We start from the raw sequence: 45000 nt of genomic DNA, 5'->3' as shown, positions 1-45000 counted from the left end.
GGTAGCGCCTCGTATCTCACCATTGGGGGTAGAGCACTGTTTGGGCTAGGGGGTCATCCCGACTTACCAACCCCATGCAAACTCCGAATACCAATGAGTGCAATTACGGGAGACACACGGCGGGTGCTAACGTCCGTCGTGGAAAGGGAAACAACCCAGACCGTCAGCTAAGGTCCCAAAGTTACAGTTAAGTGGGAAACGATGTGGGAAGGCTTAGACAGCTAGGAGGTTGGCTTAGAAGCAGCCATCCTTTAAAGAAAGCGTAATAGCTCACTAGTCGAGTCGGCCTGCGCGGAAGATATAACGGGGCTCAAACTGTACACCGAAGCTACGGATGCTTAATTTATTAGGCATGGTAGAGGAGCGTTCTGTAAGCCGTTGAAGGTCAAGCTGTAAGGCAGGCTGGAGGTATCAGAAGTGCGAATGTTGACATGAGTAACGATAAGGGGAGTGAAAAACTCCCCCGCCGGAAGACCAAGGTTTCCTGTCCCATGTTAATCAGGGCAGGGTGAGTCGGCCCCTAAGGCGAGGCAGAAATGCGTAGTCGATGGAAAACAGGTTAATATTCCTGTACCGATGTATATTGCGATGGAGAGACGGAGAAGGCTAGGCCAGCACAGCGATGGTTGTCTGTGTTTAAGGCGGTAGGTTAGGTGCTTAGGCAAATCCGGGCACCTCCCTTTAGTGGGAAGATCGAGAACTGATGACGAGCCCTCTTTTGGGCGAAGTGGTTGATGCCATGCTTCCAGGAAAAACTTCTAAGCTTCAGATATACATTGACCGTACCCCAAACCGACACAGGTGGTCAGGTAGAGAATACCAAGGCGCTTGAGAGAACTCGGGTGAAGGAACTAGGCAAAATGGTACCGTAACTTCGGGAGAAGGTACGCCGGCCGGTGTGAAGGACTTGCTCCGTAAGCACTAGTCGGTCGAAGATACCAGGTGGCTGCGACTGTTTATTAAAAACACAGCACTCTGCAAACACGAAAGTGGACGTATAGGGTGTGACGCCTGCCCGGTGCTTGAAGGTTAATTGATGGGGTTAGCGCAAGCGAAGCTCTTGATCGAAGCCCAAGTAAACGGCGGCCGTAACTATAACGGTCCTAAGGTAGCGAAATTCCTTGTCGGGTAAGTTCCGACCTGCACGAATGGCGTAACGATGGCCACACTGTCTCCACCCGAGACTCAGTGAAATTGAAATCGCAGTGAAGATGCTGTGTATCCGCGGCTAGACGGAAAGACCCCGTGAACCTTTACTATAGCTTCACAGTGAACTTTGAACCTATTTGTGTAGGATAGGTGGGAGGCTTTGAAGATAGGACGCTAGTTCTATTGGAGCCAATCTTGAAATACCACCCTGGTATGTTTGAGGTTCTAACTCAGGTCCATTATCTGGATCGAGGACACTGTGTGGTGGGTAGTTTGACTGGGGCGGTCTCCTCCCAAAGAGTAACGGAGGAGCACGAAGGTGTGCTCAGCATGGTCGGAAATCATGCGTAGAGTGTAAAGGCAAAAGCACGCTTAACTGCGAGACAGACACGTCGAGCAGGTACGAAAGTAGGTCTTAGTGATCCGGTGGTTCTGTATGGAAGGGCCATCGCTCAACGGATAAAAGGTACTCCGGGGATAACAGGCTGATACCGCCCAAGAGTTCACATCGACGGCGGTGTTTGGCACCTCGATGTCGGCTCATCACATCCTGGGGCTGAAGCCGGTCCCAAGGGTATGGCTGTTCGCCATTTAAAGTGGTACGCGAGCTGGGTTTAGAACGTCGTGAGACAGTTCGGTCCCTATCTGCCGTGGACGTTTGAGATTTGAGAGGAGCTGCTCCTAGTACGAGAGGACCGGAGTGGACGAACCTCTGGTGTTCCGGTTGTCACGCCAGTGGCATTGCCGGGTAGCTACGTTCGGACGGGATAACCGCTGAAAGCATCTAAGCGGGAAGCCTCCCTCAAGATAAGATCTCACTGGGACATAAGTCCCCTAAAGAGCCGTTCGAGACTAGGACGTTGATAGGTTGGGTGTGTAAGTGCTGTGAGGCATTGAGCTAACCAATACTAATTGCTCGTGAGGCTTGACCATATAACACCAAAGTGGTTTTAAAGAATAATACTTTAAAAACACAGACACAGATTACGATACACATCAGCAATGATGAACATCGGTTTAACCTTGATTATTGTTATTTCAAAAAAGAATTGTTAAAGATCCAAGCATGTCTTCGCGTGTTTTGGTGGGAAGAAACAGAGGATAGACATTATCATCTAAAGACACCACCGGAACGAACGCAGCAGAATTGCTTGACGATCATAGAGGCGTTGAACCACCTGATCCCATCCCGAACTCAGAAGTGAAAAGCGCCATCGCCGATGGTAGTGTGGGAGATCCCATGTGAGAGTAGGTCGTCGTCAAGCTTAAATTAAGAGAGCCCTGATAGCTAACGCTGTCAGGGCTTTTTTTTGGCTGAAATAAATGGCTAAGAAAAGTGATCAGGGAAGGCGTCGTCAGCCTTGGTGCTGGAACATAAAAATTGTAATGGTCTAATGATTCTAGAAAGTCCTATAGCCTATAATTCACTAAAATATAGGAAGTAGACCATGACCATTACAACCCGAAAAACACGACTAAATTACACGCCCAAACAAAAATGTGAATATGCTAGATTGATGGTAGAAGAGCACTATTCTAACCAGCAGATTATGGACATATCGGGAGCGGGAGCAACAGCCGTTGCTCGTTGGAAAAAACAGTATTTAGATGAGCGGCGCGGCGAATTCACTCAAAATAAGATCCCTTTAGACGCAGATAAACGGCTAATAGAAGAACTCAAAAAAGAGTTGGCAGAATCAAGAGAGGATGTACGCCTGTTAAAAAAAGCAACCGCCTTGTTCATACGCGACAATCCAAACTTAAAGTGATTCGACAATTGATCAAGGCAGAGCCCTTGATAGCCATTCAGAGAGCATGTCGATTATTTGACCTCCCTGTGTCGAACTATTACTACGTATCTTTGGTTCGCCCTGAAGATGAGGACATCAAGCAGAGAATGGTGAAGATATTTGAAGAGTCTCTTCATTCTTATGGAAAGCGACGCTTGGTCATCGACTTGAGAAAAGCATTGTTTAAAATTGGTGTGTTTAAAACGGCTAGATTAATGAAAACACTGGGGTTGGTCGCGAAAAGACCGAAGAAACCACATTATTATAAAATGGGTGAAGAGCAACCCACGACACCACACTTATTACAAAGAGCGTTCAATCCGACGGATATCAATATCCGTTGATGTATTGCAGCTGGTTGAATGCCTAGAATACGTTTTGCCGCCAGCTTGAAAAAGACACTTGTTCAAAATGGAGTAACTGTCAGATTAGGCTTGAGCGAGTACAACCTATGTATTCTTGCTAATCTGGGGATAAACCTTGTTTTTATGCACAAAAAAGCTCAGTTCATTCTGAAGTGGGCCCTAGATTGCAGCAATAAGTGGCGCACGCTTATTTAATAATACTTCAATCGGTGTGAGATAGTTCAGCGATTTTCTCGGCCTACAATTTATTAGCATTTGAGTGTCTGCAATCTCCTGTTCTGTCAGCTGACCGATGGCGAATCCCTTAGGATAAAAGCACCTCAACAGACCATTGGTATTTTCATTGAGACCTCGTAGCCATGAGTGATAAGGTTTAGCAAAGTAGGTTTTACATTTTAGTACTTTGGCAATACTTTGATGGTGGCACACTCGCCTCCATTGTCAAACATGATGCTATGACAAACATGCTTAAAAGGCTTTAACAGCTTTTTAATGGCTTTAGAAACCAATTTTTTCGTCTTGTTCTTAACACGACAGGTCAATAAGAGCTTTGTTACTCGCTCCGTTAACGTTACTAAGTAACCGTCTTGACCGTAGACAGTGTCTCCTTCCCAATGACCTATTTCTTTTTTATCATCAACCTGCTTGGGGTGTTGGTCGATATCGACTCGGTTAGGAATTAAGTGAGCGCCTGCCGTCGTGTCTTTGCGTGGTTTATAGCGCTTTCCTTGTCTTGCCAATTTATGGCTCCACCTTTGCTCAAACACAATGTTGTAGACTGTATTGCAGCAGACTTTTAGTGTTGGTATCTCTCTGGCTAGCCGTCCTGCAATTTGCTCTGGAGTGAAGCTCAATTTGAGTGAGCCTTCTACTTTATCGATCAATTCCTGACTTCGTTTTGTAAACTTGCGAGCCTGAGCTCTAATCATGGCGGCATGAGTGTGGGCTGTCTCAGCACAATATTTACTATTGAGGCATCGTCTCAGTTCACGAGCAATCGTTTTATTGTTTCGCTTCATCTTTTTTGCGATGACTCTGCCGAAAAGCCTAGTTCATTTAGACCTTCAATCTGGTATCGTTCTTTTAGCGTTAGTTGCTTATATTGGTCGTTCATTTTTGGACGACCTTGGTGGATTGTGTGAGAACTCGAAGCCTCTATAGGCAACTGACTCTCTTATCTATAGCAAGTGTGTCGGTCTAATTTGTATTTTAAATTACACCATAGTGTTATCGGGTATACATGATGAAAATAGTGACTGAGTTATGAAAATATGTTTTTTTTGTTAATTTATGTAATAAATTCAAGTTTTTAACTTATGACCCCTGAAATTTTTATAAAGCGGCAGTGTCAAGTAAGTTTTGTTGAGCATAAAGAAGTTATTCAATCTTTATGGAGCGGTTATGGTGAAATCGCCCGCTATACTATTGGTGATCAAGGTTTTCAGTCTTCCTCTTATATTATTGCCAAACATTGCACCTTCCCCGTTTCTATAAACCACCCTCGTGGCTGGCAGTCAGATTACGCGCATAACCGAAAAATACGTTCTTATGAAGTGGAGCAGTGTTGGTATCAAGATTGGGCTTTTCGTTGTCTTGAATCTGCTCAAGTAGCGCATTGTCATGGCGTTTATTTTGATAAGCAAAGCGGCCAGCGTTTGACCTTATTAGAAGACTTAGGCGCGTCGGGTTATGCTGCGCGATACGACACTGATAACGATCAACATTTGTTGTCTTGTATTAACTGGCTTGCTGCTTTTCACGCTGGTTTTATTCATCAAACCCCCGCTTCTGATTGGCCTAAAGGGCTTTGGAGAAAAGGCACTTATTGGCATTTAGACACACGTCAAGAAGAATGGATGGCGATGGAAGAAGGTGAGTTGAAGTCATCTGCAGCCGCCTTGTCTCATTGCCTTGATGAAGCTCGTTTTAAAACACTGGTTCATGGCGATGCGAAGGTCGCGAATTTTTGTTTTTCTACACAAGAAGAAAAAGTCGCCGCGGTGGATTTTCAATACGTTGGAGGTGGTACTGGCGTACAGGATTTGGCTTATCTCTTAGGCAGTGCTCTACCTGAAAAAGCGCTGGCCGAAAACTTACCTTATTTACTGGATCATTATTTTTCCGAGCTAGGGCGGGAGTTAATGGCTCAAGGTGAATCTCAGGCTTTTGCCCAAGAGGTGATTGAAGAGTGGCAAACATTGTTTGTGATTGCCTGGGCAGACTTCCATCGCTTCATTATGGGCTGGAGCCCAACTCATGCGAAGAATACCCCTCTCAGCCAAAAGCTAACCGAGCAAGCGCTACAGCAATTGAGAAATGCCTAATGCCTATTCAAGACGACCTTAATGCTCGATTGGTTTTTGCTGTCGCTTGAGCACTCATAGGATCTTCGGGCCATGGGTGCTTGGGATAACGACCGCGCATTTCTTTTCTAACTTCTGGATAAACTTCTTTCCAAAAGAAAGCTAAGTCTTGAGTTACGGCTAAGGGTCGTTGTCCTGGTGATAATAGTTCAATACGAATGGTTTGATTAAAAAACGTCGGGTGAGTCGTGGTGCCAAACATTTCTTGCAGCTTTACGCGCAGCGTTGGCGGCTGCTCTTTGTAATCAATGCTGTGACTGGCTCCCGACGCGATGTTGAGTCGAGCTGGGACGTTATTATTTAGTGCTTGTTGCTGATTCCAATCTAACCGGTTAAGCAGAATGCTCGCCAAAGGAAGCTTGTTCATCGCTTGTTGTGTTGCAATGGCTCCAACGTATGGTGCCAACCAATTTTCTAGCCCAGCCAGTAGCGCGTCATCAGAATAATCTGGCCATTGCGTACTTTTGTCATGCGTAAAAGCAAACTGAATGCGAGCCCGCAGTTGTTCGCTTGCATCATCCCAAGGTAAAACGGACAAACCATTTTGACGAATATGGACGAAGATCGCTCTGCAAATATCTGCTGCTGATGGTTTGTTACTCTTTTGTTTATCAATGCATAACTTGCCAATCCATCGTTGCGATTCACTTAATAAACGCGCGTCTTTTTTTGACCATGTCAGGTGCTGCTTGGTTTCTATTAGAGATGAAAAATCGGTTTCGATTGTGCCTAATTGGATTGGATGAGCCAGAAAAATGCGGTCTTCTTCTTGGCCATGATGACCGCCAATGTCTAATACAATTAGCCACTGCTCTTGAGCCGATGGATCTTGAATATCCAAACTTGCCATACGACCGTTCGTCAACTTGTAGCGTACTCTTTCGTTGTCTTGATTGACTCGTAGAGCGATGCGGTCTGCAAACGCGCTGATGAGCAGAGGCGCTATATCGTTCGAATTATCACGTGTGATCTTGTGTTGAATCGAGATTTTTTGACTGCGCTGAAGCCATTGTTGTCGTGCTTTTTGATAAACTGGTTTGGGTCGTTTGCTGTTTACAGACAACGTGCCGTTAAGCCATGCGAGTCGATCGCTTAGGCAGCTGTTGTGTTGAGTGAACGGGTCACCTTCCGACAGAATGGCGCACACGGCTCCAGCGGCCTGACCATTACCTCTTTTTATCCCTTCAATCAAAAGCCGAGCCAGTCTCGGCTCAATGCCAAGTTCACTCATGTGTTTACCAAGCGGGGTGAGCTGTAGCGTTTCCTTAGGATCAAGCGCCGACAGCTTTGTTAGCAAGTCCACCGATTGCTGCCAGTGGCTTTCAGTTGGAGGCGTGATCCAATCCAGTTCCAAACGTGCTTGAACACCCCATTTGGCGAGGTCCATCACGAGGGAGTTTAAGTCACTGATTTCAATTTGAGGTTGGGCTTGCGGCGCCAGCTGGTATTGCTGTGCTTCGCTCCACCAACGATAGCAAATACCCTCTTCCGTTCTGCCTGCACGGCCCATTCGCTGCGTGGTTTCCGCTTGAGTTGCTCGACGAGTGTGTAATCGTGTTGTGGCGGTATTGGCATCGAAACGCGCTTCGCGACTCAGGCCACTATCGACCACCACTCGAATGCCTTCAATGGTTAAGCTGGTTTGCGCTATCGCCGTGGCGAGAACAATTTTACGCGCTGGCGCAACCACTGGTTGAATGACCTGCTCTTGTTCTTTTAGGCTGAGCTCGCCATATAGCGACAGAATGCTTAAATCAGGATGATGGCCGAGTTGTTGTTGCAGTTTGCTTGCCGCTTGACGAATTTCTTTTTGCCCCGGTAGAAACACCAAGAAACTGCCAGTTTCTTCATTGAAGGCTTGGCAAGTGAGCCGCACAACTTCGTCGGTGACTTGAAACGCTTTGAGCGCTTTGTTGCCATAATGGGTTGTGATTGGAAAGCTTCGGCCCTTGCTGGTGAGTGTTGGGCAGTTAAGTCGGGCTTCCAGTACGTCCGTGTCTAATGTGGCCGACATGACTAATAGTTTTAGCGGGTCTTCGTCTCGGTAAAGCTCCCTTGCCTGTAAGCACAAAGCAAATGCCAAATCAGAATGAAGGTTGCGTTCATGGAATTCATCGAAGATGACCAACGCGATGTCATCTAAGCTTGGGTCGTCATGCAGCATGCGGGTTAATACGCCTTCGGTGACGACAAGCACTTGGGTGTTTTTACTTTCTTTGCCCTCATGACGAATTCGATAACCAATGCGTTCGCCAAGCGGCTCTTGTAGTGAATCAGCGAGGCGTTTTGCTGCGGTTTTGGCGGCCAAACGTCGAGGCTCTAGCATGATAATTTTACGACCGTTACACCACGTTTCTTGCATTAGCTCGAGTGGCACCACCGTTGTTTTACCTGCACCGGGTGCGGCTTCCAAAATGGCTTCGTGCGATTGACTGAGTTGACGCTTTAGGTCGGGAATCAGTTGGTAGATAGGCAATTCGTTAGACATAAGGCCGCTCATTAATATACTGCGCCTATGATAGCGTTTTTCCGTACTTTAGCGCAGCGTCACTTTTGGTTTACCAATACAAATGTCTGTTTTGCATGTTGAGATACAAGGCAGAAAGTAGCCGCTTTCTTTTTCTTTTTCATTGAGGCCGCGGGGCAATCGATTGGCGTAATCAACGTCACCAGAAAGTAACGGCGTTAGACAGACGCCACATACACCGTTGGTACAGGCTTGTTTAATGGGTATTCCGTTTCTTACCAAGGTATCCAGTATCGTTTCGCCTTGCTCGCTGACAACCCATTGCTCGGGCTCTAAAAAAGACAGTTTGATACGTTTCTTTTGCACAAGACGTTTTTCCTTCTGTTAATCTTCCATTAACTTTACCATGATATTAATAGGGCGACGGTAGTCTGATACACGCCGAATAATAACAATAATGGGTTCAAACGTAGACAATGACAGAGCAAAATAAAAAAACGTTATTGGTTGTCGATGATGATCAAGATATTCGCCTGCTTCTATGTGATGCCTTATCACAAAAAGGGTATCAAGTACGGGAAGCTGAAAATGGTCACCAGATGTGGCTTCATTTAGACGCGGAACCTATTGATTTGGTGTTGATGGATTTGTATCTCCAAGAAGAAGACGGCTTGAGCCTTGCTCGCGATGTTCGAGCGCGGTTCCTTATGCCAATCATGATGTTGACAGGCAAAGGCGATGAAACCGATCGTATCTTAGGGCTTGAGTTGGCCGCTGACGATTACATGATGAAGCCGTTTAATTTACGAGAGTTAACGGCTCGGATTCACGCCTTATTACGTCGCGCTTATCACGCATCTCCAGCCTTGACTAATACCATCAATCAAGATCATGACTGCTTGAACTTTGGCGGTTGGGTATTGGACTTAACCGCTCGCCTCTTACATGATCAAGACGGTAAGTGTGTGACTTTAACTCTAGGTGAGTTTTCTTTGTTGGAGGTGTTGGCGCACCATCCAGATCGGATTTTTTCCCGTGAACAACTGATAGAAAAAAGCCGAGGTCTGGACACTGAGGTGTTTGACCGTACCGTGGATGTATTGATTTTACGACTGCGCCGAAAAATAGAAGCAAATCCGAAAACCCCCGAATTTATTAAGACGCAACGTGGACTTGGGTACTTCTTCCAAGGCCCAGTACGGAAAAACTAAATGCGCTTTACCAGTATCCGTCAAAAAGCATCTTTGTCTATTTTAGCGATAAGTGTGGTGGCGTTTTTTATGGTTGGTATCGGCTGGCAATCCATGCGAGTCAGTGAAGCGTCTTTGTCCGAATTTGAATCGAAAATCTTACCTGAAATCAGTACCTCATTGACCCTAGCCGAAGGCGTTGCTCAATTAGCCGCCATTGCGCCATACACGGCCGGATCTGGCCGCCCGTTCCAGTTACAAACAGAGTCCGAACGCATTCATCGTCGTATTCTTGAATTACGTGGCGTTGCCGACAGTTTGACCGATTCTTTTTTTCAGCGTGATATTGACGACCGTCTAGATGATTTGCAAACGACTTTAGAAGAGTTGGTAGCCTTGGTAAGAGAAGAGTTGTATCTGCGTGAAGACAGCTTGGCTCAGCAGTTTCGTATACGGCAATTGTCACCCTCTGATGAGGCCGCCAGTGTAAACAGCCAACAGGGTTTAATTTGGTTGCTGCAGTTATTAGAGTCGCCTAGTTTGGTGCCGGAGAACATGGTGAAAAGCTTAAATCTGTCGACGCAAAGTAGCCAAGTGTCGAGCATTACCGATGACTTATTAATGGCTCACCGTCGTTTAACTCAAATCCAAGAGCGCAAAAATTACTTACTCATTTCTATTCGTGCTAAATCTGAGCAGTTAAGTGAACAGGTTAGTGACTTCGTGGGCGGGTTACAGAAAAAAGTAAGTCGTCAGCGCCAAGACGTCTCTGCGTTGGTAACCCGAGGGCAAAATTGGATTATAGGTATTTCTGTCTTTCTTTTGTTGGGTCTGACTCGGTTGTATTTGTACAGTCAGCGTATGACAAAGGATTTGGGAGTGGTTACCAATGACATGGAACAGCTGTCTTTAGGGCGCGTAGATTCAAAACGCACCGCCATACGCCGGCATGATGAAATCGGTACTTTAGCAGATACATTCGAAGTCTTTCGCCGCGACGCCCTAAGGCGTTTGGAAGTGACCGCAGAGTTGTCAGAGCAAAAACGGCTACTGGAAACCATTTTCGATAACATGAACGATGGCTTAAGTGTGTTTTCAGCAAAAGGCACGCTGGTCGCTTGGAATTCGGGTTATCAAAAGTTGTTTGATTTATCGGATGACGATTTGAGTGTTGGTATGTCGATTGATGACGTTCAACATTTGATTAACCGTGGTCAGCATAAAAACCTCAATCTCGAAAATCAGCAAGTTCATATGGACGAGGTGAATGTCACGCGTCATCTGCGTTTTCAAAGCTTTGAGCGTCATTTCGATTCCGGAAAAATTGTCGAATTCCGTTCCAAACCTATGCCAGAAGGCGGATTTGTGACGCTCTACACGGACTTAACAGAACGTAAGAGTGTAGAAAGCCAACTGCGTCAGGCACAAAAAATGGAAATGCTTGGACAACTTACCGGTGGCGTCGCTCATGATTTTAATAATCTATTGGCGGCGATTATGGGTAACTTACAAATGTTGTCAGACTCACGACCACAGACCAGCGATCAAGCCAGATACATAGAGCGTGCGCTCGTCGTGTCGGAGAAAAGTAGTAATTTAGTACAACGTTTACTGGCGTTTAGCCGCCGGCAGCAACTTTTCCCTGTGACCATTGGAGTTGATGATTTAATTGAAGGTATGTTGGACTTGGTTGAGTACAGCGTGGGCACTCACATCCATGTTGAAAGCGATTTGCAGTGTCCTAATATTATGAGTTTGATTGACCCTTCGCAGCTTGAAAATGCTTTGTTGAATTTATCTTTGAACAGCGCGAGTGCAATGCCTGACGGTGGCAGATTATCCTTTTCGACTACGCTCTGTACCTTGCCCGACAGCGAGGTTCCTGCGATTCGCATACAAGTAGAAGATTCAGGCGAAGGTATTTCAGAAGGCGTTATAGGGCGAATCTTTGAGCCTTTCTTCACCACCAAGCCAGTGGGTAAAGGCAGCGGCTTGGGGTTGAGTATGATTTACGGTTTTGTAAAACAAAGTGGCGGTGAAATAAAAGTTACCTCAGGGAAAGGAAAATGGACACGGGTTTGTTTGTTTTTGCCTCAGCAAATAGTGCCAACAGAAGCGTTATCTGATGATAAAGAAATATCTCAAGACAATGAAACACAGCAACAGACAATCTTACTGCCTGAACGCAGTGTGGTTTGGTTAGTAGAAGACGACGAAGAGGTGTGTCGTGTGATGCGCGAGCAATTGGAAAAAATGGGCTTTATGGTACAGCATTTTGACCGGGCAGAAGCCGTGATCGATGCGCTAAACAACGCTCTTATTCCTGACGCCATCGTGTCTGATGTGAACTTAGCAGGCACCATGAGCGGAGTAGAGCTTGCTCACAATATTAGAGTGGATACTTCAGGCTTTAGGGGGCCAATATTACTGATGTCTGGTTTACCTAAAGATGAGTTGAAGCAAAAATATCAGTTAAAAGAAAATGATTTATTTATCTCAAAGCCTTTTACTATCAAGGCGTTAAGTCGAATATTTCAGATACAACGTTGAAATATTACAAATGTTACAAAAAAAAATTAAGGATGACATTATTCATTAGTTTTTGATCTCCATAGTGGTTTGTTAGAAACAGAGTCGGGGCTGGATCTGTTTTGTCATGGCGTTACTGCCGATAATAAAAACAAAAAACTGGAGTTAAAAAAACAATGAAATTCATGCATCGCATTCCTTTTAAAACATTCGCTTGTCTAGTCGCGGCGGGTACATTGTCTACCGTGGCTATCGCAGAAACTCCCATCATTGGTCTTATCACCAAAACGAATACCAATCCATTTTTCGTTAAAATGAAAGAAGGCGCCCAGCAAAAAGCAGAAGAGCTGGGTGTTGAGTTGCGTACATTTGCGGGGCGCTATGATGGTGATAACGAATCACAAGTGCAAGCCATCGAAAACTTAATATCCGCTGGCGCAAAAGGCATTCTGATTACACCAAGCGATACCGCCGGTATTGTTCCTACCATTCAAAAAGCACGTGATGCAGGTTTGCTGGTTATCGCGTTAGACACACCGCTTAGTCCTGCCAGTGCCGCAGACATGACCTTCGCGACGGATAATTTTAAAGCCGGCGAAATGATTGGAATGTGGGCGAAAGCAAAAATGGGCGATAAAGCCAAAACCGCAAAAATTGCTTTGCTTGATTTAAGCACAAGCCAAATCACGGTGGACGTTGCACGTGATCAAGGTTTCTTGAAAGGTTTTGGTATTGATATTAAAGACCCTAAGCGCATGGGTGACGAAACTGACCCTCGTATTGTGGGTAACGATGTAACACAAGGTTCTGAAGAGGGCGGTCGTCGTGCGATGGAAAACCTACTTCAAAAAGACCCTGAACTGAACTTGGTTTATACCATTAACGAACCTGCCGCAGCGGGTGCGTATGAAGCACTAAAATCATTTGGTCTAGAAAAAGACGTGTTGATAGTATCCGTTGATGGTGGTTGCCCAGGTGTTCGTAATATCAAAGATGGCGTGATCGGCGCTACCTCTATGCAATTCCCTCTTAAAATGGCGTCAGAAGGTGTAACGGCCATCGTCGAGTTTGCAAAATCTGGCTCACGTCCTTCTGCATCAAATGGTCTAGATTTCTTCGATACAGGCGTTCAGTTAATTACGGATGAGCCAGTGAAAGGCGTTCAATCTGTGACGTCTAAAACTGGTTTGGCGATGTGCTGGGGCTAATGAATATCTTGTGATAGATGGGCGAAGGTGCCCGTATTTGCCGTTAGTCAGAAGTGGCTAACGGCCTTTTTCCTGTCTGGAGTAATCTATGAGTTCAACCGATTCAAAGCCTTCAACGGCGGCGCTTGATCACGATAAAGTGGCAGATCAAGCCAGTAGTACCTATGTTGCTACATTTGAGCGTAAGGAAACGTTCCTGCAGCGCTTTCAAAAATTTCTTCATCAATACCCGATTGCAGCGCCTAGTATTGTTTTAATATTGGCGATTGCTGGCTTTAGTTTGATCGTTGGTGGGCGTTTTTTACACCCATTTAACCTGTCTTTAATACTGCAACAAGTCACCATTATTGGAGTGATTGGTGTTGCACAAACTTTAATTATTTTAACCGCGGGTATCGATTTATCTGTGGGTGCGATCATGGTCTTGGCATCGGTAGTGATGGGCCGTATGGCGATGGATTATGGTTTTGAAGCATGGCTTGCCTTATTGATAGGTATTGGCGTCGGTGCGATTGCAGGTTTTATAAACGGCTTGTTGATTACGCGTATGAAACTGCCGCCTTTTATTGCCACGTTAGGTTCATGGAACGTCTTTTTTGCACTGAACTTATGGTATTCGAAGAGTGAAACCATTCGTTCTCAAGACATCAGTGCCGCCGCGCCATTACTACAATGGTTAGGTGAAACGATTAACGTGTTTGGTGCCAGATTAACGTATGGTTCTCTATTGATGTTAGGCATCTTTTTCATCATTTGGTACGCCTTGAATTGGACGCCATGGGGGCGTCATGTCTACGCCACGGGTGATGATCCAGCGGCGGCGAAGTTAGCAGGCATTCGCACCGATCGTATTTTGTTATCGGTTTATATTTTAGCCGGTGTGGTGTGCGCGCTGGGTGCGTGGGTATTGATTGGCCGTATTGGTTCGGTCAGTCCTCAAGCGGGTTACACGACAAACTTGGATAGTATTACCGCCGTGGTGATTGGTGGTTGTAGTTTGTTTGGTGGACGAGGTTCTATTTATGGCACCTTGATTGGCGCCTTAGTTGTCGGCGTGTTTCGTAATGGTTTGGCACTCGCGGGTGTCGATGTTCTATGGCAGGAATTCACCGTCGGTATTTTGATTATTGTCGCCGTTGGTGTGGATCAGTGGATCAGAAGAGGGACAGCATAATGGTAGCTCAATACGATCAGACCCCAGTGTTACAAACGAAGAATTTAGTCAAACGTTATGGCAGTGTAACGGCGATAGACCACGCTGATTTTGAGCTTTATCCAGGCGAAATATTGGCGATTATTGGTGACAATGGCGCCGGTAAATCCTCTTTGATTAAGGCATTGTCTGGCGCGCTGACGCCAGACGAAGGTGAAATTTTTCTAGACGGTAAGCCGGTACGCTTTTCGTCACCGATGGAAGCGCGTGCCTTGGGCATTGAAACGGTTTACCAGAACTTAGCCGTGTCTCCTGCTCTTAACATCGCAGACAATTTATTCTTAGGCCGAGAATTGCTAAAACCCGGTATTTTAGGCTCTGTGTTTCGCATGCTGGATAAAAAAGAAATGGAGCGACGTGCCCGCGAAAAAATGGCCGAATTAGGATTAATGACCATCCAAAATATCAACCAAGCTGTGGAATCGCTTTCTGGTGGTCAGCGTCAAGGGGTGGCGGTAGCGCGTTCTGCTTTGTTTGGGAGTAAAGTGGTGATCATGGATGAACCGACGGCAGCGTTGGGTGTGAAAGAATCTCGCCGAGTATTGAATCTCATTAAAGAAGTCCGTGACCGTGGTTTGCCTATTATTTTGATTAGCCATAATATGCCTCACGTTTTTGAGGTCGCAGATCGCATTCATATTCACCGGTTGGGTAAGCGGGCGGCAATTGTAACGCCTCAGTCTCATTCCATGTCAGACGCCGTAGCAATCATGACTGGCGCGATGGACGTTGAGAGCTCAGGCGAAGCCGCTTAAGGCCGTCATAGCGCTATCTTGCTGCTGTTAGCCAGAGTAGAATAGCGACTCGTTTTATGCTGTCACTTAGAGGAAGTACAATGAATTTTATACAATGGACGGCAACCTTAGCCAATAAAGTACACCAGCATTGGGTGACGCGTCGTTTTATGCCTAGTGTTGTTGCCGCTTCTATTGTGGTTGTGTTGCTTTCTCCTTTGTCTTCTCAATCCTCCGAACCTCAGCCGCTTAAGTCGATAGGGATCAGTGTCGCCGATTTGGGCAATCCTTATTTTGTAGAGTTAGTTGAAACCGTCGCCTCAAAAGCAGAAGCGTTGGCGGGTGAGCCCGTAAAAATGCTGATTCGTTCAGACGCGTACGATTGGCAGAGACAAATTGGTCAAATTAATGACTTTATCGAGCAAAAAGTCGACTTGATCGTGTTAACCGCCGCGGATGAATATAAGGTGGCGGCCGTGGTGGCGAAAGCGCAACGCGCTGGTATTAAAGTGATCGCAGTCGATGTGAATGCCCATGGCGCCGACGCAACGATTACCACAGACAACGTGCAAGCGGGGGTGGTGGCTTGTGAAAAGCTGGCGAATAAAATGGGCTATAAAGGCGATTTTGTGATTATAAATGGCGTCTTGGTGTCCTCCGTCATTGAACGGGTTGCTGGCTGTAAATCGGCATTGAATAAATACCCCAATATAACTTTGTTAAGTGATCGTATGAACGGCACGGGCAGTGTTGAAGGTGGAATGGAAGCCATGACGTATTTGATGGAAGAGTATGACCACATCGATGCGGTCTTTACGATAAATGACCCTACGGCCTTTGGTGCGTTGCGCGCGGCTCTGCAAGCTAACCGCAATGAGTTTATATTAGCCTCTGTGGATGGTGCACCATTTGCTCTTGACCTTATACAGCAAGCCAACAATCCTTGGATTGCTACCGCCGTACAGCGCCCTGTTCAGATGGCAGAAAAAGCCATCGAAATTGGTATGGCCTTGTTAGAAGGGCGAGATGTCCCACAGCGGTTTATTTTGATTCCCGCGGTTTTGGTCGAAAAACACTAACCTGTATTTCATTGTTGGTCTTTGTGAATAAGGGCGTTAAGCTATTGCCCTTCATTGATAGAGGCCAGTAATGGACACATCTGCATTATTCTCACAAATCTTTAATACCGTTTTTCCTTTAGCCAGCATCGTGTTGGTGGCATTTTTGTATGCGCGAGTCCGGCCAACGGACATGACGGTTGCGAATCGTTTAAACATCAGCGTATTTTGTCCTGCGCTGATATTTTCAGTGATGGCATCGAAAGACTTTCATATTACGCAATATTTAGATCTGATACTGGCGGCGACGGCCGTGGTCTTGGGGTCTGGGTTATTGATTTGGCCTCTGTGTAAATGGCTGAAGATATCGCCTAAAACACTCGTCCCTCCGATGATGTTTAATAACAGTGGGAACTTGGGCATTCCTCTCATCATACTGGCATTTGGTGAATCGGCTTTGCCCATTGCAGTAGTATTGTTTTTAACGGAAAACCTGTTGCATTTTACCGTTGGCATGTATTTGATTAACCCGAAATCCAACCTGCTAAATGTGTTCAAAATGCCGATGGTGATTGCCACGATGCTCGGCTTGGTATGGAGTTTTCAGGGTTGGACGTTAGCGCCTGCGGCTAAGGTTTCTGTCGACATGCTCGGACAAATTGCGATCCCGCTGATGTTATTCGCGCTCGGTGTGCGTATGACGAGTGTGGATTTTAGTCAGTGGAAAATTGGCGTAATCAGTGGTTTTTTGTGCCCTCTAAGTGGCCTGATTATTGCTGTTATTTGGCAATATACCGTAGGAATTCCAGCCGAATATTTTGGTTACTTGTTGATATTTGCCTGTTTACCCCCTGCCATACTCAACTACATGGTAGCTGAACTGTATCAACAAGAACCTCATAAAGTGGCCTCTATTGTTCTGATTGGTAATTTGATGAGCGTAGGGATCATTCCTTGCGTGCTGTTTTATGTTTTATAAACAATTATCTGGGTTAAAAGTATGATGGTACAAATTGGTTTAATCGCGTTGCTGGTGGTGGTGTACGTCATTCTTTCGCGTTTTTTGAAGTCCAGTGTTGCTTTGTTAGGGCGCTCAAAGTCTGCGAATGAAGTTCGTATTACTTATGTTTCTAAGATGCTAAACCTCGGCTTTACCGCTGTTTTCGTTTTATTGGTGTGTTTGGTATTGGGCATTGGTTACGGTCAATTGGCGATTTTTTTCTCGTCTGTTTTTGCGGTAGTTGGCGTCGCGTTATTTGCTCAGTGGTCAATTTTGAGCAATATTACCGCCAGCTTAATTATCTTCTTCGGCTTTCCTTATCGTGTTGGTGATTGGGTGAAAGTGGTCGATAAGGACGATGAAATATTAGGTCAAATCCTTGAAATATCGTCATTTCATGTGATTATTCATCGATTATCGGGAGACGTAGTAACTTATCCAAATAGCCTGATATTGCAAAAAGCGGTTGTGCGCTTTGCGAATAAAGAAGCTGCCCAAGCGATGAGTCAATTTACCGTTAAGCTAGTAGAGGATGAAGTAACGACGCCACCTTCGGTTTGAGTGAAAAACAATCAACTTTTTAAGATTTAGCGGATCTGTGTCATACTAAGAAGCGTTCATATTTTCGACAGGGGAGTATCTCGTGAAATCTGATCCGCAGGCCTTATTAAAAAATAACGATAAGCTTATTCATTCGGATTCGCTTAAAGTCAAATCCCATGCGCAGCGCCCCCAAGAAGACTGGGTACTGCACACTCTCATGATAGAAGGCTACGACGTCCCGTTTCGTTTTAAGCGACAAGGTAAATATCGTACCCTGCGCGGTGCGTGGGTAAATTTAACCTACTACCCAACGCAAGAAATGGTCGCAGGCATTCCAGTCGAAATTATGAAGGTCGTGCGGGTTAAACGTACATAATGGGTAAGTTTTATTGTCTGGTAATCTTCTGCTTTTATTCTGAATGATATGAACTTAATATGGCGGCACCTGTCTTTATGTCAGGAATTTATTGTCGCGATTTTGCATATTAGGTAGAAGTAATGGAAACAAGTCGTTCTGAAAGTTTGTTTACTACGATGAAGCGCATCGAGCGCAGTGCGTGGTTTCAAGGCTTTATCATCAGCATCATTATTGTTGCCGCATTAACGGTTGGCGCCAAAACCTATTCTTTGCCTTATGGTATTGATAAAGCGATTAATTATTTAGATAACTTCATTACCGTTTTCTTTCTTGTCGAACTCAGCTTGCGTTTTCTAGCCTGCGACGATAAACGTCATTTCTTTAAAGATCCTTGGAATATTTTTGATACTGTTATTGTTGTCGGTAGCTTAATGCCGATTTCTGAAACCGAGATGATTCTTGTCGCACGCTTACTGCGAGTGTTCCGAGTCTTGCGTCTGGTTTCTATCATTCCAGATTTACGCTTTTTGATTAACGCTTTGCTCAAAGCCATTCCGAAGATGGGCTACATCGCCTTGTTGATGTTCATCATCTTCTATATTTTTGCCGCCGTTGGTTCTATCTTCTTCCATCAAGTCAACGAGACGCTGTGGGGTGACATCGCCATCTCAATGCTGACACTGTTCCGAGTGGCCACGTTCGAGGATTGGACCGATGTCATGTACGAAACCATGGAAGTCTATCCGTTCAGCTGGATCTTCTACATCATCTTTATTTTCTTAACGGCATTTGTATTTTTAAACATGATGGTCGGCGTTGTACTGGATGTAATGACACGAGAAACCGCAGAAGAAGAGCATGAGAATCAAGAAAATAACCATCACGCATTGGTAGCTCAAATCTCTGAGTTACAAGCACAGGTTGCTCGTCTTGCCGATAAAATAGATGAGCAAAATGATCGGAGAGAATAATCACCGCATCAAATAGTTACGTTAAAATTTAAGTGTCCCGCTGGCTAACTTTTTTTAGCCAGCGGCCGCCGAATGTGTTTAATATCAAGCCTAATAAGACAATAAAAATTCCTGTCCATTGCATGATACTCACCGTTTCAGACAGAAAAATTTCTGCCGACGTCAGTCCGACAACAGGCACGCCTAATGTCAGTGGGGCCACGGTTGCCGCCGGATAACGAGATAATAAATAGCTCCATAAGCCGTATCCTGCCAAGGTTGCAAACAGCGATAAATACGCCAGTGTTGCCATGGTTTTTAGGTTCAAATTTACGATATTGCTCCACATGATGTCGCCGCCATCGATAAAATACGCGCATAAGAAGAAAGGAATCGCTGGCACCCAGCTCGACCAAACGATGAGATTTAGATTGGCATCATAGCCTTTTCGACTGATGATCTTGGTGAAAATATTACCCAGCGCCCAGCTAGAGCCCGCCGCTAAGGTTAAACCAAACCCAAGTGCCGTCATGGTGGAATCGTCATTATCAAAACCGATGACCGCTAAGCCGCCAATGGCAATCCCGATGGCGAGTACTTGATAAGGACGAACCGCTTCTTTTAATAATAGAACAGCAAACAGCAGGGTAAAAATGGCCTGAGATTGTAGAACCAAAGACGCCAATCCCGCTGGCATACCAAACGACATGGCGCTGAATAAAAATGCAAATTGTCCGAAGTTCAACGACAAGGCATAGCCAATACACCAAAGCAGCGGTGTTTTCGGACGAGAAAAGAAGAAACAGCCAATCATCCCGATGACCAAGAATCGCAAGCCACCTAACATCATGGGTGTTAACTCATCCAACCCCCAGCGCATCACAATAAAGTTAAAGCCCCATGCCACAATAATAATGAGCGCTAAAAACATATCCTTGCGAATCATAGTGAATCCTTAACCGTGATGTTGGAGCAAAAAGAAGCTCATCACTCTACGTGTTTTAAGGTAGCTTGCACATGGACAGATTAAGAAAGAACGGAGGACACAGATTGGAACAGACCATAAAATGATCTGTTCCACATAGCGCAATAGGAGATTATGGCAACCCCGTCATCAATAACTTAATGCCATACGATGCTGAAAACACGGCGACAAAGCCCGCTAAATAAAGAAGCAAAAACCATTGCCATGATTTGAGTTTGGCCAGTTTAGCTTGGAGGCGTTTTAGCATCAGTATCCCTCCTGATAATCTTCTACTTTGCCAGCAAAGACGCGATAACCCCAAAAGGTGTAAGCGCAAATCAGCGGCACAAAAATACAAATGCCAGGTAAGAGGAAAAGCAAGCTGCTGTCTGGTGACGCGGCGTCCATAAAGGTTAATTGTCTTGGAATCAGGTAAGGAAATAACCCGACAACCAGACCGGCAAAGCCAAGTAAAAAGAGCGTAGCGGCGTACCAAAATGGTCGACCCTCGTGGTGGTTTTCTCCGATGGAATGATGGTGTAAGTCTTTCCACGCCAATACGGCGACAACCAAGGTGATAATTGGCAAGGGCGATAGCCACAAGAAGTTGAGGCCAGAAAACCAGCGCTGACGAATGTCTACTTGGCTGGCCACGGTCCATAAACTCACGATAACCATGGCTAAAATAGTGATGAGCAAGAGTCGCTTAGCCAATTTGGCCGAGTGGGCTTGAATGCGTCCGCGACTTTTCATGAACAAGTAACATGCGGCCAATAATGCATAACCTGCCATCACAGAAAATCCCGTGAGGATAGAAAACGGCGTTAACCAATGTAAACTGGATAAGCTATCAACATCGGTTGGAACGCCCTGTACGAGTGAACCCAGCAACATACCTTGGCAAAACGCGGCGATTGCCGAACCTGCGCTAAAGGCGACATCCCAATAAGGTCGAGATGTATCGGATTTGAAGCGATATTCGAACGCCACGCCGCGAAAGATCAATGCAAACAGCATTAGCATAATAGGTAAATAAAAGGTTGACGTAATACCAGCGTAAGCAGCCGGAAACGCAGCAAATAACACCACACCGCCAAACACCAGCCAGGTTTCATTGCCATCCCAAACGTGTGAAATAGAACGCATTAAGTGGTCGCGTTCGTCGTCTTGATTAAACCAAGGGTAGAGAATGCCAATGCCTAGGTCGAAGCCATCCAGCAACACATACATAAAAATGGCGAAACCTAAGACAAGGAAGTAGAAAAGAGCCAAATCCATTATTTATCTCCCTGTGCTTTGTTTTGTGATTCGTTAGATTGTGGTTCGTTAGTTTGCAGTTCTTTATGTTGCAGTGTTTTCACCCAAGCCAACGCGTATCCCGGCGCTTTCATACCGATGAGTTGCTGCTCCAGCGCTGCCATTGACGGCGGCCCTTTCTTGATTAGCTTGCGCATGAAGTAGAGGTAAACGCCGATCAGTAAACTGTAAATAATCACAAACATGATCAGAGTAAAGAGCACGCGCTCCGGCGGTAACGGCGAGACGATTTCAGAAGTACGCACCAAGTTGTAGACGATCCAAGGTTGCCGACCGATCTCGACCACGTACCAGCCAGCCAGAACCGCAATGACACCCATAGGAGTAAATAGCGTGACCAAAGCAAGGAAGGGTTTGTTCTCGAACAAGCGACCTTTGCGGCGTAATAACAGCGCCAAAACAGCGATGCCCATCATGCCAAATCCAATACCCACCATGACGCGGAACGACCAAAAAACCAGCGGCACATTGGGTCTGTCTTCTGGTGGTACGGCTTTCAAACCTTGCACCGCGCCATCCCAAGAATGCGTTAAGATCAAACTGCCGAGATTGGGAATACCGACTTCATAATCGTTTGATTCGGTTTTCATGTTTGGCATCGCGAACAGCAACAGCGGTACGTTTGCTTCTTCGGCTGGCCAAATGCCTTCCATCGCGGCGAGTTTCGTTGGTTGATGTTCTTGCACGTTCAAACCGTGCATGTCGCCAATCCACGCTTGCAGCGGCGTGAGTACCAAGGCAAACCACATGCACATGGATAAGCCTTTTTTGGCGAAAGGAATGTTCTTCTTTTTCAATAGGTAATACGCGCTAATGCCAGCCACCACGAAGGTCGCGGTGATCAACGATGCGACGACCATGTGAGTGAGACGGTAAGGCATAGAAGGGTTGAAGATGACTTCCATCCAACTTTCGACTTCAAATTTGCCATTAATGATCTTGTAGCCGGTTGGCGTTTGCATCCAAGAGTTCGCCGCAATGATCCAAAATGCAGAAATCCAAGTACCAGTCATTACCACAAGGGTAGAGAAAAAATGCAGCTTACGACCGACGCGCTGCCAGCCAAATAGCATGACACCCAAGAAGCCGGCTTCCATGAAAAATGCGGTTAAGACTTCGTACGCCATCAATGGTCCAAGTACTGCGCCGGTGATTTCAGAAAATTTGGAAAAGTTGGTGCCAAACTCGTAAGACAACACGATGCCAGAGACCACACCCATGCCGAAGGTGATGGCGAAAGGCTTGATCCAAAACTTGGCGAGCTGCAAATAGTAAGGGTTATGAGTTTTCAACCACAAACCTTCCCAAATCGCGATCAGCGTGGCCAAACCAATGGTGATACTGGGGAAAATGATATGAAAGCTCACCGTAAAAGCGAACTGGATACGAGATAAGATAGCGACGTCGAGGTCCATTTTAGTATTAACCTATTTAACAGAAGAAACGAGTGAAAGGCATAAGTTGTAAACCATTAAGTGTTCTTGTTGATTCTAATCGTGCGCATTTGCTGTAACGCTAAAGGAAATAAGGCCAAGCCCACAATGCTAAAAAGTGCGATGATTTCAGTCATAAAAAAGCCAGTATTCATAATGCCTACTCCGTTAATAAGGAAAGTATTGAGATAGATCAATAAAGTTGCTTATCTAATAGCAATCGCTAGGCCAATTTTTTAATGTCTTTATCTATTTGATTTTAAAGGAATAATTTTTAATTTTGCGTGAGCCGTAAAAGAGGTTTACGATTTCCACACTTATTGGTGTAAACGAGGTTTACAGTTTGACGCTCTCATTACTGTTCGAAGTGGCCATGTTGGTTTCCAGCGTGTGTGGTTTTCTGGTGGCGGCTTGGTTACTGTGGCGCGCCCGTAAACAAGGCGATCTACAGGCCTTGGCGGGTTTTGCCATCATGATGGCCATTTGGTGTTTTGGTCACGTTGTCTTGTTCCAAGGGTATGAAACAGTGGGGATTCATATCATCTTGGCGAACCCGCTCATGCCGACGTTCTTTCTGCATTTTGCCATTCGATTTGTAAATTCTGGCGCGGCGAAAGAGGTCATGCTTGATCGACTGCTGCAAGCCATTCCGTGGTTTTACGCCACCAGTTTGGCCGTGGTATTACAAAGCTGGTGGATGGGCGCGGGTGACTCCATTGGCACTTTAGACACGCGTTCGTTCTTCATTTTTACCGATGCAGGAACATGGAATCTGGCGTATACCGTCTTGACCGGTATGCTGGCGCACGGGGTTTTGTTGTTCGGTTGGTATCGTCATTCGGGCAATAAAAAGCGCTCGATTCTCGCCATGTTTGGTGTGGGCGCTTGGGGCTTGTTGTTAGCAACCAGCTTTGTGTTTCCTTCCTTTGGTATTAGCTGGTTTCCGTATCCTATGCTGTTATTACCGACGTATTTGTTGCTCTTGGTTTACGCCGTGGTGCGCTATCAAATTCTTTCCGTCAACGCCTTTGCCAACCGCGCTTTGCTTTGGGTCGCCATGATGCTGGTGATTCTGTGTTTGATTGCCGTGATCAGTGTGGTGTCGGGTCGAGTTGGTTTACAGGCGCTAGCGGATGTTCCAAGCTGGCAATTATGGTTGTATTCGGTGTTGATGTTAGTGATGTCGGCGTTGATTTATCAGCCTCTAAATCGACTTATCTCTCGTGTTATTTACCCTGGTGCGGTATTGAATGAAACCGTGCTGGAAGTGTGGTCGAGTCAGTTAAAAGAAGCGCAAGACTGGACTCAGTTGATTGGCATTGGTGAGCGTTTACTGTCTTCTCAGATCAGGCAAAACGTAGATATAAGATTGGATTCTGTTGATGAAAAGCAGGCAGACAATGGACAAACATTGGCGCTGAGTGTGTTTCGATCCGAGTCGGGCTGGCGTTTTTTATTGATAGGCTGGAATGATGCGAGCCCAGGAATGAGACTGACGGCAGAAGTGTTTGGCTCCTTGTTTTCGACCAGCTGTGGTTTGTTGGAACGCTCTTTGGCATTGGCGGTTGCGGAGCGGAAACGCTTGGATGAACAACATCTTGTCGAGCTCGGCAGCTTGTCAGCGGCGATGGCGCATGAATTGCGTAATCCGCTTAATATTATCGCCATGGCGGCTTATGATTCGCCGCCAGAAACACGTCAGCATATTCAAACTCAACTGAAACGCGCGGATCGTTTGGTCAGCGACATGCTGGTGTATTCCGGTGGATTGACGCTGCAAATCAGCGCGACGCCATTGCGCGCCTTGGTGAAGAGTATTGTGGCGCCGGCTCAGTTAGAAGGCGTTTCTTGCGAGGTAAACATCGCCGAATCAATCATATTAGAAGCCGACCCGCAGCGCCTTCAGCAAGTCTTTATTAATTTGATCGACAACGCCGTGGCGTTTTCACGCAATCAGCCGGACGGGGAACTCTGCATTGAGGCGAGCATGAACACGGACTCGGTAGTGATTCACGTACACAACAACGGGCCTGCAATCGATGACAGTCTGCAAGGCGAGGCGTTGTTTCAGCCTTTCATGACCAAACGCGCGGGTGGCAGCGGTTTAGGGTTGGCCATTGTGCGTCGCATTGTCGATGCACACGGCGGTCGTATTCAACATCGTACTGACACGGCTTGGCCAGTCACTTTCGAGCTTATCTTGCCGCAACATTCAGTGCATTCCAGCGTAGGAAATCCTTCTCATGACACAAAATAAAATCCTTTTAGTGGACGACGAACCGGCGTTTCGTGAACTCGCGAGCCGCTGGTTGGCGAATCAAGATTACCATGTAAAAGCGGCTGGAAGTTTGGAAGAGGCTAGAAAGGTCATCGCGACGTTTGACGCGGATTTGGTGCTGCTGGATCTGTCCATGCCGCCGCATTTTGACCCACAAATTACTTTGGATTCCATGGCAGACTTTGACGGTCGTCCGGTGATTATTATCACCGGACATGCGGATCGGGATTTGGCGCTAAAAGCCGTGGCGCGTGGCGCGTGGGATTTTATCGCCAAGCCGATTGATCCCGACATGCTCGCAGTTGTAGTGCGTCGAGCGATCACTAAAACCACGTTAGAGCGAGAGCTGAATCAGCTCAAGCAATCGACCAAACAGCCAGAAGGTGCAGCGGCGTACATTGGTCATTCGACGAGTACTCAAAAAGTGCGTGCGCTGGTGGAACGCATCGCGCCAACTGACGTTCGCGTTTTGGTGACGGGGCCATCGGGTACAGGGAAAGAAGTAATTTCAAAAACGCTGCATGACTTGAGTCATCGCGCCGCGAAACCCTTTGTGTCCGTGCATTGTGGCGCGATTCCCGCGGACTTATTGGAAAGCGAGCTGTTTGGTTATGTGAAAGGTGCGTTTACTGGCGCAGAAAAAGACAAAGCCGGTTTATTGAGCTTGGCCGATGGTGGCACCTTGTTTCTTGATGAGATCGGGGAAATGCCGCTGGCGATGCAAGTCAAACTGTTGCGCGTTTTACAAGAAGGCACCTTCTTTCCCGTTGGCGGACGAGAGCAAAAACACATCGATATTCGTGTCATCTCGGCCACGAACGCGGATTTACTGAAAAAAGTCCGTGCAGGCAGTTTTCGGGAAGATTTGTATTATCGAATCAAAGGCGTGAACATTGAAACGCAATCCCTTGCTGAACGCTTAGAAGACGTGCCCGTTTTGCTGCAAGCGTTTCTCTCTCGTCTACAAAATCAGCAGGCCAAAAGTCTACAGCTGAGCTCCGGAGCCGTGCAATGGTTTCGTGATCAAACGTGGCCCGGCAATGTTCGAGAATTGAAAAATGCCCTTGAAAGCGTCGCGTCTATTTGTCCTCAAGGCCAGATCACCATGGAGGATATTCAACTATTGTACCCGAATGTGCAGCTTGCGAATCAAACAATAAACCGTTTTCCTGACACGGAAGAAACGCTGGATGAACAAGTGAAAGCGCTTGAAATTCGACTGATTCATCATGCCTTAGAGAAAAACCAAGGCAATCGCACCCAAGCCGCCAAACAGCTTGGTATTTCGCGACAGGGATTGATCAAGAAAATAGAAAGGTATGGGTTGTGAGTTGCTTCGTCGTGAATGGAATTAAGATAACGCGTCATTTGAAAATTCTAGAGTCAAACTCAAAATTGAGTTCTACAGCGGATTCAAAAACCACCTTCATGACTGGGTGATTTGGTTTTCTCACCTAGTGGCTAACTCTTCGAAAATAGAAACTTGTTCGCAGGTAGATATTGAAGATTTTTGCATAACAAAGGCGCTTGCCATGCAAAGTCCCATGTAGCTTTTTATTGTGGTACGGCGGCGTAGGCGACGATTTCGCACAGCATTTCTTCTCTTGCTAAACCAGCAACAATCATCGCCGCTCGATTCGGGTACGGTGCGGTAAAATATTCCGCATACACTTTATTGAAAACAGGTAATTGATCACGGCCTGTCACATAAATCAGTACTTGTGTGACATCGGACATGGATAGCTGGGCCGCTTCGATGGTGTGTTTGAAGTTGTCCATCGTCTGGCGAGCTTGTGCTTCTATCCCTCCTTTTACTACGTTACCTTCTACATCAATTGGAATTTGTGCGGTGGATAATTGACCGTTAGCAATGATGGCCCACTCAAGTGGAGCTTTGGAAGCGTATAACTCTGTTTTTACAGTTTGTTTTGTCATAATAAAATCTCGAAACGCGATGAATAAAAGAGCGGACGCTGCCGCTCTTAGTGAAAAATATCGTTATAACCCTTGTTCATCGGCCATTTTCTTCGCGATTTGTGGCGCGGTCCATAAGGACGGCAGCAGTACGAGAGAAACAGGCACGGCTGTGACAACGATAAAAGACTGCAGTGCCGAAATACCACCGGAGCCAATGGATATTAATATGGCGGCCATTGCGCCCATAATAATGCCCCAGAAAATGCGGATAGAGCTTTTCGGGTGATCTGTGCCTGTCATCACCATAGAAATGGCATATGTCATAGAGTCTCCGGTTGTGGCTACGAAAATCGTGGTAAGGATCAAAAAGAGTAATGAGATTAAAAAGCCCATTGGCAATTGTTCCGTGATGGCTAGTAATGCCGCAGGTAGGTTAAAACCAGTAAAAGGTTCAGAAATAATACCTGGATTTTCCAACTCAAATGCTAAGCCACTGCCACCGACGATCGTGAACCAGAAGCAGGTGATAATAGGCGCCACTACAGAGATCAGTAGAATCATTTCGCGAATAGTCCGACCGCGAGAGATACGTGCAACAAACATCGCCATGAGTGGACCATATCCTAGAAACCAACCCCAAAAGAATACAGTCCACCAGTTCAACCAACCTGGATCACCTCGGAAGGTCGCCATAGGAATGAAGTTGTCTAGATAAAGACCAAAGCCTTGAAGATAACCATCGATAATAAAACTGGTGGGACCAAAAATTAGGATAAAGGCCATCAGAATGACGGCCAAAATTACATTAGCGCGACTTAATATTTGAATGCCTTTCGCCACACCTGATACCGCCGAAATCGTGTAGATGCAGATTAACACTAAGAGAATAACTATCTGTGTCGTGTAAGTATTGGGAATACCAAACAATTTTTCTAGGCCAAAACTGACCTGTAGTCCAAGAAAACCAATCGGTCCCACTGTCCCCGCTACAACCGCCAATACACAGCAAGCATCCACAATTGAGCCGAAGGCTCCGGTCATGATGCGATCACCAAATACGGGGTACAACAAAGTGCGCGGTTTTAGAGGCAAGCCCTTTTCGTAATGTAGGTACATGTAGACAATACCGGTTAAGCTGCCAAGAATTGCCCACGCAAGAAAACCCCAGTGCATAAAGCTTTGAGCCAAAGCGTTATAAGCCGCGTCTATCGTCCCAGCATCACCACCAAATAAAGGAGGTGGTGACGTAAAGTGCGCCATGGGTTCTGCGGCTGCCCAGAAAACCCCCCCTCCCGCGAGTAAGGTACACATAATGATGGAGATCCACTGGAATGTACTGATTTCAGGGGATGTTAAGCCTCCTAATACAACCGACCCAGTCCGACCAATACAAAGCAATAAACCAATAACAAAGGTCAACAGCAAAAGTACTTGCCAGTAGGCACCAAAGTATTTTGTGGACGTCATAAACGCGGTATTTACCCAGGCAGACACCAAATCTATATCGTATAAGGCCAGTGCGCAAAACAGTGTTACGACACCGCCACTGATGAGAAAAACGGGTATATCTACGCCAGCATACCAACTATTTTGGTTTGCTGCCTGAGTCCCGCTGTTAGGCGGGGTTGTTTTATTTACTGTGCTCATGAATGTCTCCTGATGGATATTATCTTTATTTGAATCAGGGGCGCGCCGGTAAGACTAGCGTGCAGATTGAGGTAATGGTTGTAGTGCATCGTCAAAGAAGTTGAGCCAATTGAGCCCCATTATTCTTGCGACATTTTCTTCACTGAAACCACGTTTAAGTAGTCCATTAGTGATCGTTGGGAAATCACGACTGTCATGGAACCAAGCCAATGGCTTTGGCCAATCGGCGTTCGCTTTCGATCCTTCACCGTAGTCCATTTCTTTTGACCAGCTTCCATTACGCATCCATTCCAATACAGAAACTGGCTGTTCTTGGCACAGATCTGTGCCTATGCCTATGTGTTCCACGCCCATTAAATCGGCAGTTCGGGCAACCATGTCGCAAAAATCATTTAAAGTGCAGTCAGGCCCATTTTTAAGATGAAAGGGGTAAAGGCTAAATCCGAGTAAGCCACCAGATTCACCTAGTGTTTTAAGAACGTGATCCGACTTATTGCGTTTAGCGTGATGAAAGCTCAGAGGGTTGGCGTGTGAAATGACAATAGGACGCTGTGATAGCTCTATTGCGTCAAGCGTGCTTCTTTCTCCACTGTGACTCATATCAATGACCATGCCGACGCGATTCATTTCACGTATTACCTGTTGACCAAAACGTGTGACACCACTGTCTTCGGCCTCATAACAGCCGCATGCCAACAGGCTTTGGTTGTTATAGGTGAGTTGCATGATCATCATGTTGAGTTCTCGCATCACTTCGATCATGCCAATATCGTCTTCGATCGGGGAGCAGTTCTGAGCGCCAAACATGATACCTACTTTCCCCTGCTGCTTGGCATGTCGGATATCGGTCGTGCTACGAACGGGCATAATAAGGTCGGCGTTCATCTCAAAATGCCGATTCCATTCGGCAATGCGCTTAAGGGTGTCACGGGTTTGTTCATGGTACACAATCGTTGCGTGTACCATGGTGACACCCCCTTCATGAAGCTGCTTGAAAATTGCTCTATTCCAATTAGAGTATTGCAGGCCATCGATCACTATTAAGTCTTTGTGTAAGGCGTTATTCATGACTTAACTCCCGTTAGGCGCGAATGTAGGTCGTTTTAACAACGGTATAGAATTCTTTGGCATAAGTGCCTTGTTCACGAGGACCAAAACTGGAGTCTTTACGACCTCCAAATGGCACATGATAGTCTGTGCCGGCCGTCGGCAAATTGATCATGACGCAACCGGTTTTTGCATTGCGTTTAAAGTCATTGGCGTATTTCAATGATGTGGTGCATATGCCGCCAGTCAAACCAAAATGGGTGTCGTTTAATGTGGTCAATGCTTCGTCGTAATCTTTTACTTGAATGACACACGCAATCGGTGCGAAAGCTTCTTCTTGATTAATTGTCATTTGATTTGTGGTGTCAGTAAAAAGAGCGGGTTGCATGTAATAGCCGTCGGTTTCTTCCGTAAGCACGTTACCGCCATAAACCAGTTTACCACCTTCATTTTTGGCGATTTTTAGGTAATTTAGGTTTTGTTCCATTTGGCGAACGTCAGCAACTGCTCCAATGTGAACGCCAGGTTTTAAAGGGTGCCCAACGACGATTTTCTTCATGCGCTCAATCATGGCATCAACAAAACGATCATGGATACCTTGAGTTACAATCAACCGTGACGAGGCAGTACATTTTTGTCCGGTTCCTCCAAAGGCACCACCGATCGCGCATTCTACTGCGTTGTCTAAATCGGCATCGTCTAATACGACCAAGGCATTTTTACTGCCCATTTCTAACTGACATTTCACTAAGTTAACCGCGGTGGCGGCAGCAACTTTACGACCGGTTTCTAATGAACCGGTAAACGTAAGGGCGTTGATACGACGAGAGTGGATTAGTGCATCACCCACTTCAGAGCCTGGTCCCATTATCAAGTTAAAGGTGCCAGCAGGTAAGTTTTGACGAGAAATAATCTCCGTTAACGCCCACGCAGAAGCAGGAACTTGATTTGCCGGTTTCCAAACCACCGCATTCCCAAAGGCCAGAGCGGGTGCTATTTTCCAGGCCCCTGTAGCGGTAGGGAAGTTCCACGGAGTGATAATACCCACTACACCGACAGGCTCACGACGAGTTTCTATTTCTACGCCAGGTCGAACTGAGTCTGCCGTTTCTCCCATCTGACGAAGTACTTCAGCCGCGTAATAATGAAAGAATTGACCAGAACGATAGGTTTCACCTATCCCCTCTGCCAAGGTTTTGCCTTCTTCACGAGCGAGGAGTCTCCCCAGCTCTTCTTTACGAGCGATTAGCTCATCACCAATGGCCATTAAGACACTATAACGCTGTTCTAGTCCGCTCTTTTGCCATTCTAACTGGCCCGTTACCGCCGCATTAATTGCTGCTTCTGTCTGAGTTTTATCGGCTTGCGCATAATGACCTATCACATCTTTGATGTCGGCAGGACTGATGTTTACTACGGGCTCGTTATGACCATTTACCCATTCGCCCGCGATGTAATTATGAAATATTGATGTAGACATATTGACCTCCAAAACTATGTTGGAGACATGATAGGAGGTATGCTTCAATAATAAAAATTAATAAATAATATGCTGTGATAAGGAATTCTTATTATGCTGCCAGAACTAAAAATTGCTCAACTTCGTCATTTCGTTTGGGTTACTGAGCTTAAAGGCTTTCATGCGGCGGCGGAAAAGGCACATCGTACTCAGCCGGCGATTTCGCTATCTATTCGGGATTTAGAGAGCAAGTTGGGTGAAGCTTTGTTTGAAAAGCGCAATGCAAAAACCGCCAAAGCAGAACTAACTCCTTTTGGACTGTATTTTTTACCCAAAGCGAAAGAGCTGATTGCGCACCACGATCGCATTGCCGAAGACATGACTTTATTATCAGAAAACAAAGCTGGTCATTTACGACTGGCTTCGGTTCCTTCTATTGCCAGTCGAATATTGCCTGGCTTATTGCAAGAGTTTGTGAGTGCTGCCCCCGATTTGCACATCAGCTTTTATGATGATAATTCGATAGCAGTGCTAAAAATGATTGAAAACCAAAAGGTAGATTTCGGCATTGCGCATTTGTTTCATGAGGAAGAGCACCCAGATAAAAGGTTCATTCCTATTTGGCAGGATCAAATTGGGGTTGTGTGTCCGAATGATCATCCGTTGGCTCGCCAAACTTCTTTGCATTGGACATCGCTTAAATCGCACCGGCTGATCACTAATGGTACTTCTCGATTGCTTGAAGACAGTGAGGCCAGCCCATTATTAGAGCTTTCGCAATTCTATGTTTCTAATATGATTTCTTTGATTGCCATGTTAGAAGCGGGCTTTGGCGTCACAACATTACCTTGGTATGCCTTTCCTCAAGAGAGTACAAAACTTAGCTTTATTCCGTTGGCGGGGCCTCATGTTGTTAGGCGTATAGGAATAGTGTTGTTAAAAAATAAGTCGTTGACGCCGCCAGCTCATGCGTTTTTAAATTTCATTCTAGAAAAATCGGGAGTATTAGACTGTTAAAGGAAAGTAAAAATAATGTAATTCACTATAGTGATAAGAATACCTTATCAACCGATAGACGCTTTTGATTTGATCGTTTCCTGTTCTTTGGCGGAAGATAGCGCACTGTCTGTGAGCGCCGCTGCGTCTATTTTGTAGGCTAACAGCCTTGCCTCATGCTCATAGTGCAATAACAATGAAAATGATGAGTATCACCATCAGAGGAAACAATCATGACAACGCCAGCTGCGATCCAAGCTGCTCTTCGGGGCCGCAACGCTTTGCCTTTAAGGCCCCCACATCAGGTGATGAACCTTGAACGCTTAGGTGCTATGCATCAAAGCCGCCTTAGTTTTATGCGTATTCTTGTTCGTCGAATCATGCGAGAGCGGTGGCGAATAGAAGTGGTTAAATTGGAGCTGGATGATCAAGGTTATGGCACAGTAATCTATGAAATTAATGCGCCTCATGGTGTGTTTAGTTTTGTACTTTTTTCCAATTACTTGGCGCCAAATGATCGAAACGATCGTGTTATTGCAACGCAATGGGATCTGACCATGGCGCTGGTGGCTGGACCAGTCGACCGCACTTACCTAGAACAGTTGCGGCAAAATGTACCAAAGCAAGAAGCTGGACGTGTGGATTCTAGGGTGTTTGTGCTGTCGCGTGCTAACCGCAGTGCGCGTAATTTTGATTACGTCGTAAAGCAACTTGCCGCAGGTTTACAGCCTGATGTCGAGAAAATTGCCGACGTCGGTTATCTCTACCGCACCACTGCGGTTTATGGCAGTGGTAAGCTTGGCATGGCGGATTGGGAGAAAGTGAAACAGCGTTGGCCTGACTTTGCGCGTCCTTTTTCAGCCGAGATGTTTATGTGTTTTATGTTGCGCAACTTTAGCCTCTTTCAAGCAGAGCACATTGCTAAGCATCAGTCTGCGAACACGTTTTTGCCCATGCAGCCTGACATCAAACGTTATTTCGGTATTGGTAATTCGACAGGGCTAGGTATGGCTCCTTACCTGATTAATCATCCGCTGCTGATTAATCAGTGGGTGGCGATGCGAGAGCTTGGGCTGGCGAGAATTCGAGTGTTGGGTAACATTGATCAGCGGGTGCAGCAGCATTTTCAGGAGCTGCTAATGCGTTGTCAGCAACACACTCAAGAAACTCAAACTGAAGATGAATGGCAGAAAAATAATAATACGCGTGTGATCCAAGATCTACTTTCTATGCAAGAGCAAACAGCTCAAGGGGTGGTTAGTTGGGAGGTATTATTGACTTGGACTGAGTCTCATTGCTCATTACAAGGACAAGAACTGCTGGTGTCTGTTTTATTGGAGCTGTATCCAGAATTGGTAGACGATTTGGAAGATTATTATTGTGAAGAAGAGTTTTTAGATTTAGACCCACTTATGCCTGTAAAGCAACTTCAGCAAGTCATTGAGCAGCGCTATGCATGGGCGCTTAGCATTGATTTCTCTGAGCCAGGGACAAAAGAGACGTTTTGGTATCGTTCAGAAGATAAGATGGAACCACGTCTAGGCAATGCGCAAACCGAGCCAGGTAAAGAAAAGCAGATGGCGCTAGGGGTAGGTTATGCAGTACGAAAATGTTACGACCAGCTCAGTGTTTATGCCAATGACCACCCTCACCATACCACCGCTAGATTCATGGTAGCGCAACCCAAATTAAGAGGCATCGTCCGCCGCATTCAAAGCATGAATCGCTGTGTCTATGGCGATATTCAAGCCAACTTGTTAGAGCGAGATGTTTTGCCTATGCACTTATTGAGAGCAAAGCTTGCTTTTTTTGGGGTGAGTAAATTTGATCCTCGCTCTAAGCTTTGGGTGCGCAATACGATGTTTCAGGGTGCACCTTTATTGGAAGACATCGGTCGGACATTTAACGATGATTGGTTTATGCCGTTAGCACCTCGATAGAAGGAGAGTCTTTATGCATGTTTCTATGAATGAATTAAAAGCGGCTCTACGTCGCTGCTTTGAAGCGACAGGGTATTTTGTTGGTAACTATGAAGATGCCGGCAATATGATTCTTTGGCTGGAAAAGCATGGATTAGAGGGCTTAAAGGAACTAGAAAACGCCTTGCCTTTTATTGCGACAGACCATGATAAACCGTTGAGTACAGTTATCTACGAAGACAGTACATCAGCGATTATTGACAGTCATGGACGCAGTTCACTCAACTGTATTGCAGCGTCGGTGGACCTTGCTCATGCTAAAGCACTAGAATGCGGGATAGCGACAGTAACGGTACGTAATTGCCATAATAGGAAGTTTATTCTCAAGGCGTTAACGGACTGCGGTCGTCGTGGGATCAGTGTGGTGGCGTATTGGAAAAATGGAGTTACCTTGGTTACTGAGCATACCGCAGCGATTAAAGCTGGTGCTCGTTATCCGAGCTACAGTGAAGCCTTGACTAATTTGCAAACAAGCGAGGATGACCTGCAGGCCCTGACAATTATTTGTAGCTCTCGGGTCGATCTAACTTCTTCTTTGCAACAGTCCTATGGCAACCGTAAAACGAATCACGTTAGTGCTCAGCAGGTGGAAGAAAACAAGACGTACAGTGTCGACTTTGGTATTGATATTAATGAAATACTTTGGACTAATATTAACGATATAGGAGAAGGTATTTTGGTTGAAAATACAGAGCAATCTCGCCAAGGCGCGGGAGGGCGATAGTGCTCCGATGATTTGCGGTGACCCTAAAAGACGTTAGTTTTTTTGACATAGCAGTCAATACTTCCGTCTTTTACACGTATTGTAATCGAGTCTCCAGTGCTGACTTCATCAATGGATCGAATCACTTTTTTGTCTTTCGAGACGATGGCGTAGCCGCGGGATAAGGTGTTTAGCGGGCTGACGAGGTTGAGTTTTTCGATGACTCGGGCAAAGGCGGTTTGTTTGTTCGCTAAGGTGTTGCTTAAAGCGCGGGCAAGACGAGTGTCGATGTCGATGAGTTTTTGTCTGTCTTGAACGATTCGTCGAGTTGGACTATTTCTTTCCAGACGATGTGCTAAATTTGCCGTTTGCGTCTGTTGTTCCGAGACTTTGCGCTGCATGCTGTGTTGTAAGCGGCGTTTTAGTTGATCGAGTTGCGTTTGTTGTTGCTCGATTCGTTCTTTTGGGTGACGAATGCGCTTGGTCATGAAGTCGAGTTGTTGCTGGCTTTGTTCGAGAATGCGCGACATGCGTCGAACCAGTTGTTTTTCTTGTTGCTCAATTTGTCGAAGTAGTTGGTTGCGATCTGGGCTGAGCAGTTCGGCTGCGGCCGTTGGTGTGGCGGCGCGAACGTCGGCGACGAAGTCGGTAATGGTAAAATCGGTTTCATGACCAACCGCGGAAACAATGGGCGTTTTGGCGTGAAAAACGGCGCGGGCCAAGGCTTCGTCGTTGAAACTCCATAAATCTTCTAGTGAACCGCCACCTCGACACAGTACGATGGCGTCGAAATGCCCGCTGTCGTCGGCTCGTTGTAGTTGTCGCAGAATGTTTTTCGCGGCGTCTTGCCCTTGTACTAACGAGGGTAAGATCGTGAGTTCCGTTAAAGGAAAGCGTCTGCGGAAGGCGATGATCATGTCTCGAACGGCCGCGCCGATGGGCGAGGTGATGATGGCGACGCGTTCAGGTTTGGTTGGCAGTGTTTTTTTGTGCTTGGCGTCGAACAAACCTTCAAGCTGTAAGCTGGTTTTGAGTCGTTCGAACGCTTGTTGTAATGCACCTTCGCCAGCGGATTCCATGCTTTCGACGCTGAGTTGGCAATCGCCTCGTGGGCCGTAAAAAGTGACACGAGCGCGCAGTCGAACCATATCGCCGTCTTTTGGCCGAAAGCGTACCGCGCTGTTTTTGCCTTTGAACATGGCACAGCGGATTTGGGCTTTGTCGTCTTTGAGGGAAAAATACCAATGTCCTGAGCCGGGTTTGGCCAGATTCGAAATTTCACCTTCGACTAAAACCCACGGTAAACTGGCTTCAAGTAACTGTTGTATTTGTCTATTTAGTTGCGAGACGCTAAACGCGGTTTCTTGTGAGGCAGAAGTTGTAAAGTTTTTCATCAATCTCTCGTGGTTTTGATTTACCGAATGCAACTAAAGGCGTAGAATTACTTGCCATCTTAACACCCTTGTTGGCATTGGAAACTCCCCATTATGTTACGAATCGTGCAAGAAGCTTTAACGTTTGACGACGTATTGCTTATCCCCGGCTATTCCGAAGTTCTTCCTAAGGATGTTAGCCTCAAAACGAAAATCACTAAAGACATTGAGCTAAATATTCCGCTTACGTCTTCGGCGATGGATACCGTTACTGAACATCGCATGGCGATTGCTCTGGCTCAAGAAGGTGGCATAGGCATTGTGCACAAAAACTTGACCATTCAAGAGCAAGCTCGTGAAGTGCGTCGTGTTAAAAAATACGAAAGCGGTATTGTTCGCGATCTTGTGACGATCAACCCTGAAGCCAGCGTGAAAGAGCTGATGGAGTTGACGGCAGCAAACAGCATCTCAAGCGTGCCTGTTGTTCAAGGCACGGATCTTGTTGGTATTGTAACAAGCCGTGATGTTCGCTTCGTGAAAGACTTCGACAAAAAAGTCTCTGATATTATGACACCAAAAGATCGCCTTGTTACGGCGCTTGAAGGGGCTTCATCTGGTTCTATCCGCAAACTGCTCCATGAAAACCGCATTGAAAAAGTGCTTATTGTGAACGAGCAGTTCGAATTACGCGGCATGGTAACGGTAACAGACTTTAATAAAGCAACGACTTTCCCTCACGCATGTAAAGACGATCAAGGTCGTTTGCGTGTTGGTGCGGCAGTTGGTACTGGTGCAGATACCGGTGATCGCGTTAAAGCCTTGTCTGATGCGGGTGTTGATGTGATTGTTGTTGATACCGCACATGGCCATTCAAAAGGCGTTATTGATCGCGTGCGTTGGGTAAAAGATAACTTCCCTCACATTCAAGTGATTGGTGGCAATATCGCGACGGCGGCAGCAGCAATTGCGCTTGCAGATGCAGGTGCAGACGGCGTTAAAGTTGGTATTGGCCCGGGTTCTATTTGTACTACACGTATTGTTGCTGGTGTGGGTGTTCCACAAATCAGTGCGGTGGCAAATGTAGCAGAAGTTATGAGCCCTCGTGGTATTCCTGTTATTGCCGATGGCGGTGTGCGTTTTTCTGGAGATATCAGTAAAGCCATTGCGGCGGGTGCTAGTGTCATCATGGTCGGCGGTTTGCTTGCCGGTACCGATGAGGCGCCGGGTGAAATTGTTTTGTTCCAAGGGCGTTCCTTTAAAGCTTACCGTGGTATGGGGTCGCTTGGTGCGATGTCTCAATCTCAAGGTTCTAGTGATCGTTATTTCCAAGACTCTAGCAGCGTTGAAAAGCTGGTTCCAGAAGGTATTGAAGGTCGCGTACCATCAAAAGGCCCAATGGCCGCCGTGGTTCATCAGTTGATGGGCGGTGTTCGTTCATCAATGGGATACACCGGTTCTGCTGATATAGAAACCATGCGTACTAAGACTCAGTTTTCAAAAATTACAGGGGCTGGTATGCGTGAAAGTCACGTCCATGATGTGACTATTACGAAAGAGGCGCCAAATTATCACGCGGGCTAACCTCGAGATGATTTGACACTGAGATGGGGCGTACAACACGCCCCATCTTTATTTATTGCTTTTACTACTTATTGATTACTTCTATTTAAAAGGCTTTGTTGTTTTAAATAGAGTGAAGGAATGGCTAATAATGTCGCAAGATATCCACGCTCATAAAATTCTTATTCTTGATTTCGGTTCTCAGTACACTCAGCTGATTGCACGCCGTGTGCGCGAAATTGGTGTTTATTGTGAAGTTCGTGCTTTTGATATGGAAGATCAAGAGGTTATCGACTTCAATCCAAAGGGTATCATCCTTGCTGGTGGTCCTGAATCCGTGCCTGAGCCAGGTTCTCCTCGTGCTCCAGAAGCGGTATTCACATTGGGCGTGCCGGTATTTGGTATTTGCTACGGCATGCAAACCATGGCGGAGCAGTTGGGCGGCAAAGTCCAAGGTTCTGAGATTCGTGAGTTTGGTTACGCGCAAATTCGTAAACACGATGGTCCTGCTTTATTTGATGATATTCAGGATCATGTTGCGAATAATGGTGTTGCGTCATTAGATGTGTGGATGAGCCACGGCGATAAAGTGGTTGAGATGCCAAAAGACTTTATCTTGATGGCATCGACAGAAAGTTGCGCTATCGCAGCGATGGCAAATGAAACGAAACATTTCTACGGTGTGCAATTCCACCCTGAAGTAACGCACACACTACAAGGAGGCGCGATTTTAACGCGTTTTATCGTGGATATTTGTGGTTGTGATACGTTATGGACGCCGGCGAACATTGCTACCGATGCTATCGAAAGAATGCGTGAGCAAGTGGGCGATAAGCAAGTTTTGTTAGCGCTGTCTGGCGGTGTGGATTCTTCCGTTGTGGCAGCGTTACTTCATAAAGCAATTGGCGACCAGTTGACTTGTGTTTTTGTTGATAACGGCTTGCTTCGTTTGAATGAAGGCGATCAGGTGATGAAGATGTTCGCAGATAACATGGGCGTGAAAGTGATCCGTGTTGATGCTGAAGATCTTTTCTTGGGTCGTTTGAAAGGCGAAGCCGATCCTGAAGCGAAGCGTAAAATTATCGGTAACAGCTTTATTGAGATTTTTGATGAAGAATCATCAAAGTTGAATAATATTGAGTTTCTTGCTCAGGGTACGATTTATCCTGATGTGATCGAATCAGCAGCGTCTAAAACAGGTAAGGCTCACGTTATCAAATCTCACCACAATGTTGGTGGTTTGCCTGATGACATGAAGATGGCGTTGGTTGAACCACTACGCGAATTGTTTAAAGATGAAGTGCGTAAACTGGGTGTAGCGCTTGGTTTGCCACACAGCATGGTTTATCGTCATCCGTTCCCGGGGCCTGGTCTGGGTGTTCGTATTTTGGGTGAAGTGAAAAAAGAGTACGCAGACATTCTTCGCCGTGCGGACGCTATCTTCATTGAAGAGTTACGCAGATCGGGTTGGTACGACAAGACGAGCCAAGCGTTCGCGGTTTTCTTGCCAGTTAAATCGGTTGGCGTTGTCGGTGACGGTCGTCGTTACGAATACGTTGTTGCACTGCGCGCCGTTGAAACCATCGATTTCATGACCGCACGTTGGGCGCATCTTCCGTACGAGTTGCTGGAAACGGTATCTGGTCGCATTATTAATGAGATTGAGCACATTTCTCGCGTGACTTACGATGTTTCTTCTAAGCCACCTGCGACAATTGAGTGGGAATAATTCAGCGTTAGGTAACACCTTGCACTGAACAGCAATAAACACTCTCAAGCCCGCTTTCTAGCGGGCTTTTTGTTATCTAACAGCCAAATCATTTGGCACTGTCTAGCAGCTTCAAGCACGGTTTGACTGGGGTATAGGAGTGGGTATTATTTTCTCCACTCGCCATGCTCAATCCCGATACCATAACGCAATGTTTTCATGTCTCATGGTATTGGTTTTCTCTAACTATATGAAAGTAAAAGAGAAAGCTTTTTAAAAACAGAGTTTTTACAGCATGGTATTAAAATTAAGAAAGGATGATACCTATGCTGACCGATACCAAGATCAGAAATCTAAAGCCAAAAGATAAACTCTACAAAATCAATGACCGTGATGGCCTGTACGTGGCCGTCACCGCAGCGGGTACTAAGTCCTTTCGATACAACTATTCAATCAATGGACGCCAGGAAACGATTACCTTTGGTCGCTATGGCAATGGTGGCATCAGTCTAGCAGAAGCCCGTGAACAGCTTGGAGAGGCGAAGAGACTTATTTCGAACGGAAGATCTCCTGCAAAGGAAAAAGCCCGCAGCAAGGCTCGTGTGAAAGATGCTGCAACGTTTGGGGCTTGGGCGGAGGCGTGGTTTCGAGGTTATCAAATGGCGGACTCCACACGTGATATGCGTCGTTCAGTATACGAGCGTGAGCTGAAGGCAAAATTCGGTACTCTACAGCTAACAGAAATCACCCATGAAGATTTGCGGATGCTGACTAATCGAATCGTTGAACGAGGTGCGCCGGCCACGGCTGTACATGCCCGTGAAATACTCATGCAAGTGTTTCGTTGGGCCATGGAGCGTGGTCAGAAAGTAGAGAACCCTGCCGATCATGTGCGCCCTAACTCTATTGCTCGTTTTCAGCCGAGGGACCGTTCGCTTTCGCCGGAAGAAATTGGCGTGATGTACAAATACCTGGAGAAAGTTGGTACCAGTCCAGTTAACCGCGCAGCGGCCAAATTACTATTACTCACCATGGTGCGAAAAGGGGAACTGTGCCAAGCGAAATGGAGTGAGATCAACTTTAGCGAAGCCCTTTGGAGTATTCCTAAAGAGCGTATGAAACGCCGTAAACCTCACCTGGTGTTCCTATCACGACAAGCATTAGATCTACTGATTGCGTTAAAGACTTTTGCTGGCGGCTCAGAATATGTTTTACCGTCTCGCTACGACACTGACCAACCTATGAGTAATGCCACGATCAATCTGGTGCTGAAATACACCTTCCAGGCTGCTCAAAAAGACGGTATACCGATGGAAAAGTTCGGCCCACACGACCTACGCCGCACAGCAAGCACCTTGCTCCATGAAGCGGGTTATAACAGTGACTGGATCGAGAAATGTCTAGCCCATGAACAGAAAGGCGTCAGAGCCATCTACAACAAAGCCGAGTACCGAGAGCAGCGCGCGGCCATGTTGCAGGATTGGGCGGATATGATTGATGAGTGGGTTGGTGATAATCATATTAAATAATGTTAAAAGTTGTGCTTTCAAGTAGTTAAAAGAGCAAAACGAGAAGCCCTGAGCATACGGCCTTAGGCCAAGACCCATTTATGGGTGGTTTTGTATCTAAGGTGATATATGAAGATGGTATGGACCCACTTTAATAGACATCTCATAGCTATATAATAATAGGTAAACATGAGGTGAATTATGAGTGGAAAACGTTATACCGATGAGTTCAAAATTGAAGCCGTTAAACAAGTCACTGAGCGCGGCTATAAGATTGCAGAAGTGGCTGAGCGACTTGGCGTTAGTTACAAAAGTATGCATGATTGGATTGCCCGATACAGCAAACCTGAAGCGAATAGAAAAGCGGACGATTCAGCTCTGTCGGAGATTCAGCAACTCAAAGCTGAACTTAAACGGGTGACCGAAGAGAGGGACATTCTAAAGGAGGCCGCCGTGTACTTTGCCGGGGAGTCAAAGAAAAGTACACGTTCATAAAATCACGGCTCCATGACTATTCTATTGTTGTCTTGTGTCGAACGCTGCAAGTCCATAGGAGCGGTTTTTATGCTTGGCTAAGTTGTCCAAAAAGTCGACGAGAACAAGAAGATGACCAACTTGCCATCGACATTAAAACGCACTGGCTTGAGAGTGGTTGTGTTTACGGCTACCGCAATATCACCAAAGACCTAAAAGGAGAAGGTAAGTCTTGTGGGAAGAATCGAGTGCTAAGGGTAATGCGCCGTGAGGGTCTAAAAGCGCTAATAGGCTACAAACGTCGCCCTGTTTTTTATAGTGGTTCTGAGCGTAACACGGCCCCCAATACACTAAATAGAGAGTTTATTGTCCCAGAACCAGATCAAGTATGGGTAACCGATTTTACGTACATCCGGACAAAAGAAGGCTGGCTTTACGTGACCGTCGCTGTTGATCTATTTTCTAGATTGATCGTAGGATGGTCGATGAGATCAAGGGCGACAGCGGAGTCCGTTATTGATGCTTTACTCATGGCTATTTGGCGACGACGCCCCACAAAAAGAGTACTAGTACACTCAGATCAAGGGGCTCAATATACCTCGAAAGATTGGCAAACCTTCTTAAAAGATAATAATCTGGAAGCCAGTATGAGTCGTCGTGGTAACTGCCATGATAATGCCGTTGCGGAAAGCTTTTTCTCATTGTTAAAAAAAGAAAGAGTGCGCAATCGAACCTACAAAACAAGAAGCGATGCTCGCTCAGAGATTTTTGATTATATCGAATGCTTTTATAATCCAAAGCGTCACCATGGATCAAATAATGGATTATCGCCACTGCAATATGAGAAGCGATATTTTACGGAGCTAGAAACTGTCTAGGAAACTGGGTCCATACCATTTTGGGGTTTGTTAATGCAGGTATTGACTAGAATTGCCTATGAGATTTACATGTGACAAAAATTCAAGCAAGGAAGTAGTTTTTTATGTCTAGTCGCGGAGACATCATAGGAAAAAGTGATTATTCATTTGATGATACAAAATACGGTCTTATCTACACCAAACAGTGTGGCTGGATAGATCTCGGGCATGCATACCCTAGTAATGGAAGAGGAGATGGGGCTCTTTATCTCTGGAAAAAAATACTTAGGGAGAGCTCTGAGTCTGCTTCTGGTGGCGATGATTTTATTGTGTCTTACCATCAAAAAATGTCAGCTCTAAAAAGAAATATCTCAGTAGGAATTAAAAAGAGGTACTCTATACAAAAAGGGCTTAACCTATCGCAAAAAAAATCGGTATTTATGTCCATTGTTCTCGATGTATCACATGATTTTGAAGCTTTGCAGGGCAATTGGATTTTCAGAAACGTAACTAATAGTGGGTTTAGTGCAGAAGATTTGATTTCAAATCTCATATCTGTCTACCGATCAATTGATCCATCTACTGATTATATTGAACTATGTGAGCCAATTGAAAAAGACCCAGCTCTGAAAATTTGGGACACTTACGGCCCTGTAGGTGAGCGCAAAAATAAGACGATAAAGCCATATTTGTTCCCGTTAGATTTAAGAGGGCAACCTGATCAGAAAAATCTGCCAAGCTTTTTAAATACGATCAATATTTCTAAGGCTGATGGCCTTTTCGAGGTTCTTAAATGAGAAAGAAATATTTGTATTCGACGGCTCTAATACTATTGCTTAGTGTTTCAATGTTTGGATTTTACCTTCTTAAACTGGCTTTTTCTGAGAACTATCAGACGAATCTTGGCAGTTTTTCATATTATTTCATGGCCAGTGACTCGGTAGAGCAGATTGTAGAAACACTGCCTCAAAAGCCAAAGTTATATAAATATACCTTTGGAGATAACGGTCCAATTAGAGAGGCTCTCATGTTTGATCAAGTGTTGATGGAGTCAGATAGAGAGGCTATAGAGGAAAGCCTGACTATGGTTGGTTTTAATCCCGACTTGGTGTCTTCGAAGCTTTTCGTTAGTGAAGATGGCTCTGTAACTGCTGAGGTTTTAGACGATGAAATACTAGTTCTTAGTTATTAATATTTTTGAAGCCCCGTTAAGACTTTATACCTATCTGCTGACTAATGTGATTGCTAGCTCGGAGAAGTCATGGGTAACTTATCTAGTGAATCAAGAGCTAGATTGCTCACTGTAGAAGAGATGTATGAACTCCGCCGCGATATGGCCGAGTCCTCTGCTTGGGCACGTGCTGAGTTGAAGCGTCGTCGTGAAGAAAAGGCCAAACAAAGCGCTGAACATGGTACTAATAATGGTATTACGACAGAGCCAAGTACCAAGTAGGCGTATTTAAAGGGCTTGCGGCTCTCGTTAACGATAGAGTGGGAATAATTTTTACTCAATAAATGATCTAATGAAACGGCTCTCTTTATCGTAAAAAGGGCCGTTTTTATTTGTATTGATTTCAACACAATAGTGGAGCGTTGTTGTGAAATTTCCAACTCCTTTAATAGAAGGGAAATTGATAAAGCGTTATAAACGGTTTTTATCAGATATCCAGTTGCCGAATGGCGACGTCGTCGTTGCTCATTGCCCGAATACGGGGTCAATGAAGCGCTGTCAGCAAGATGGTGCTCGGGTTTGGTTGTCTAAGAGCAATAACCCGAAGCGCAAACTGGCTTATACGTGGGAATTGGTCGAGGTAGATGAAAAGTATTTGGCTTGCATTAATACGGGTTATCCGAACAAATTAGTGGGTGAGGCGATTGCCAATGACGTGATAAAAGAGCTTTCGGGTTACGCCGAGCAAAAAGCCGAAGTGAAGTATGGCGAGAAAAGTCGTATTGATTGGCTGCTGACGGGTGAAGATGGTCGTAAGTGCTATGTCGAGGTGAAAAACGTTACTTTATTAGAAGAAGACGGGCGTGGTTATTTTCCTGATGCGGTAACGGGGCGTGGGCGTAAGCATTTCTATGAGTTGGCAAAAATGGTAGAAGAAGGGCATCGCGCGGTTATGTTCTTTTGTGTGAGCCATACAGGCATCGATTCTGTTACGCCCGCGGCGCATATTGATGAAAAGTATGCGAAAGCATTTGAAGAAGTTATCGCTAGAGGGGTTGAGGTGTTGGCTTATAATGTGACAATTAATCAAAATGAGATGACGGTTTTAGCTCGTGTTCCTGTGTTAATGCCTGTATTTGATTAGATAATAATCAAATACCACCAAATTAGATCATTTATCGAACGATGTTGTTTTTATTTAGAATTAATCAAAAGAATTGGCGGAAAAGGGTTGCACAATATCTGTAGATCCTTAATATACGCCCTCGCTGACACGGACAACGCTTCACAACAACGAAGACGATGTTCAGGTTAACTTCTTAATAGAAGGTGGCTTATTTTAAGTTGGCACGCTCTTTAAAATAGATAATCAGATAATTTGTGTGGGCGCTCGCTAGAGGCTTCAGAAGATCATCGCAGACCGGCTTTGCCGAGATGTAGTTGATCAAAAAAATTGAAGTCTTACGAGAGTCTGCACGGCAATCGCTTTATGTTGATTTGTTGTTCTTCGGGATGACGGATCGATTAAGTTATAGTTAGTGTAATAAGATTTGAGTGAGCAAACTTTTAACTGAAGAGTTTGATCATGGCTCAGATTGAACGCTGGCGGCAGGCTTAACACATGCAAGTCGAGCGGTAACAGGGGAGCTTGCTCCTGCTGACGAGCGGCGGACGGGTGAGTAACGCGTAGGA

37 protein-coding genes, 3 rRNA genes and 1 pseudogene (2 of these 41 only partly in view) are annotated in these 45000 nt (G+C 45.7%); 29 read left to right on the top strand and 12 right to left on the bottom strand.

Translation table 11 applies throughout. The features are described 5' to 3' along the window. From M3I01_RS16200 to M3I01_RS16185, 4 genes are all read left to right on the top strand, one after another. Positions 1-2082 (top strand): 23S ribosomal RNA (locus M3I01_RS16200) (it extends 816 nt beyond the left edge of the window). 217 nt (positions 2083-2299) lie between these two features. Further along, a 5S ribosomal RNA gene (gene rrf / locus M3I01_RS16195) occupies positions 2300-2414 on the top strand. A gap of 183 nt (positions 2415-2597) precedes the next feature. Then, the gene (locus tag M3I01_RS16190) at positions 2598-2918 is read left to right on the top strand and encodes a hypothetical protein (RefSeq protein ID WP_255896962.1); all 321 of its coding nucleotides are present in this window, start codon (positions 2598-2600) and stop codon (positions 2916-2918) included. 26 nt (positions 2919-2944) lie between these two features. After that, positions 2945-3283 carry an IS3 family transposase gene (locus tag M3I01_RS16185; RefSeq protein ID WP_255896961.1) on the top strand — a complete coding sequence of 113 codons (339 nt, stop codon included), beginning with the start codon at positions 2945-2947 and terminating at the stop codon, positions 3281-3283. A gap of 180 nt (positions 3284-3463) precedes the next feature. Here the strand turns inward: M3I01_RS16185 and M3I01_RS16180 are convergent. Further along, positions 3464-4418, bottom strand: a pseudogene (locus M3I01_RS16180) (IS30 family transposase). A gap of 202 nt (positions 4419-4620) precedes the next feature. Between M3I01_RS16180 and M3I01_RS16175 the strand changes: the two are divergent. Next, a complete protein-coding gene (locus tag M3I01_RS16175) occupies positions 4621-5628 on the top strand; it encodes a phosphotransferase (RefSeq protein WP_255896960.1) in 1008 nt (335 codons plus the stop codon). 7 nt (positions 5629-5635) lie between these two features. Here M3I01_RS16175 and hrpB read toward each other — a convergent pair whose 3' ends face one another. Then, a complete protein-coding gene (hrpB, locus tag M3I01_RS16170; RefSeq protein ID WP_275565193.1) occupies positions 5636-8155 on the bottom strand; it encodes an ATP-dependent helicase HrpB in 2520 nt (839 codons plus the stop codon). A 48-nt stretch (positions 8156-8203) separates the two neighbouring features. Next, positions 8204-8500: a 2Fe-2S iron-sulfur cluster-binding protein gene (locus M3I01_RS16165; RefSeq protein ID WP_255896958.1), complete on the bottom strand. Its 297-nt coding sequence runs from the start codon at positions 8498-8500 to the stop codon at positions 8204-8206. Positions 8501-8610: 110 nt separating this feature from the next. Between M3I01_RS16165 and M3I01_RS16160 the strand changes: the two genes are divergently transcribed. From M3I01_RS16160 to M3I01_RS16115, 10 genes are all read left to right on the top strand, one after another. Next, a complete protein-coding gene (locus M3I01_RS16160; RefSeq protein ID WP_255896957.1) occupies positions 8611-9345 on the top strand; it encodes a response regulator in 735 nt (244 codons plus the stop codon). Next, entirely contained in the window at positions 9346-11874 is a 2529-nt protein-coding gene (locus M3I01_RS16155; RefSeq protein ID WP_255896956.1) for a PAS-domain containing protein, read from the top strand. A 155-nt stretch (positions 11875-12029) separates the two neighbouring features. After that, positions 12030-13061, top strand: a complete 1032-nt coding sequence (locus tag M3I01_RS16150; protein ID WP_255896955.1) for a sugar ABC transporter substrate-binding protein — start codon at positions 12030-12032, stop codon at positions 13059-13061. A gap of 88 nt (positions 13062-13149) precedes the next feature. Beyond that, positions 13150-14235, top strand: a complete 1086-nt coding sequence (locus tag M3I01_RS16145; protein ID WP_255896954.1) for an ABC transporter permease — start codon at positions 13150-13152, stop codon at positions 14233-14235. Then, entirely contained in the window at positions 14235-15029 is a 795-nt protein-coding gene (locus M3I01_RS16140; RefSeq protein WP_255896953.1) for an ATP-binding cassette domain-containing protein, read from the top strand. The genes M3I01_RS16145 and M3I01_RS16140 overlap by 1 nt, the downstream gene beginning before the upstream one ends. An 80-nt stretch (positions 15030-15109) precedes the next feature. Next, positions 15110-16087: a substrate-binding domain-containing protein gene (locus tag M3I01_RS16135; RefSeq protein WP_255896952.1), complete on the top strand. Its 978-nt coding sequence runs from the start codon at positions 15110-15112 to the stop codon at positions 16085-16087. Positions 16088-16157: 70 nt separating this feature from the next. Next, positions 16158-17045: an AEC family transporter gene (locus M3I01_RS16130; RefSeq protein ID WP_255896951.1), complete on the top strand. Its 888-nt coding sequence runs from the start codon at positions 16158-16160 to the stop codon at positions 17043-17045. A 21-nt stretch (positions 17046-17066) separates the two neighbouring features. Then, complete coding sequence (locus tag M3I01_RS16125; protein ID WP_255896950.1) at positions 17067-17627, top strand: mechanosensitive ion channel domain-containing protein; 561 nt, start codon at positions 17067-17069, stop codon at positions 17625-17627. 82 nt (positions 17628-17709) lie between these two features. Further along, positions 17710-17985: a hypothetical protein gene (locus M3I01_RS16120; protein WP_112136188.1), complete on the top strand. Its 276-nt coding sequence runs from the start codon at positions 17710-17712 to the stop codon at positions 17983-17985. 122 nt (positions 17986-18107) lie between these two features. After that, entirely contained in the window at positions 18108-18938 is an 831-nt protein-coding gene (locus M3I01_RS16115; protein WP_255896949.1) for an ion transporter, read from the top strand. Positions 18939-18966: 28 nt separating this feature from the next. On the opposite strand, the gene M3I01_RS16110 is transcribed toward M3I01_RS16115, so the two are convergent. The 4 genes from M3I01_RS16110 to M3I01_RS16095 form a co-directional block, all read right to left on the bottom strand. After that, entirely contained in the window at positions 18967-19863 is an 897-nt protein-coding gene (locus M3I01_RS16110) for an EamA family transporter (protein ID WP_255896948.1), read from the bottom strand. A gap of 151 nt (positions 19864-20014) precedes the next feature. Next, a complete protein-coding gene (locus M3I01_RS16105) occupies positions 20015-20149 on the bottom strand; it encodes a hypothetical protein (RefSeq protein WP_024024091.1) in 135 nt (44 codons plus the stop codon). Then, positions 20149-21159, bottom strand: a complete 1011-nt coding sequence (cydB, locus tag M3I01_RS16100; RefSeq protein ID WP_255896946.1) for a cytochrome d ubiquinol oxidase subunit II — start codon at positions 21157-21159, stop codon at positions 20149-20151. Before cydB ends, M3I01_RS16105 begins: the two co-directional genes overlap by 1 nt. Continuing rightward, positions 21159-22613, bottom strand: coding sequence for a cytochrome ubiquinol oxidase subunit I (locus M3I01_RS16095; RefSeq protein ID WP_255896945.1), 1455 nt, complete (start codon positions 22611-22613; stop codon positions 21159-21161). Before M3I01_RS16095 ends, cydB begins: the two co-directional genes overlap by 1 nt. A gap of 361 nt (positions 22614-22974) precedes the next feature. Here M3I01_RS16095 and M3I01_RS16090 point away from each other — a divergent pair, with 361 nt between their 5' ends. Next, on the top strand, positions 22975-24888 hold the full coding sequence (locus M3I01_RS16090) for a sensor histidine kinase (RefSeq protein WP_255896944.1): 1914 nt from the start codon (positions 22975-22977) through the stop codon (positions 24886-24888). Then, on the top strand, positions 24875-26239 hold the full coding sequence (locus M3I01_RS16085) for a sigma-54-dependent transcriptional regulator (protein ID WP_255896943.1): 1365 nt from the start codon (positions 24875-24877) through the stop codon (positions 26237-26239). Before M3I01_RS16090 ends, M3I01_RS16085 begins: the two co-directional genes overlap by 14 nt. A 224-nt stretch (positions 26240-26463) precedes the next feature. Here the strand turns inward: M3I01_RS16085 and M3I01_RS16080 are convergent, their stop codons facing one another. The 4 genes from M3I01_RS16080 to M3I01_RS16065 all read right to left on the bottom strand — a co-directional run bounded on the left by M3I01_RS16080 (position 26464) and on the right by M3I01_RS16065 (position 31000). Then, positions 26464-26844 (bottom strand): RidA family protein, encoded by a 381-nt coding sequence (locus tag M3I01_RS16080; protein ID WP_255896941.1) that lies wholly within the window; start codon positions 26842-26844, stop codon positions 26464-26466. Positions 26845-26907: 63 nt separating this feature from the next. Further along, positions 26908-28473 carry a BCCT family transporter gene (locus tag M3I01_RS16075; RefSeq protein ID WP_275565192.1) on the bottom strand — a complete coding sequence of 522 codons (1566 nt, stop codon included), beginning with the start codon at positions 28471-28473 and terminating at the stop codon, positions 26908-26910. A 54-nt stretch (positions 28474-28527) separates the two neighbouring features. Then, entirely contained in the window at positions 28528-29541 is a 1014-nt protein-coding gene (locus M3I01_RS16070) for a dipeptidase (RefSeq protein WP_255896939.1), read from the bottom strand. Between the two features lie 13 nt (positions 29542-29554). Next, complete coding sequence (locus tag M3I01_RS16065; protein ID WP_255896938.1) at positions 29555-31000, bottom strand: aldehyde dehydrogenase family protein; 1446 nt, start codon at positions 30998-31000, stop codon at positions 29555-29557. 93 nt (positions 31001-31093) lie between these two features. Here M3I01_RS16065 and M3I01_RS16060 point away from each other — a divergent pair, with 93 nt between their 5' ends. The 3 genes from M3I01_RS16060 to M3I01_RS16050 all read left to right on the top strand — a co-directional run bounded on the left by M3I01_RS16060 (position 31094) and on the right by M3I01_RS16050 (position 34678). Continuing rightward, entirely contained in the window at positions 31094-31996 is a 903-nt protein-coding gene (locus M3I01_RS16060; protein ID WP_255896936.1) for a LysR family transcriptional regulator, read from the top strand. Between the two features lie 212 nt (positions 31997-32208). After that, positions 32209-33915, top strand: a complete 1707-nt coding sequence (locus M3I01_RS16055) for a hypothetical protein (RefSeq protein WP_255896935.1) — start codon at positions 32209-32211, stop codon at positions 33913-33915. A 13-nt stretch (positions 33916-33928) separates the two neighbouring features. Next, complete coding sequence (locus M3I01_RS16050) at positions 33929-34678, top strand: DUF3726 domain-containing protein (protein ID WP_255896934.1); 750 nt, start codon at positions 33929-33931, stop codon at positions 34676-34678. A gap of 23 nt (positions 34679-34701) precedes the next feature. On the opposite strand, the gene xseA is transcribed toward M3I01_RS16050, so the two are convergent. Next, the gene (xseA, locus tag M3I01_RS16045) at positions 34702-36051 is read right to left on the bottom strand and encodes an exodeoxyribonuclease VII large subunit (protein WP_275565191.1); all 1350 of its coding nucleotides are present in this window, start codon (positions 36049-36051) and stop codon (positions 34702-34704) included. Between the two features lie 93 nt (positions 36052-36144). Between xseA and guaB the strand changes: the two genes are divergently transcribed. The 9 genes from guaB to M3I01_RS16000 form a co-directional block, all read left to right on the top strand. Next, the gene (gene guaB / locus M3I01_RS16040; protein WP_275565190.1) at positions 36145-37611 is read left to right on the top strand and encodes an IMP dehydrogenase; all 1467 of its coding nucleotides are present in this window, start codon (positions 36145-36147) and stop codon (positions 37609-37611) included. 130 nt (positions 37612-37741) lie between these two features. Next, a complete protein-coding gene (gene guaA, locus M3I01_RS16035) occupies positions 37742-39319 on the top strand; it encodes a glutamine-hydrolyzing GMP synthase (protein WP_275565189.1) in 1578 nt (525 codons plus the stop codon). A gap of 305 nt (positions 39320-39624) precedes the next feature. Then, complete coding sequence (locus tag M3I01_RS16030; RefSeq protein WP_255896931.1) at positions 39625-40827, top strand: tyrosine-type recombinase/integrase; 1203 nt, start codon at positions 39625-39627, stop codon at positions 40825-40827. 180 nt (positions 40828-41007) lie between these two features. Continuing rightward, positions 41008-42158 (top strand): IS3 family transposase gene (locus tag M3I01_RS16025; RefSeq protein WP_275565188.1). Its coding sequence is split into 2 segments (ribosomal slippage): positions 41008-41245 and positions 41245-42158, totalling 1152 coding nucleotides; the frame shifts between segments, so codons are not numbered across the junction. A gap of 104 nt (positions 42159-42262) precedes the next feature. Beyond that, positions 42263-42934, top strand: coding sequence for a DUF4056 domain-containing protein (locus M3I01_RS16020; RefSeq protein WP_255896930.1), 672 nt, complete (start codon positions 42263-42265; stop codon positions 42932-42934). Continuing rightward, positions 42931-43329, top strand: coding sequence for a hypothetical protein (locus M3I01_RS16015; RefSeq protein ID WP_255896929.1), 399 nt, complete (start codon positions 42931-42933; stop codon positions 43327-43329). Before M3I01_RS16020 ends, M3I01_RS16015 begins: the two co-directional genes overlap by 4 nt. 69 nt (positions 43330-43398) lie before the next feature. Next, on the top strand, positions 43399-43590 hold the full coding sequence (locus M3I01_RS16010; RefSeq protein ID WP_255896927.1) for a hypothetical protein: 192 nt from the start codon (positions 43399-43401) through the stop codon (positions 43588-43590). A gap of 145 nt (positions 43591-43735) precedes the next feature. Continuing rightward, positions 43736-44452 (top strand): DNA/RNA nuclease SfsA, encoded by a 717-nt coding sequence (gene sfsA, locus M3I01_RS16005; RefSeq protein ID WP_255896926.1) that lies wholly within the window; start codon positions 43736-43738, stop codon positions 44450-44452. Between the two features lie 423 nt (positions 44453-44875). Beyond that, positions 44876-45000: ribosomal RNA gene (locus M3I01_RS16000) — 16S ribosomal RNA — on the top strand; it runs 1416 nt beyond the window's last position.

The sequence above is a fragment of the Marinomonas maritima genome (assembly GCF_024435075.2).
GTDB lineage: Bacteria > Pseudomonadota > Gammaproteobacteria > Pseudomonadales > Marinomonadaceae > Marinomonas > Marinomonas maritima.
Note: the sequence above shows the minus strand (reverse complement) of the source record. Positions and strands in the feature narration are given on the sequence as shown.

Excerpts from the sequence above, each read along its gene's own strand:
- M3I01_RS16010 (WP_255896927.1), top strand. The coding sequence starts at position 43,399 with ATGGGTAACTTATCTAGTGAATCAAGAGCTAGATTGCTCACTGTAGAA.
- M3I01_RS16085 (WP_255896943.1), top strand. The coding sequence starts at position 24,875 with ATGACACAAAATAAAATCCTTTTAGTGGACGACGAACCGGCGTTTCGT.
- M3I01_RS16135 (WP_255896952.1), top strand. The coding sequence starts at position 15,110 with ATGAATTTTATACAATGGACGGCAACCTTAGCCAATAAAGTACACCAG.
- M3I01_RS16060 (WP_255896936.1), top strand. The coding sequence starts at position 31,094 with ATGCTGCCAGAACTAAAAATTGCTCAACTTCGTCATTTCGTTTGGGTT.
- M3I01_RS16015 (WP_255896929.1), top strand. The coding sequence starts at position 42,931 with ATGAGAAAGAAATATTTGTATTCGACGGCTCTAATACTATTGCTTAGT.
- M3I01_RS16125 (WP_255896950.1), top strand. The coding sequence starts at position 17,067 with ATGATGGTACAAATTGGTTTAATCGCGTTGCTGGTGGTGGTGTACGTC.
- xseA (WP_275565191.1), bottom strand. The coding sequence starts at position 36,051 with ATGAAAAACTTTACAACTTCTGCCTCACAAGAAACCGCGTTTAGCGTC.
- M3I01_RS16140 (WP_255896953.1), top strand. The coding sequence starts at position 14,235 with ATGGTAGCTCAATACGATCAGACCCCAGTGTTACAAACGAAGAATTTA.
- M3I01_RS16110 (WP_255896948.1), bottom strand. The coding sequence starts at position 19,863 with ATGATTCGCAAGGATATGTTTTTAGCGCTCATTATTATTGTGGCATGG.
- M3I01_RS16020 (WP_255896930.1), top strand. The coding sequence starts at position 42,263 with ATGTCTAGTCGCGGAGACATCATAGGAAAAAGTGATTATTCATTTGAT.
- M3I01_RS16080 (WP_255896941.1), bottom strand. The coding sequence starts at position 26,844 with ATGACAAAACAAACTGTAAAAACAGAGTTATACGCTTCCAAAGCTCCA.
- M3I01_RS16175 (WP_255896960.1), top strand. The coding sequence starts at position 4,621 with ATGACCCCTGAAATTTTTATAAAGCGGCAGTGTCAAGTAAGTTTTGTT.
- M3I01_RS16160 (WP_255896957.1), top strand. The coding sequence starts at position 8,611 with ATGACAGAGCAAAATAAAAAAACGTTATTGGTTGTCGATGATGATCAA.
- M3I01_RS16070 (WP_255896939.1), bottom strand. The coding sequence starts at position 29,541 with ATGAATAACGCCTTACACAAAGACTTAATAGTGATCGATGGCCTGCAA.
- M3I01_RS16105 (WP_024024091.1), bottom strand. The coding sequence starts at position 20,149 with ATGCTAAAACGCCTCCAAGCTAAACTGGCCAAACTCAAATCATGGCAA.
- M3I01_RS16115 (WP_255896949.1), top strand. The coding sequence starts at position 18,108 with ATGGAAACAAGTCGTTCTGAAAGTTTGTTTACTACGATGAAGCGCATC.
- guaA (WP_275565189.1), top strand. The coding sequence starts at position 37,742 with ATGTCGCAAGATATCCACGCTCATAAAATTCTTATTCTTGATTTCGGT.
- M3I01_RS16050 (WP_255896934.1), top strand. The coding sequence starts at position 33,929 with ATGCATGTTTCTATGAATGAATTAAAAGCGGCTCTACGTCGCTGCTTT.
- M3I01_RS16145 (WP_255896954.1), top strand. The coding sequence starts at position 13,150 with ATGAGTTCAACCGATTCAAAGCCTTCAACGGCGGCGCTTGATCACGAT.
- M3I01_RS16055 (WP_255896935.1), top strand. The coding sequence starts at position 32,209 with ATGACAACGCCAGCTGCGATCCAAGCTGCTCTTCGGGGCCGCAACGCT.
- M3I01_RS16150 (WP_255896955.1), top strand. The coding sequence starts at position 12,030 with ATGAAATTCATGCATCGCATTCCTTTTAAAACATTCGCTTGTCTAGTC.
- M3I01_RS16075 (WP_275565192.1), bottom strand. The coding sequence starts at position 28,473 with ATGAGCACAGTAAATAAAACAACCCCGCCTAACAGCGGGACTCAGGCA.
- M3I01_RS16065 (WP_255896938.1), bottom strand. The coding sequence starts at position 31,000 with ATGTCTACATCAATATTTCATAATTACATCGCGGGCGAATGGGTAAAT.
- cydB (WP_255896946.1), bottom strand. The coding sequence starts at position 21,159 with ATGGATTTGGCTCTTTTCTACTTCCTTGTCTTAGGTTTCGCCATTTTT.
- M3I01_RS16155 (WP_255896956.1), top strand. The coding sequence starts at position 9,346 with ATGCGCTTTACCAGTATCCGTCAAAAAGCATCTTTGTCTATTTTAGCG.
- guaB (WP_275565190.1), top strand. The coding sequence starts at position 36,145 with ATGTTACGAATCGTGCAAGAAGCTTTAACGTTTGACGACGTATTGCTT.
- M3I01_RS16095 (WP_255896945.1), bottom strand. The coding sequence starts at position 22,613 with ATGGACCTCGACGTCGCTATCTTATCTCGTATCCAGTTCGCTTTTACG.
- M3I01_RS16190 (WP_255896962.1), top strand. The coding sequence starts at position 2,598 with ATGACCATTACAACCCGAAAAACACGACTAAATTACACGCCCAAACAA.
- M3I01_RS16030 (WP_255896931.1), top strand. The coding sequence starts at position 39,625 with ATGCTGACCGATACCAAGATCAGAAATCTAAAGCCAAAAGATAAACTC.
- hrpB (WP_275565193.1), bottom strand. The coding sequence starts at position 8,155 with ATGTCTAACGAATTGCCTATCTACCAACTGATTCCCGACCTAAAGCGT.
- M3I01_RS16130 (WP_255896951.1), top strand. The coding sequence starts at position 16,158 with ATGGACACATCTGCATTATTCTCACAAATCTTTAATACCGTTTTTCCT.